47 protein-coding genes (1 of these 47 running past the window's edge) are annotated in these 57,671 nt (G+C 69.9%); 31 read left to right on the top strand and 16 right to left on the bottom strand.

Annotated elements, in window-relative coordinates:
* From SD455_RS06990 to SD455_RS06965, 6 genes are all read left to right on the top strand, one after another.
* Positions 1-634, top strand: partial view of an ABC transporter substrate-binding protein gene (locus SD455_RS06990; protein ID WP_445507636.1) — the 3' portion only. Its footprint begins 506 nt before the window's first position; the window shows 634 of its 1,140 coding nt (coding positions 507-1,140); the start codon falls outside the window, past its left edge; the stop codon is at positions 632-634.
* On the top strand, positions 631-1,554 hold the full coding sequence (locus tag SD455_RS06985) for an ABC transporter permease (protein WP_085437813.1): 924 nt from the start codon (positions 631-633) through the stop codon (positions 1,552-1,554). The genes SD455_RS06990 and SD455_RS06985 overlap by 4 nt, the downstream gene beginning before the upstream one ends.
* The gene (locus tag SD455_RS06980) at positions 1,542-2,489 is read left to right on the top strand and encodes an ABC transporter permease (protein ID WP_070161440.1); all 948 of its coding nucleotides are present in this window, start codon (positions 1,542-1,544) and stop codon (positions 2,487-2,489) included. The genes SD455_RS06985 and SD455_RS06980 overlap by 13 nt, the downstream gene beginning before the upstream one ends.
* Positions 2,490-2,587: 98 nt before the next feature.
* Positions 2,588-3,661, top strand: a complete 1,074-nt coding sequence (locus SD455_RS06975; RefSeq protein ID WP_445507635.1) for an ABC transporter ATP-binding protein — start codon at positions 2,588-2,590, stop codon at positions 3,659-3,661.
* Positions 3,658-4,386: an HAD family hydrolase gene (locus SD455_RS06970; RefSeq protein WP_445507634.1), complete on the top strand. Its 729-nt coding sequence runs from the start codon at positions 3,658-3,660 to the stop codon at positions 4,384-4,386. The genes SD455_RS06975 and SD455_RS06970 overlap by 4 nt, the downstream gene beginning before the upstream one ends.
* A 61-nt stretch (positions 4,387-4,447) precedes the next feature.
* Positions 4,448-5,365, top strand: a complete 918-nt coding sequence (locus tag SD455_RS06965) for an endonuclease/exonuclease/phosphatase family protein (protein ID WP_445507633.1) — start codon at positions 4,448-4,450, stop codon at positions 5,363-5,365.
* Positions 5,366-5,396: 31 nt separating this feature from the next.
* On the opposite strand, the gene SD455_RS06960 is transcribed toward SD455_RS06965, so the two are convergent.
* Entirely contained in the window at positions 5,397-6,146 is a 750-nt protein-coding gene (locus SD455_RS06960; protein ID WP_445507632.1) for a DUF4386 domain-containing protein, read from the bottom strand.
* 227 nt (positions 6,147-6,373) lie between these two features.
* Here SD455_RS06960 and SD455_RS06955 point away from each other — a divergent pair, with 227 nt between their 5' ends.
* Positions 6,374-7,057, top strand: a complete 684-nt coding sequence (locus SD455_RS06955) for a TetR/AcrR family transcriptional regulator (protein ID WP_445507631.1) — start codon at positions 6,374-6,376, stop codon at positions 7,055-7,057.
* Between the two features lie 118 nt (positions 7,058-7,175).
* Here the strand turns inward: SD455_RS06955 and SD455_RS06950 are convergent, their stop codons facing one another.
* The 3 genes from SD455_RS06950 to SD455_RS06940 all read right to left on the bottom strand — a co-directional run bounded on the left by SD455_RS06950 (position 7,176) and on the right by SD455_RS06940 (position 11,708).
* Positions 7,176-9,002: a calcineurin-like phosphoesterase C-terminal domain-containing protein gene (locus tag SD455_RS06950; protein WP_445507630.1), complete on the bottom strand. Its 1,827-nt coding sequence runs from the start codon at positions 9,000-9,002 to the stop codon at positions 7,176-7,178.
* Between the two features lie 183 nt (positions 9,003-9,185).
* Positions 9,186-11,096, bottom strand: a complete 1,911-nt coding sequence (locus SD455_RS06945; protein WP_445507629.1) for an ABC-F family ATP-binding cassette domain-containing protein — start codon at positions 11,094-11,096, stop codon at positions 9,186-9,188.
* A 57-nt stretch (positions 11,097-11,153) separates the two neighbouring features.
* Complete coding sequence (locus SD455_RS06940) at positions 11,154-11,708, bottom strand: CGNR zinc finger domain-containing protein (protein WP_070161444.1); 555 nt, start codon at positions 11,706-11,708, stop codon at positions 11,154-11,156.
* 70 nt (positions 11,709-11,778) lie between these two features.
* On the opposite strand from SD455_RS06940, the gene SD455_RS06935 reads away from it, so the two are divergent.
* A complete protein-coding gene (locus tag SD455_RS06935) occupies positions 11,779-12,753 on the top strand; it encodes an EamA family transporter (protein ID WP_445507628.1) in 975 nt (324 codons plus the stop codon).
* Between the two features lie 3 nt (positions 12,754-12,756).
* Here the strand turns inward: SD455_RS06935 and SD455_RS06930 are convergent, their stop codons facing one another.
* From SD455_RS06930 to SD455_RS06900, 7 genes are all read right to left on the bottom strand, one after another.
* Positions 12,757-14,319, bottom strand: a complete 1,563-nt coding sequence (locus SD455_RS06930; RefSeq protein ID WP_445507627.1) for an NCS1 family nucleobase:cation symporter-1 — start codon at positions 14,317-14,319, stop codon at positions 12,757-12,759.
* A gap of 192 nt (positions 14,320-14,511) precedes the next feature.
* Positions 14,512-15,501 (bottom strand): 4-(cytidine 5'-diphospho)-2-C-methyl-D-erythritol kinase, encoded by a 990-nt coding sequence (locus tag SD455_RS06925; protein ID WP_445507626.1) that lies wholly within the window; start codon positions 15,499-15,501, stop codon positions 14,512-14,514.
* Positions 15,502-15,628: 127 nt separating this feature from the next.
* Positions 15,629-16,516 carry a 16S rRNA (adenine(1518)-N(6)/adenine(1519)-N(6))-dimethyltransferase RsmA gene (rsmA, locus tag SD455_RS06920; RefSeq protein ID WP_344681165.1) on the bottom strand — a complete coding sequence of 296 codons (888 nt, stop codon included), beginning with the start codon at positions 16,514-16,516 and terminating at the stop codon, positions 15,629-15,631.
* The gene (locus SD455_RS06915; RefSeq protein ID WP_070161461.1) at positions 16,513-17,424 is read right to left on the bottom strand and encodes a TatD family hydrolase; all 912 of its coding nucleotides are present in this window, start codon (positions 17,422-17,424) and stop codon (positions 16,513-16,515) included. The genes rsmA and SD455_RS06915 overlap by 4 nt, the downstream gene beginning before the upstream one ends.
* 108 nt (positions 17,425-17,532) lie before the next feature.
* Positions 17,533-17,997 carry a hypothetical protein gene (locus SD455_RS06910; protein ID WP_201791141.1) on the bottom strand — a complete coding sequence of 155 codons (465 nt, stop codon included), beginning with the start codon at positions 17,995-17,997 and terminating at the stop codon, positions 17,533-17,535.
* Between the two features lie 108 nt (positions 17,998-18,105).
* Positions 18,106-19,959 (bottom strand): AMP-dependent synthetase/ligase, encoded by a 1,854-nt coding sequence (locus tag SD455_RS06905; protein WP_445507625.1) that lies wholly within the window; start codon positions 19,957-19,959, stop codon positions 18,106-18,108.
* Between the two features lie 86 nt (positions 19,960-20,045).
* Positions 20,046-21,620 (bottom strand): dolichyl-phosphate-mannose--protein mannosyltransferase, encoded by a 1,575-nt coding sequence (locus SD455_RS06900; RefSeq protein ID WP_445507624.1) that lies wholly within the window; start codon positions 21,618-21,620, stop codon positions 20,046-20,048.
* Positions 21,621-21,697: 77 nt separating this feature from the next.
* On the opposite strand from SD455_RS06900, the gene rsmI reads away from it, so the two are divergent.
* The gene (gene rsmI, locus SD455_RS06895; RefSeq protein WP_445507623.1) at positions 21,698-22,585 is read left to right on the top strand and encodes a 16S rRNA (cytidine(1402)-2'-O)-methyltransferase; all 888 of its coding nucleotides are present in this window, start codon (positions 21,698-21,700) and stop codon (positions 22,583-22,585) included.
* A gap of 11 nt (positions 22,586-22,596) precedes the next feature.
* Here rsmI and galE read toward each other — a convergent pair whose 3' ends face one another.
* Positions 22,597-23,535 (bottom strand): UDP-glucose 4-epimerase GalE, encoded by a 939-nt coding sequence (galE, locus tag SD455_RS06890; RefSeq protein WP_445507622.1) that lies wholly within the window; start codon positions 23,533-23,535, stop codon positions 22,597-22,599.
* A 261-nt stretch (positions 23,536-23,796) separates the two neighbouring features.
* Between galE and SD455_RS06885 the strand changes: the two genes are divergently transcribed.
* The 22 genes from SD455_RS06885 to SD455_RS06780 all read left to right on the top strand — a co-directional run bounded on the left by SD455_RS06885 (position 23,797) and on the right by SD455_RS06780 (position 50,563).
* A complete protein-coding gene (locus tag SD455_RS06885) occupies positions 23,797-25,020 on the top strand; it encodes a glycosyltransferase family protein (protein WP_445507621.1) in 1,224 nt (407 codons plus the stop codon).
* 148 nt (positions 25,021-25,168) lie between these two features.
* Complete coding sequence (locus SD455_RS06880) at positions 25,169-26,170, top strand: LacI family DNA-binding transcriptional regulator (RefSeq protein WP_311025972.1); 1,002 nt, start codon at positions 25,169-25,171, stop codon at positions 26,168-26,170.
* Positions 26,171-26,214: 44 nt separating this feature from the next.
* Entirely contained in the window at positions 26,215-27,873 is a 1,659-nt protein-coding gene (locus tag SD455_RS06875; RefSeq protein ID WP_445507620.1) for an ABC transporter substrate-binding protein, read from the top strand.
* A 75-nt stretch (positions 27,874-27,948) separates the two neighbouring features.
* Entirely contained in the window at positions 27,949-28,926 is a 978-nt protein-coding gene (locus SD455_RS06870) for an ABC transporter permease (protein ID WP_445507619.1), read from the top strand.
* Positions 28,927-28,937: 11 nt separating this feature from the next.
* Entirely contained in the window at positions 28,938-29,918 is a 981-nt protein-coding gene (locus SD455_RS06865) for an ABC transporter permease (RefSeq protein ID WP_311025974.1), read from the top strand.
* On the top strand, positions 29,915-30,844 hold the full coding sequence (locus SD455_RS06860) for an ABC transporter ATP-binding protein (protein ID WP_070162013.1): 930 nt from the start codon (positions 29,915-29,917) through the stop codon (positions 30,842-30,844). The genes SD455_RS06865 and SD455_RS06860 overlap by 4 nt, the downstream gene beginning before the upstream one ends.
* Positions 30,841-31,827, top strand: coding sequence for an ABC transporter ATP-binding protein (locus tag SD455_RS06855; RefSeq protein WP_070162011.1), 987 nt, complete (start codon positions 30,841-30,843; stop codon positions 31,825-31,827). The genes SD455_RS06860 and SD455_RS06855 overlap by 4 nt, the downstream gene beginning before the upstream one ends.
* A 42-nt stretch (positions 31,828-31,869) precedes the next feature.
* Positions 31,870-33,402: a glycoside hydrolase family 32 protein gene (locus SD455_RS06850; protein ID WP_085437774.1), complete on the top strand. Its 1,533-nt coding sequence runs from the start codon at positions 31,870-31,872 to the stop codon at positions 33,400-33,402.
* 297 nt (positions 33,403-33,699) lie between these two features.
* The gene (locus SD455_RS06845) at positions 33,700-35,136 is read left to right on the top strand and encodes a glycoside hydrolase family 32 protein (protein ID WP_445507618.1); all 1,437 of its coding nucleotides are present in this window, start codon (positions 33,700-33,702) and stop codon (positions 35,134-35,136) included.
* 135 nt (positions 35,137-35,271) lie between these two features.
* Entirely contained in the window at positions 35,272-36,321 is a 1,050-nt protein-coding gene (locus SD455_RS06840) for a LacI family DNA-binding transcriptional regulator (RefSeq protein WP_070162009.1), read from the top strand.
* Between the two features lie 128 nt (positions 36,322-36,449).
* Positions 36,450-37,283 (top strand): ABC transporter permease, encoded by an 834-nt coding sequence (locus SD455_RS06835; RefSeq protein ID WP_237090135.1) that lies wholly within the window; start codon positions 36,450-36,452, stop codon positions 37,281-37,283.
* Positions 37,284-37,294: 11 nt separating this feature from the next.
* Positions 37,295-38,266: a carbohydrate ABC transporter permease gene (locus SD455_RS06830; RefSeq protein ID WP_083277740.1), complete on the top strand. Its 972-nt coding sequence runs from the start codon at positions 37,295-37,297 to the stop codon at positions 38,264-38,266.
* A 51-nt stretch (positions 38,267-38,317) separates the two neighbouring features.
* Entirely contained in the window at positions 38,318-39,934 is a 1,617-nt protein-coding gene (locus SD455_RS06825; protein ID WP_445507617.1) for an ABC transporter substrate-binding protein, read from the top strand.
* A 48-nt stretch (positions 39,935-39,982) separates the two neighbouring features.
* Positions 39,983-41,425: a GH32 C-terminal domain-containing protein gene (locus SD455_RS06820; RefSeq protein ID WP_445507616.1), complete on the top strand. Its 1,443-nt coding sequence runs from the start codon at positions 39,983-39,985 to the stop codon at positions 41,423-41,425.
* Between the two features lie 15 nt (positions 41,426-41,440).
* Positions 41,441-42,361, top strand: a complete 921-nt coding sequence (locus SD455_RS06815) for a carbohydrate kinase family protein (protein WP_445507615.1) — start codon at positions 41,441-41,443, stop codon at positions 42,359-42,361.
* An 84-nt stretch (positions 42,362-42,445) separates the two neighbouring features.
* Positions 42,446-43,717 carry a glycosyltransferase family 4 protein gene (locus SD455_RS06810; protein ID WP_445507614.1) on the top strand — a complete coding sequence of 424 codons (1,272 nt, stop codon included), beginning with the start codon at positions 42,446-42,448 and terminating at the stop codon, positions 43,715-43,717.
* Positions 43,714-44,964 (top strand): glycosyltransferase family 4 protein, encoded by a 1,251-nt coding sequence (locus SD455_RS06805; RefSeq protein ID WP_445507613.1) that lies wholly within the window; start codon positions 43,714-43,716, stop codon positions 44,962-44,964. Before SD455_RS06810 ends, SD455_RS06805 begins: the two co-directional genes overlap by 4 nt.
* A complete protein-coding gene (locus SD455_RS06800) occupies positions 44,961-46,877 on the top strand; it encodes an ABC transporter ATP-binding protein (RefSeq protein WP_085437771.1) in 1,917 nt (638 codons plus the stop codon). Before SD455_RS06805 ends, SD455_RS06800 begins: the two co-directional genes overlap by 4 nt.
* The gene (locus tag SD455_RS06795; RefSeq protein WP_445507612.1) at positions 46,874-48,289 is read left to right on the top strand and encodes a phosphotransferase; all 1,416 of its coding nucleotides are present in this window, start codon (positions 46,874-46,876) and stop codon (positions 48,287-48,289) included. The genes SD455_RS06800 and SD455_RS06795 overlap by 4 nt, the downstream gene beginning before the upstream one ends.
* Positions 48,286-49,431 carry a phosphotransferase family protein gene (locus tag SD455_RS06790; protein WP_311025983.1) on the top strand — a complete coding sequence of 382 codons (1,146 nt, stop codon included), beginning with the start codon at positions 48,286-48,288 and terminating at the stop codon, positions 49,429-49,431. Before SD455_RS06795 ends, SD455_RS06790 begins: the two co-directional genes overlap by 4 nt.
* Before the next feature lie 150 nt (positions 49,432-49,581).
* Positions 49,582-50,193, top strand: a complete 612-nt coding sequence (locus SD455_RS06785) for a 5-formyltetrahydrofolate cyclo-ligase (protein WP_445507611.1) — start codon at positions 49,582-49,584, stop codon at positions 50,191-50,193.
* Between the two features lie 103 nt (positions 50,194-50,296).
* Positions 50,297-50,563: an FmdB family zinc ribbon protein gene (locus SD455_RS06780; RefSeq protein WP_070159051.1), complete on the top strand. Its 267-nt coding sequence runs from the start codon at positions 50,297-50,299 to the stop codon at positions 50,561-50,563.
* Positions 50,564-50,592: 29 nt separating this feature from the next.
* Here the strand turns inward: SD455_RS06780 and cpaB are convergent, their stop codons facing one another.
* The 4 genes from cpaB to guaA form a co-directional block, all read right to left on the bottom strand.
* On the bottom strand, positions 50,593-51,210 hold the full coding sequence (cpaB, locus tag SD455_RS06775) for a Flp pilus assembly protein CpaB (RefSeq protein WP_311025985.1): 618 nt from the start codon (positions 51,208-51,210) through the stop codon (positions 50,593-50,595).
* A 360-nt stretch (positions 51,211-51,570) separates the two neighbouring features.
* Positions 51,571-51,891, bottom strand: coding sequence for a hypothetical protein (locus tag SD455_RS06770; RefSeq protein ID WP_445507610.1), 321 nt, complete (start codon positions 51,889-51,891; stop codon positions 51,571-51,573).
* Positions 51,888-55,871 carry a DUF4011 domain-containing protein gene (locus SD455_RS06765; RefSeq protein WP_445507609.1) on the bottom strand — a complete coding sequence of 1,328 codons (3,984 nt, stop codon included), beginning with the start codon at positions 55,869-55,871 and terminating at the stop codon, positions 51,888-51,890. The genes SD455_RS06770 and SD455_RS06765 overlap by 4 nt, the downstream gene beginning before the upstream one ends.
* A 48-nt stretch (positions 55,872-55,919) precedes the next feature.
* Entirely contained in the window at positions 55,920-57,470 is a 1,551-nt protein-coding gene (gene guaA, locus SD455_RS06760) for a glutamine-hydrolyzing GMP synthase (RefSeq protein WP_085437945.1), read from the bottom strand.
* Positions 57,471-57,671 lie beyond the last annotated feature (201 nt).

Genomic DNA, 57,671 nt, shown 5'->3' with positions numbered 1-57,671 from the left:
CCGCGTGCCCGACTGCCCGGAGGACTTCTCCGACCTGCTCGACCCCAAATACGCCGGCCAGGTCGCCCTGTCCTCCGACCCCACCGCATCCGAAGGGGCGTTCATGATCGTCCATGCCGCGGCGGCAGCCAACGGCGGCTCCTTCGACGACATCGAGCCCGGGATCGAGTTCTTCGCCGAGCTCTCCGAGAAGGGCAACCTGGTGCCTGTCGAGGCCAACGCGGGCACCATCGAGACCGGCGAGACGCCGATCGTGCTCAACTGGGACTACCTGCTGCAGCCGATCGCCGACGACCTCGCCGAGGAGGCCGACATCGATCTGGAGATCCATCTCCCCTCGGACGGTCAGGTGGCCTCCTTCTACGCCGCCTCCCTCAACGACGACGCCCCGCATCCTGCCGTGGCGCGACTGTTCTTCGAGTTCCTGTTCTCCGACGACGGTCAGAACATCCTCCTGGAGGGCTATGTCACCCCGGTCCGTCTGGACGCCATGATCGAGGCCGGCACCGTGGACCAGGACGCCCTGGACGCTCTGCCCGGCGAGGGCGCCGTGGACGCCCCGCAGCCCACGCTGGAGCAGCGTGAGGCCAATCAGGCGATCGTCGACGAGCACTGGGCAGGTGCCCTCCGGTGACGGCCGGGCTCACACCACAGCGCTCCCCCGGGCCGCCGGCGTCGCCGCGGGCGGGCCGTCGGCGGGGCCGGGAGACGCTGGGGGCCCTGCGTCATCCGGCCACGCTCGCGCTCCTGCCCCTCGGCGTCCTGCTGCTGCTCTTCTTCATCCTGCCGATCGTCGGCATGGCCGTCATCGCCGTCACCGTCACCGCCGAGGACGGCAGCATCGGCGTCGGCGCAGACCACTTCCTGGCGCTGACCTCCGGGTCGCACTCCCAAGCGATCCTCAACTCGCTGCAGGTCTCCGCTGTGGGCTCACTGATCGCGGCGGTGATCGGGACTGTGACGGCCTTCTGCATCAGTCTCATCCGCTCCGCGGCACTGGACTCGATCGTGGCGGTGTTCTCCTCGGTGCTGGCCAACGACGGCGGCGCGCCCCTGGCGTTCGCATTCATCGTCACGCTGGGCAACGCCGGCCTCGTCTTCAGCGCGCTGAACCTGGACGCCACGGGCTTCTCGCTGTACTCCTGGCAGGGACTGGTGGTGATGTACCAGTACTTCCTCATCCCGACCATGGTCATGGTCACGTTGCCCACCTTCATGGGACTGCGCCGCGAGTGGCGGGAGGCCGACGCCGCCCTGGGCGGATCCTCCCGGAACTTCTGGCTCCGTGTGGGCCTACCCATCGCCGCACCGGCGCTGCTGGGCGGCTGGGTCCTGTGCTTCGGAGCGGCCTTCGCCACGCACGCGTCTGCGGCCGTGCTGATCGGTGCCGGCGGGTTCCCGCTGATCCCGTTGAACATCTCCTCCTTGCTGGGGCAGAGCCCCTCCAGCCAGCCCGTGGCCATGGCGCTGGGCATCACGATGGTGGTGATCGCCGTCGTCGTGCTGTTCCTGTTCAACCGGCTGCAGAGGAGGAGCGCACGATGGGTGCAGTGACCACCACGACCTCAGTCGCCCCAAGCGCCCCAGAGACCACAGGGACCGCTCGGACCTCAGGGCGCTCCCCTCGCGATCGGGCGCTGCGCGCCTCACGGTGGGTGCCGGTCGTCGCCGTTGCGCTCTACGTGACGGTCCCGGTGCTGTGCTCTGTGGCCTACGCGGTCCTCCCGGGCGGCAGCTTCTCCCTGGCCGCCTACTCCGTGATCGGCGATGACGCGTCCCTGGCTGCGGCGGCTGGACGCACTCTGGCGATCACTGGTGCGACCATCGTGACGTTGGTGGTCACGCTGGTGCCGGCCGTGGTGGCCGTCCACCTGTGGGCACCGCGGCTGCGCCCGCTGCTGGAGATCCTCTGCACCTTGCCGCTGGTGGTCCCCCCGATCGCCATCGCCGCCGGAGTCGTCGCGCTGCTCAGGGCCGGAGCCCAGCAGGGACGCGGCTCGCTGGGGAACCAGATCAGCCAGTTCCTGCAGAGTCCCGACCTGCCGCTGATCCTGGTGGGGACCTACGTGGTGCTGTGCCTGCCGTTCACGTTCCGCTCCATCGACGCCGGGCTGCGGACCATCCCGCTGAAGGCCATGGTGGAGGGCTCCACGATCCTGGGCTCGAGCATCTGGGGCACGATCTTCCGCGTCGTGATCCCCAACATCCGCGGGTCGATGCTCTTCTCCGTGTTCTTCGCCACCGCCCTGTGCTTCGGCGAGTTCTCCCTGGCGGCGACACTGAGCCAGCAGACCATCCCGGTGTGGCTCTACGACGTCTCCTCCCACGACTTCCGCGCGTCCATCGCCATCGCCGTACTGCTGAACCTGACCACCTGGGCGCTGCTGTTCGTCGCCACGCTCTCCGCCGACCGGTTCTCACCGGCCGCCCGGGCGGCACGGGCCGAGAAGCAGCTCCAGAAGACCACGACGAAAGCCCTCGCCTCATGAATGCCTCCGCGACATCCGCCGAGACCACCACATCGCGCGCCTCACAGGACGCCGGAGCCACCTCCGAGGTGACACCCTCCGGTACGACGACACCCGGCGTGACGACACCCGGTGGGACGGAGCCAGGCGACTCTCCGGCCTCCAACGAGGTGACCCTCACCGGAGTGTCGAAGTCCTTCGGTCCCACACCCGTGCTGCGCGAGCTGGATCTGCGCATCTCCGCCGGTGAGCTCGTGACCGTGCTGGGACCGTCCGGATGCGGCAAGACGACCGCGCTGCGCATCCTCGCCGGCTTCGAAAGGCCGACCTCCGGACGGGTCCTCGTCGGGGGGCGGGACCTGACCGGAGTTCCCCCGAACCGGCGCGGCATCGGCATGGTGTTCCAGGCGTACAGCCTGTTCCCCAACATGACCGTGCAGGACAACGTGGAGTACGGCCTGCGGGTGCGCAAGGTCCGCCGGGAGAGACGTCGGGCGACGGCGGCGGAGATGCTCGAGCTGTGCGGCCTGGGCGAGTTCGCCCTCCGGTATCCGCATCAGCTCTCCGGCGGTCAGCAGCAGCGGGTGGCACTGGCTCGCGCGCTGGCCACCCAGCCGGAGGTGCTGCTGCTCGACGAGCCGCTCTCAGCCCTGGATGCGATCGTGCGCACCCAGATCCGGGAGGAGATCCGGCGACTGCAGCAGCAGCTGGGCATCACCACCATGTTCGTCACCCACGATCAGGAGGAGGCGCTGGCCATCGCCGACCGGGTCGCAGTGCTCAACGCCGGGGTCATCGAGCAGATCGACACGCCCCAGACCGTCTATCGGCGGCCGGCCGGAGCGTTTGTGGCCCGATTCGTCGGCACTGTCTCCGAGCTCGGGGCGGAGCCGTCGTTCACCCACGGCGCCCTGCCCGCGCAGGCCCCCGGCCCCGGGCTGGACACCGTGTTCGTCCGCCCGGAGGATCTCACGCTGCTGCCGGAGGAGGAAGGGCGCTGCACCGTGGTCGCCCAGATCTACACCGGAGAGCGCACGGTCGTGCGGGCCGAGACGCCGGACGGAGTCACGGTGACCAGCTCCGTCTCAGCCGCAGAGGCCGCCGAACTTGTGCCGGGGACTCGCGTCAGTCCGCACCTGCTGTCCGCACCGGCGCTGCGGCTTCCCGCCGGCGCCGGTCAGGCGGCAGCATGACCGGGGGCCGACTGCGGCCGAGGCTGCGCCTCGGCCGCCCACCCCAGACCGAGGTCACCGCCGAGGCCGTCGTCTTCGACTGTGACGGGCTGCTGGTGGACTCTGAGTCCGTGTGGATGGATCTGATTTCCTCCTGGCTGCCTGATCGGGACGGGTCCCCTGAGTCGAAGCTGGAGAGCTTCCGTGGAGTCGGCGTGGACGACGCCGCGGCCCGGCTGGCGGACCTGCGGCACGACGGCGCACGTCCCGAGGACATCCAGGAGCAGCTGGTGGCTCGATACTCCGCCCTGCTGGCGGCCGGAGTCTCCCCCATGCCCGGTGCGCTCGACCTGGTGCGGACGCTCGCCGGGTACGTCCCGCTCGCAGTGGCCAGCAACGGGCTGCGCGCCGATGTCACCGCGATGCTCGCCGACGTCGGAATCCTCGATCAGGTCCAGGTGATCCGCACCCTGGACGACGTCACCTCCGGAAAGCCTGCCCCGGACCTGTACCTGGAGGCCGCTTCCGCGCTCGGTGTGGATCCCTCCCGGGCCATCGCCTTCGAGGACTCCCCCGCCGGTGCACGGGCAGCCCGCGCGGCCGGGATGACGGTGCTGGGCGTCAATGCCGACCCGGAGGTCACACTGGACTGCGACCTCCGCTTCACCGCGCTGACCGAGCTCACCGTGCGCGTGGAGGTCTCCGGGGAGAAGGATGGAGCCTGCGGCCCGGTGACCACCGCGTGACCACCACACGATGACGAAGCCCATCCGTGACCAGGACGATGAGACGACGAGGGAGATCCCTATGACCGAGACGACAGAGCCGGCGTCCGCCCCCGCCCCGCTGGCCGTGGAGACCGCCCGGCCCACTCTGCGGCTGATCAGCTGGAACCTGTGGTTCGGGGGCGAGAAGGTCCACGACGGCCGGCACAAGCAGGTGGACGTGCTCCGCAGCCAGGAGGTGGACCTGCTGTTCCTGCAGGAATGCTGGGGCGACGCCGGAGGACGTCTGGGCCGCACCCTCGGGATGACCGTGGCCCAGCAGTCGTGGGACAACGCGGTTTTGACCACGGGCGCCGCACAGCTGGTGGCCACCGACACCGCCCCGTACGCCACCGCTGCGATCGTGCGGACCCGGCTGGGTGAGGTGCTCGCCTGGTCGGTGCATCTGGCCCCGCGGGACTACGGCCCCTACCGGTCCGCCGAGCTGCCCGAGGGGCAGGACGCGGTCTTCGCCCAGGACGGCGAGGTGGCTCGTGACCAGCAGGCCCAGCGGATCCTCGCCGAGACCGACCGTCTCCTGGCCGAGCACGGCGAGATGCCGGTGATCATCGCGGGAGACTTCAACGTGCCGTCGCCGGTGGACTGGGACGGCGACGAGCGGCCCGACGTCGACTGGCCGGCGACCCGACGTCTCATCGAGTCCGGCTACACGGATGCCTTCCGCGCCGTCCATCCGGATCCTCGACTCGCACCGGGCCGGTCCTGGGCACAGATCCACACCTTGGCCGACGAACCCCGGGATCGGATCGACTTCATCTACGTGCGGGGCCTGTCCGTCCTCGCCGCCGACCACCTCGGAGGGGCGGCCGACGGCGAGGATGCCCCTGACGATCAGGGCTTCGTGGAGTACGGCGGGGTGTGCCGACACATCCCGGACCACGAGGACAACGAGTTCCCCTCCGACCACCTGGCGGTACGCGCCGTGGTGGCCGCGGGCTGAGTCCGCGGGGCCTACCGATCAGCCCGGGCGGTCAGGAGTGTGGTTCGGAATGTGCCCGCCGCGCCCCGCGCCACAACAGCCAGCCGAGCATCCAGAGCTCGGCAGCTGTCGCCGGCGCGGTCAGCGCGACCTCTGCCCCCTGCGGCAGCGTCGGTGCCAGTACGGCGATGAAGGCGTTGGCGGTGTAGAGGATCCCACCGAGGACCAGCAGCTGGGGCAGGACCCGCGGGGTCCAGCCCGAACGCCGCGCCACCAGCCCCATCGGGATGAGCCAGAGGCCGAAGAACACGTTGCCGGCCATCCAGAGGTTCTCGCTGATCAGATACAACGTCTGGCTGAACGCGGTGGCGGGGGCCGCCCCCGTGCCCGCAGACAGGACGAGATCCAGCGCGGTGGCCAGCATCGCAGCACTGGCCAGAATCGCCACGGCGTTGACCATGCCGAAGATGGCGATCGCCCCGGCCAGGAAGGTGTCCACCGCGCGGAAGATCCGGTAGAACCAGAGGGCGCACAGCGCCTGGGTGGTCGCCGTGGCCAACTCCAGGGCGACCCCCGCCCGGGCCAGCGGCTGCGAGTCGGCCACAGCGGCCATCGTCGCAGCCGGGTCCCCCGGGTCGAAGATCATCGGGCGGATCACCAGGAAGGACAGAACGCCAGTGACCACCAGCGCCAGATAGAACAGTCCGGTCAGGCGGGCGTCGGAGGGCCGGAGGCCGCCCGGCGGGGCCTGCCCTTCGGGGGGAGAACGGTGGGTCCTGAGGCTCTCAGTGGAACGTGCCATGACAGGTCCTCTCGGGGATGGTGAGGCGAGTCCGGTGGTCCTCCCGATCCTGCACCTTACACTGTAAGGTAGCGGTGCTGGGTGGGATCCCACAAGGGCTCAGCTCCTTGCGCGCATGGGTCCTTGCCCAAGGACCCTTCAGCTCAGCAGTTCCGTTCCCCAGCCGACGTTCGACCCAGCCCAGGAGGTGTCTCGCCATCGCTCGCCCGCCGCTGAGTCGCGACCGCGTGCTCCAGGTCGCCGTGCAGCTCGCCGATGCCGAGGGCCTCCCCTCTTTGACGATGCGGCGTCTCGCCGCGGACCTGGAGGTCGAGGCCATGTCGCTGTACCACCACGTCCGCGGCAAGGAGGCGCTGCTCGACGGGGTGGTCGAGATGGTGCTCACCGAAGTCGACGAGGAGCTGCCCTCTCGGCACGCCTCGAGCCCCCAACCCGCTCCGGAGGGCGAGCACGAGCCCCGAGGCTGGCGGTCGGCTGTCGCCTCCCGCTGCCTCACCGCCCGACAGGTGATGCTGCGCCACCCCTGGGCGCCCCAGCTCATCGGCTCACGTCCCACGACACCACCCGCCGTCTACCGGCACTTCGACGCGGTCCTGGCCGCCATGGTCTCCGACGGCGTCAGCTATCGGCTGGGGCACCAGGCCCTCCACTCGCTGGGCACGATGGTGCTCGGCTTCAGCCCGGAGCTGTTCACCCCCGGCACCCAGCAGACGCCCGACGACCCGGAGCAGGCGCAGCTGACTCAGCTGGCCACTGAGACTCCTCACCTCATGGCGATGCTGGCCTCGGAATCTCACTCCTCCCACGAGCCGTCCCTGGGCTGGTGCGACTCCCAGAGGGAGTTCGAGTTCACTCTAGGCCTGCTCCTCGACGGCCTTGAGCGCGCAGCGGCGGCAGACGACGTGCCCTGAACACGCCAGTGGCCCCGCACATCCACGATGCGCGGGGCCACGAACGACAGAGGAATGACGGGACTGTCAGCGAAGAACCTGGGACGTCCGCGTTCCCGGGACAACCGGCTCTGCAGGCTCAGTCGGTGACTTCGAACTCCACACTGTCGGTGAACTCCTCGCCGTGGACATCGGTGGCGGTCACCTCGGCAGTGTGGACGCCCGGCTCCAGATCCTCCGGCAGGTCCAGGCGCCACAGGTGCATGCTCCGGTCCGCGATGCTGCCACCGTGGACCAGCTGCTGCTGCACCGCCGTCGGGTCGGAGTGTTCGGCGCCGACCCGCTGTCCCTCGCCCCGCATCTGCTGAGTGCGCTCGGCCTCCACCGGCTCGCCTCCGTCGAGGGAGACCTCCACGGTGGATCCTGTGCCGCCCATCCAGAAGTTGGCGGTCAGCCATGCCTCTCCCAGATCCTCCTGCGGGACCTCCAGCGGCGACTCGAATTCAGGGGCCTCGCCGGCGTCGTCCTCGTGAGCGGTGAACCAGTCACGGTAGGCCGGCGTGTTCAGGCCCAGGCTCATCTGGGTGGAGCCGTCGTCTCCGCGGGCGGTGAACCGCTCGGTGATGTGCTCGCCGCGGGCCTCGAGGGTGATCACCCCGGGCACTCCGCCGTCGCGCTGAATCGCCGTCGGATAGCCTTCGTCGAGCATCTCTCCGGAGAACCAGTCTCCGGAGATGGCCCCGGCGGTCAGGTGGGTGAACGGCAGTTCCTCGACGCCGAAGGTCTCCTCCCACCCGGTGAGGCTGTCCCCGGCGCGCAGGTTCTCGATGCTGTGGGTGTGCCCACCGACGGTGATGACTTCTCGGCCCTCCAGGATCTCGTAGATCTCGGCGACCTCGTCGACCTGGTGGACGTCGCTGCCCTGGTCAGCGAAGTTCAGCAGCGGGATGTGCGTGGCGAGAACGATCGCCCGGTCCTCGGGGACCTCGGCGATGTCCCGGCGCAGCCACTCGAGCTGCCGCTCGCCGAGGGCCCCGTTGTACCCGTCGCCGACCGGGTACTCGATGGAGTTCAGCGCGACGACGTGGAGCTTGCCGACGTCGTAGGAGTAGTACTGCGGCCCCAGCTGGGCGCGGAAGGTGTCCACCGAGTGCTCGCGGGACTCGGCGTCGAAATCCAGGTCATGATTGCCCGGGAGGAACCGGGCCGGCCCGTTGAGCATTCCGGAGAGCTCCCGGATGCTGTCGTAGAGCGCCAGGTCGTCACCGACGACGTCGCCGATGAACAGGGCGCCGCATGAGCTGTAGTCCTCCCGGGCGGCGAGGTCGGAGAACGCGCCGGCGCGTGCGTACTCGACCTCGTCCTCGTCATAGGTCTGCACGTCCCCGCCGATGACGCAGCTCTGATGTGGGTGCTTGGCGTCCTTGTCCTTCTCCAGCGGGAAGTTCAGGGCCTCCGGAGCCGGGCCTGTGGGCTCGAGGCCGCCGTACTCGAGCTCGGGCGATCCCTGGGGCATGTGGGTGTAGGCGAACTGCGCGACGTTGTCCTCGTCCACCGGCACCTGATACCCGCGCGGCTGGGTGACGAAGAAGTCCATGCCGTCCTCCAGCGGCAGCTCGTAGCGCCCGTGGGAGTCCGTGGTGACGACGTCGCGCCCGTTCGAGACCTGGACGCCGGCCACGCCCTTCTCTCCGTCGTCGTGGGTGGAGCTGCGGTCGGCGTCCTCGAAGACCACGCCGGAGACCATATCCGCGGCCTCGTCATCTCCCGGAATCACCTCGACCTCACCCCGGTAGGCGTCGTCGTTCCACCCGGAACCGGCCTGTGTGGTGCCAGGCGATGTGCTGTCTGACTGCGTCGTGCTGTCACCCTGTGCGACGGCGGCCGGGCCGGCGAGCAGGGCAGCCGCAGCCAGCACCGCACCCGTCGCGGCGGGTCGTGCGACTCGGACGCGTAAGAGATCCACGATCGTCGTTCCTTTCGTCACTGCTGGTCAGAGTCGCCCCGGGATGATAGCCCCTGGGGCCTCGACAACTCTGACGTGCGCACGTGAACGACAGGCCAATCCCTGGCCAGACTGATGTGACCAGCGGTGAAGAATGCGTGACCAGGAGCTGAGCACCACCTGGACATGACACGGTGGAGGACCTCACTCCACGAGCTCGCCGGCCTCCAGCCAGGTCTCCTCCAGCTCGGCGAGCTGGGCGTCGACGTCGTCCAGCTCAGCCTGCAGGGCACGCAGCCGGTCCAGGTCCACGGCCTCGGAGGCGGCGGCCATCTCGTCATGCAGCTGCTGCTGGCGCTCCCCCAGCTTCTCCATCTGCTTCTCGATCCGCGCCATCTGCTTCTTGGCCTGCCGCTTCTGGGCCTCGGAGGCGCCCGAGCCGGACGCCTGTGCCCCCGCGGGCGCCGACGAGCTCGCCGCAGCGGCGGACACCCCAGTGCTCGATGCTGCGGTGTTCGTCGTCGCACCGGGCACCGCCGCCGCCTGGGCGGTGGACTGCCCGCGGTAGGTCCGGGTGGCCGCCCCCGGCACCGGTTCCTGTCCGGCCCGGATGCGCAGGTACTGTTCCACCCCGCCGGGCAGAGCCCGCAGGGCACCGTCGCCCAGCAGGGCGACCTGATGGTCGGTCACCCGCTCCAGCAGGTAGCGGTCGTGGCTGACCACCACCAGGGTGCCGGGCCAGCCGTCGAGCAGATCTTCCATGGCGGCGAGAGTGTCGGTGTCGAGGTCGTTGGTGGGCTCGTCGAGCATGAGCACGTTCGGTTCGCCGGTGAGCAGCTTCAGCAGCTGCAGACGCCGCCGCTCGCCGCCGGAGAGGTCCCCGACCGGGGTCCATTGGCGGCTCCGACTGAACCCGAGGGTCTCCAGCAGCTGGCCTCCGGAGAGCTCCTTGCCGCCGACCTCGAAGACCTGCTTCTCCTCGGTCATCACCTCGTGGACCCGCATGTGCGCGCGGTCGCGCAGCTCTTCGACCTCTTGGGAGAGGATTGCGGTGCGCACGGTCTTCCCGCGTTTCACGCGGCCCTCGTCCGGGCGGATCCGATCGTCCAGCAGCTTCAGCAGGGTGGACTTGCCCGCGCCGTTGACGCCGACGACGCCGACCCGCTCCCCCGGGCCCAGCCGGAAGGTGACGTCGTCGAAGAGGACCTTGCGCCCGCCCTCGGCGTCCACGGTCAGCCCCACGTGCTCGAGGTCGAGGACGTCCTTGCCCAGCCGGGCGGTGGCCATCTTCTTCAGGCTCACCGTGTCCCGCGGCTCGGGGACGTCGTTGATCAGGGCGTTGGCGGCGTCGATGCGGAACTTCGGCTTCGACGTCCGGGCCGGGGCGCCGCGGCGCAGCCAGGCCAGTTCCTTCTTCACCAGCTGCTGGCGCTTCTGCTCCTCGACGGCGGCGGCCCGGTCCCGCTCGGCGCGGGCCAGCGTATAGGCCGCATAGCCGCCGTCGAAGGACTCCACCGTGGCATCATGGACCTCCCAGGTCAGCGTGCAGACCTCGTCCAGGAACCACCGGTCGTGGGTGACCACCAGGAAGGCACCCTCGTCGGCCTTCCACCGGGTCTTCAGGTGGTGCGCCAACCAGGCGACGCCTTCGACGTCGAGATGGTTGGTGGGCTCGTCGAGCATGAGCACATCGTGGTCACTCATCAGCAGCTTCGCCAGTGCCACTCGGCGCCGCTGCCCACCGGAGAGCGCGCCGACGGGCTGCTCCCAGTCCAGCCCGCCCAGCAGCCCGGAGGCGATGTCCCGCATCTTCGGGTCGGAGGCCCACTGGTGGTCGGCCATGTCCCCGACCACCGCCTGGCGGATGCTGGCCTCCCCATCGAGGACGTCGGACTGGTCCAGGAAGCCTACGGAGACGCCGCCGCGCCAGGTGACCCGGCCGGAGTCGGCCTCAGACTGGCGGGCGAGCAGGCGCATCAGGGTGGACTTGCCGTCCCCGTTGCGGCCCACGATGCCGATCCTGTCCCCGGCATCGATGCCCAGGGTGATGTCGTCCAGGACGGTGCGAGTGCCGAATGTGATGCTGAGCCCTTCGGCTCCGAGGAGATGCGCCATGCGTTAACACTTACCCCACTGGCCCGGGCTGGGCCCAAACGGCAGGAAACGACCGCCTCACCCCCGGCGGCTGCGGTAGGCCGCCGCCGCCAGCCGGTTGCCGCAGGTCACCGAGCAGAATCGGCGGGAGCGGTTCCGCGAGAGGTCCACCAGCACCTGCGCACAGTCCTGCGCCGCGCAGACGCGCAGGCGGTCCAGCTCTTCGGCACGGATCACGTCCACTAGCGCCATGGCGGCCTCCACCGCCATGCGCCTCCACAGCGGCGCCTCGGAGGCGGTGGCGTGCAGGTGCCAACCGAAGTCGTCATGGATGACCAGCTGCGGCAGCGCCTGCGCCTCCGCCAGCCAGGTGTTCACCTGCTCCACCGCCTGCTCGGTGTCCATCGACCAGACCGCATGCAGATCCTCCCGGAACCGGCGGACGCCCTGCAGCTCGTCGGCGTCGTGAGTACGGCTGCCGGTCCACCGCCACTGCTCCACAAACTCATCAAGGGCAGCGACGTTGGGCAGGCCCTCCCGCGGGGCGGCCCCGGCGCGCACCACCTCCGGTGCGGTGTTCACCAGGGCGGCGGCGTTGGCCAGCGCGACATCTACATCATGGGTGAAAGTCATCTTTGTACGTGATCTCCGTGCGGTCTACCATCACTGACGTCCCTACTTCACACTCATGATAGGAGGATCCGTGGCCAACCAGGTCTCCTCACGCCGGCTCGCCGTCGGCCTGCTCATCGCCCTGTTCTCGGCCGTCGCCTTCGGGTCTTCCGGCGGTGTGGCCAAAGGGCTGCTGGACTCCGGCTGGTCCCCCGCCGCGGCGGTGACACTGCGGATCCTCATCGGCGCCCTGGTGCTGCTCCCGCTGGCGGCCGTGGAGATGCGCGGGCACTGGGAGCTGCTTCGCCGCCGTCGCACGTGGGTCCATGTGGCACTCTTCGGAGCCCTGGCGGTCGCCGGCTGTCAGCTGTTCTTCTTCCTGGCCGTCACCCACCTCACCGTCGGCGTCGCGCTCATGCTGGAGTACCTGGGCCCGATCCTGGTGGTGCTGTGGCTCTGGGCGGTCCGCCGCCAGACGCCACGGGCTCTGACCCTGGCCGGCATCGGCCTGGCTCTGACCGGCCTGCTGCTGGTGCTGGACGTCTTCAGCGACGCGCAGATCAGCATGATCGGGGTGCTGTGGGGGCTGCTGGCCGCTGTGGGTCTGGCGGTGTTCTTCCTGGTCGGCGCCGACGAGTCTACGGGCCTGCCGCCCCTGGCGTTCACCTCGCTGGCGATGCTGCTGGGCGCCGCCGCCCTGGCGCTGGCCGGAGCCCTGGGTGCGGTGCCCTTCGAGATGGCCGCTGACGACGTCCCGCTGGCCGGGGCCGTGGTGCCGTGGTGGGTGCCGGTGCTGTGGCTCGGCATCATCGCCGCCGGCGTCGCCTATGCGACCGGGGTCATCGCAGCCCGGCGCCTGCAGGCCAAGCTCGCCTCCTTCGTCGGACTCACGGAGGTGCTCTTCGCTGTGGCGTGGGCCTGGCTGCTGCTCGGCGAACTGCCGGCGATCATTCAGCTCCTCGGCGGGCTGCTCATCCTCGCCGGCGTGGTGTGCATCCGGCTGGACGAACCCTCCCGTCCCCGGGTCCAGCCCGACCTGACCACCCCGGCGGCGGCGCGGACCTGAGCCTTACGACGCCGAGGCCAGCCGGTTGGCTCGCATGGCCACCAGGTGAAGCAGCCCTCCGACGGCGGCACCGAGGATCCAGGCGAAGCCGCTGTAGTCGTCCAGCTGCGGCGTCCACACCAGGATGATCGAGAGCACCGAGGCCACGGAGAAGGCGAAGATGGCCCGGACGTTCCACCCCTTCTGGTACCAGTACAGCCCCTCGGGATCCGAGGAGTACAGCTGCTGGACGTCCATCCTCTGGCGCTTGACCAGGTAGTAGTCGGCCACGATGATCCCGTACAGCGGCGCCAGCAGGGCTCCGAGGGTGTCCACGAACATCGGCAGGCCGAACTCGGAGATCACCGAGACCCACAGGGCCCCGATGAGGAAGCCCGCCGCCGCCGTGATCCACCCCGCCCGGGTGAAGTTGATGTGCCGCGGCGCGAGGTTCGACAGCGAGTAGGCCGGCGGGATGAAGTTCGCCACCACATTGATACCCAGCGTGGCGACGAGGAAGGTGACCGCGGCCAGGACCGTCAGCGGGGTGTTGTCCACGGCGGCGACGATGTCGGTGGGGTTCGTCATCGGTGTCCCCTGGCCCTCCTGGTAGAGGACATACGCTCCGGCGGTGATGAACACCGACAGGAACGTGAACAGCGCCAGACTGACCGGCAGCCCGAGGAAGTTGCCCATCCGCATGGCCCGGTGGCTGCGCACGTTGCGGGCGAAGTCTCCGTAGTTGATCACCACAGCCGCGAAGTAGGCCACCATGGTTCCGGTGACGCCCACGAAGGCGCTGACCGCCGCCCATCCGGTGACCTCGTCCCGGGAGAAGACCCCGGCCACCGCGGTCGGAAGGTCCGCCCCCACCTGGATCCAGATGGCCACCAGCAGGGCGATCATCACCAGATAGACGCCCGGGCCGGCGATGTTCAGGAATCGGCCGATCCGTTCGATTCCGCCGATGAACAGCGCCACCTGCAGGGCGGAGGCCAGCACATAGGAGGCCCAGGAGACCCCGTCCATGCCCAGGAGCGTGGCACCGCCGGGCGAGCCCAGCAGGGCGTTGAGCGCCAGCGCGATCGCGGTGGAAGCGAAGTAGGTCTGCGCCCCGTACCAGAAGATGGCCACCACGGCTCGGACCAGCGCAGGGAACTGCGCACCCCGGACGCCCATCGAAGCCCGAGCCAGCACGGGGTACGGGAATCCGTACTTCACGCTCGGCTTGCCGCTGAGGTCCACCAGACCCTGGATGATGAATCCGGCCAGCAGGATCGCGGCGAAGACATACCATCCGTTGATGCCGGCGGCGATGAACAGGCTGGCAGCCAGCGTATAGCCGGCCAACGACTGGATGTCATTGGACCAGACGTTGAAGATCTCGAATGCGCCCCACCGCCGCTGCGACTGCGACAGGGGCGCCAGGCTCTCATTGCACAGGTCCGGATCCGCCGCCGCGACATCGAAGGCCTCGGCGCAGTCCACGCCGTCGCCCATGGTCGCCTCGCGCATCGGACCGGCGGTCTGATCCGCACCCCGTCCCCCGGCCGTCCCGCCTGCGCCCTCAGTTCTGCCCCTGGTCATCGCGCCTCCTCGCCGGCCTGCCTCGCTGCTCATGCCGTGTCCCGGCAGAGCCATGACGAGGCTCAGACTGTCACAGGACATGTTTCCGCAATGTGAAAACTAAGGTCCATGATGTGACGACGAGTGTAATCTGCCTCACACGGGGTGCGTCAAGAGGGCGCGCGGCGTGATCTCAGACGGGCGCCACCGGGCTCATTCACCGGCGCGGTGCGTCAGCAGATGCGCCCCAGGCGCAGGCCCGCTGACCGGGATCGCCCACACCGAGGTGCGCTCCTCCAGCCGGGTGGCCAGCTGCCCGGCGGCTTCGGCGTCGCGGGTCAGGAACAGCACCGACGGCCCGGATCCGGAGACCATCCCCTGCAGGGCCCCTTCCACCAGGCCGACGTCCATCATGTCCTCCAGAGAGCCGATCATGCTCACCGCCGGAGCCTGGAGATCATTGGCCATCAGGGCGGCGACGAGCTCCGCATCGGCGGTGCACACCGCTCGCACCAGGTCCGGATCGAGCGCCGGCTCCTCGGCCTGGACTCCGGCCTCCTCCCGCATCGCGTCCAGCCGGCGATAGACCTCCGGAGTGGACAGGCCCGTGTTGGAGGGCACGATCACCAGATGCAGATCCCCGCGGGTCAGCAGCGGCGAGAGCTCGTCCCCCACCCCCTGCCCGACGGCGGCGCCGCCGAGGATGGCGAAGGGCACGTCCGCACCCAGCGCGGAACCGATCTCCACGAGCTGCTCCTTGGACAGGCCGGCCTCCCACAGGGCGGAGCAGGCCACCAGGGCCGCCGCCGCATCCGCGGAGCCGCCCCCCATTCCGCCGGCCACCGGCACGTTCTTGGTGATGGTCAGGTCCACTCCCCGACGGTGCCCCAGCCGCTCACGCAGCAACGCCGCCGCCCGGTGCGCCAGATTGGACTCGTCGACGGGGATCGCCGCGGTGACCGTCTCCCCCGTGTCCGGGTCCTGGAGCTGCACGTCGCTGAAGGCGGAGCGCTCCGAGAGGCTGACGGTGATCGCCTCATCCTCCCGGGGGGCTGCCGTGACCTCTTCGGTCAGCCCCACCGCCAGATACAGGGTGGCCACCTCGTGGTATCCGTCGGCGCGGGGAGGGCCCACGCGCAGGCTCATGTTGACCTTACCCGGGGCCACGGCCGTGACATGCCCGAAGAATTCGCTGTCCTTCATGATGCGTGTTCCATCCTCCGCGTCTCAGCGCCCCTCAGCCCGAGGGCGACCACGTCTCTGGGTGCCTCCGCACTCTACCGTCTGGGCCTGACGCACCCGCAGATCTGCTCCGACCGCCGCCGTCCGGTCAGGCGGTGTCTTCGGGAAGCTGCCGCCGCGCCTCCGCGATGCGGGTGTAGGCACCGACGTCGAGCGTCTCACCGCGGGCCTGCGGATCCACCCCGGCGGTGCGCAGCATCTGCTCCGCCCGGGCGCCGGACCCCGCGAACACCGCCAGCGCGGCGCGCAGCGTCTTGCGCCGCTGGGCAAAGGCGGCATCGATCACGGCGAATACCTCCTGGCGGGTCACGGCCTGCGACGCCGGCTCGACCCGGTCGAAGCGCACCAGACCGGAGGAGATCCTCGGCTCGGGCCAGAAGACCTTCTTGCCGACCACCCCGGCCTTCCGCATGCGGGTGTCCCAGGCGGCCTTCACACTGGGGACTCCGTAGATCTTGGAGCCCGGGCCGGCGCACAGCCGATCGGCGACCTCTTCCTGGACCATGACCAGGCCCTTGCGCAATGAGGGCAGCACCTGCAGCAGCTGCAGCACCACCGGCACTGCCACGTTATAGGGCAGATTGGCCACCAGCACTTCGGGCCCGTCGTCCTCCCAGCGCAGCGCCTCGGGCTCCACCCGCAGAGCGTCCTCCGGCACCACGCGCAGCGCCTCGGTGCGCTGCGGCCGCATGAGCGCCACCGTCTCGGGCAGCTGCCCCGCCAGGGCGGGATCGATCTCCACGGCGGTGACCTTCGCGGCCTCGTCCAGCAGTCCCAGGGTCAGCGAGCCCAGCCCGGGCCCGACCTCCAGCACATGCTCATCACCGCGCAGCTCGGCCAGACCGACGATGCGCCGGATGGTGTTGGGGTCGATGACGAAGTTCTGCCCCCACTGTTTCGTGGGGCGGACCCCGAGCCCCTCAGCGAGGTCCCGGATGTGGGCGGCGGAGAGCAGCTCCGGGCCGCCGCCGCTCACGTCCAGCTCCCATAGGCCTGGACGGTGTTGAGCATGACCTGCTGGCACAGCGCGTCCAGCTCGGTCTGCCGCACCTCGGCCATGAGCCGCATGGTCTGCGGGATCAGGTAGGGCGCATTCGGCCGACCCCGATACGGGTGCGGGGTGAGGAAGGGGGTGTCGGTCTCCACCAGGATCAGGTGCGGGTCGGCCACGTCGAGGGCCTCCCGCAGATGACCCGCGTTCTTGAAGGTCACCGTCCCGGCGAAGGACATGTACCAGCCGTTGGCGTTGCAGATCCGGGCCAGCTCGGCGTCCCCGGAGTAGCAGTGGAACACCACCGACCGGGGCAGCGCGGGGGCATCGCGCAGCACCGCGACGACGTCCTCGTGGGCGTCCCGGTCGTGGATCTGCATCGCCAGGCCGCGCTCGACCGCGAGCTCGATGTGCCGGCGGAAGCTCTCCTGCTGGGCGGCCACGCCGTCGGGCCCGGTGCGGAAGTAGTCCAGCCCGGTCTCCCCGACGGCGACGACCTGCTCATCGGCGGCCAGCTCGGCGATGCGGACGAAGGCGTCGTCGAACTCCCCGGCGGCGGTGAGCTCGGGGGCCTCGTTGGGATGCAGCGCGACGGCGGCCTTGGCCCGCGGATCCGCCGCGGCCGCGGTCACGGAGAACTCGGAGGAGGCGAGGTCGTAGCCCACGCAGACAGCGCCGGCCACCCCGACAGCCTCGGCGGCGTCGAGGGCGGCCTCCACGGAGACGGCCACCTGGCCGTCCCGGAAGTCCAGGTGGGCGTGGTTGTCGATCACCGGCACGTCCAGCGGCTCCGGCGCGGGCGGGTACTCCAGGCGACGACGACGGCCCGAGCTCTCCTCGGCGGCGTCGCGCACCGGCCGCTCGGCCTCAGGGAGGCGGTCGGCGGCGGGGATGTAGGCCTGCGGGGTCTGCCCCGGGGTCACCGTGGTCTGCTGGCGGGTCTCACTCACAACCCACCAGCTTAGTACCCCGGGCAAGCCAGCACCGCGGGCAAGGGCGGATCAGCGGCGGCTCGGTCGCTGGTCGATCACGCGGCGGAGGCCTGCGGCCACAGCTCCGGTGATCGCGCCCCAGATCAGGTTGACGATCAGCACCGCCGGAATGGCGATCGGGTGGGCGAAGGGCCCCTGCAGCTCGCCGTCCAGCAGCGGAGACAGGACCGCGGAGAGCAGCATGCTCAGCACCGCATACGTCAGACCGGCCAGCACGAGCGTCAGCAGGGGCCGCTGCACGCGCGCCAGCACGACGACGGCGATCCAGATCACCGAGATGACGAGGGTGGCGCTCACGGCGACGGCGCCGGCGGCCACACCGGGGGCGCTGCTCAGTCCGGTGATGTGCAGCAGCGGGCGGACCAGCGCCACGGCGCCGAGTCCGAGGATGAGCAGCCAAGGCAGCGGGGGCCGGTCGGCGGCACCCGGCGTCGAGGAGGTCGAAGGGGTGGAGAAGCTGTGCGTGGTGTTCATGGACTCCACGCTACGGAGCCGGATCCCGCCGACCATCCGTCGCGCGGCGTCTCCTGGGGTCGTTCGCAGGCGACCTCGACGGTGCGCGCGAGTCGCCGTGGAGCGACCTCAGCCGGCGTAGAGCTGCTCGATCTCCTCGGAGAAGTCGGCGATCACCTTGTGCCGCTGCAGCTTCATCGACGGCGTCAGGTGCCCGGAGTCTTCGCTGAGCTCAGCGTCCAGGACGCGCACCTTCCGGATGGACTCGGCCCGGGAAACGGCGGCGTTGGCCTCGTCCACCGCGGTCTGGATCGCCGCGGCCACGCGCTGGTCCGCGGCGGCCTGGGTGAGACTGAGCGCCCCGATGCCCTGTTCCGCGCACCAGGCGGGCAGCGCCTCGGCGTCCAGGGTCACCAGGGCGGAGACGAAGGGGCGGTCATCGCCCACGACGACGGCCTGGCCCACCAGGCGGTGGGCTCGGACGGTCTCCTCCAGCGGGGCAGGGTGCACGTTCTTGCCTCCGGCGGTGACCAGCAGCTCCTTCTTCCGTCCGGTGATGGAGAGGAACCCGTCCGCGTCGAGCGCGCCCAGGTCCCCGGTGCGGAAGAGACCGTCCACGAAGGCCTCGTCGGTGGCGGCGTCGTCGTGGTGGTAGCCGTCGAAGACGACCGGTCCGGCCAGCAGGACCTCCCCGTCGTCGGCGATGCGGACGGTGCAGCCCGGCACCGGCAGGCCCACCGACCCGATCCGGGTCGCCCCAGGGATGTTGAGCGTGATGGGCGCGGTCGTCTCGGTGAGTCCGTAGCCCTCCTTGACCGGCACGCCGATGCCGGTGAAGAAGTGGGCGATCTCGGCGTTCAGCGGGGACGCCCCGGAGATCATGTACTCGGCGCTTCCGCCGAGCCGAGCATGGAGCTTGGAGTACACCAGGCGGGAGAACACCGCGCGGCGGGCCTTCAGCGCGGCTGAGGGTCCGGGTCCGCGCCCGGCGGCGGCGGCGTCGAGGGCCTGAGAGTACTCCACGGCGGTGCGGCGGGCGGCCTCGAAGACGCGGCCCTTCCCGGAGGCCTCAGCGGCGGCTGCTGCCCCGTGGTAGACCTTCTCGAACACGCGGGGCACACCGAGCAGCCATCGGGGCCGGAAGCTGGCCAGGTCCTGCTGCAGTGTGGAGGTGCTGGGGCTGTGGGCCACCTGCACGCCGTGGTGCAGGCAGATCAGCTGCACCGCGCGGGCCAGCACGTGGGCCAGCGGCAGGAAGATCAGGGTCCGGGAGGTGCCCGCTCCAAGGATCTCCCGGGCGAAGGGCACGATGTTAGCCGCTCCCTCGGCCAGGTTGCGGTGGGTGATCCGCACCCCTTTGGGGCGCCCGGTGGTGCCGGAGGTGTAGACCAGCGTGGCGACGTCGTTGAGGCGCGCCGTGGTGCGGGCCCTCTCCAGGGCGACGTCGTCGACGCCTGTGCCGTGGTCGACGATGGCCTCCAGATCCCGGGGGGTACGCATGCCGCGCACCGGAATGCGGGCCGCCGGTCCGTCCTTCTCCTGGGCCGCCAGATCGACGGCGCGGCGCACGGTGGCGGCGATGTCCTCGCTGCCGGTGAGGGCGAGCACGGCACCCGAGTCGGCGAGCACATCGGCGACCTGACGCGGGGAGCTGGTCTCATAGATCGGCACGGACACCCCTCCGGCGAACCAGATGGCCTGATCCATCACCGCCCAGGAGTAGCAGGTCGGTGACATGACGGCCACCCGCTGGCCGGGCTCCACGCCGAGGCCGATGAGCCCCTTGGCCACCGCCCGGACCTGGGCCACGAAGCTGCGGATGGTGACGTCCACCCACCCGCCGGACCCGTTGGGCACCGCGTAGACCGGGTGCGCCGGCGAGGCCTCGAACAGGGCCAGCACCCCGTGGGTGACGTTGATGCTCGGGTCCAGCTGGACGACGTGTTCAGTGGTGGCCTCGGTGAGGGGTGCGGTGGAAGTCACGGCAGACACTATAGCCCTGCGAGGGTGCCTGGATGTGAGCTGAACGACAAAAGTTACTTCTTGGTAGGACAGCGTGGTCGAGACGGTCAGACCCAGGAGGGAAGCCACATACGCAGCCGCCACTGCTCGTAGTCGATGAGCTCCCCCGTCCAGACCGGCAGGAAGAAGATCGACACCGCCGTCGCCAGCAGCAGGAAGCTCAGGATGACCACCGTGTTGCGCCGCCGGTTGGCCCGGACCTCCTCCGCTGCGAACCGCTGTGGATCGGTGCCCGCACGCAGCACGATGGCCCCGACCGCCACCAGGGAGAGGATGAGGAAAGGGTGGTAGGCGATCGTGTAGAAGAAGAACATGGTGCGGCCCGGGAACAGCAGCCAGACCGCGAAACCGGCCACATAGCCGGAGAGGATCGCCCCGAAACGCCAGTCCCGGCGCCCCAGCCAGAGGGCGATCACCAGCACCAGGGCGATCAGTCCCGCCCACCAGATGACAGGGTTCGCCAGGTCGAGGATCGCCGAGGAGCAGCGCTCCACCTGACAGCCGGCCTCGCCGGGGTCGAAGGACTCATAGTGGAAGGACACCGGCCTGCCCATGAACAGCCAGGTCCAGGGAGTGGAGGCATAGTCATGACCGGCATCCAGCCCCGTATGGAAGTCCGTGGACATCAGATGGTACTGCCACAGCGAGCGCACCGGCCCGGGCACCAGCGCGGCCAGCCCCTCGGCAGGATGGCTCTCATGCCAGAGCCTGCCCCACCCGGTGCCCGAACGGAGCCACCCGACCCAGGAGGCCAGGTAGGTCAGCGCGGCCACCGGCAGCACGGTGACCACGGCCACCCCGGCATCCCTCAGCCCGGCCAGGCCCCACCGGCGGGCCCCTCCAGCGCGTCGGGCCTGCAGATCCCACAGCACCACCACGATGCCGAACACCGCCAGGAAGGCGAGCCCGGAGAGCTTCACCGCAGCCGCCGCACCCAGCAGCACCCCGGCGAGCAGCCGCCTCGGGCGCCACAGCAGCGGGGCGTCGGGGCCGACGGCGGCGAGCCGTCGTCGGCCCCGATACCGGTCCGCCAGCAGGGCACCGAAGGCCGCCAGCACGAACAGCATGAGGAAGATGTCGAGCAGCGCCACCCGGCTCATCACCAGATGATGGCCGTCCACCGCCGTCAGGACGCCCGCCGCCCCGCCGAGCAGCACGGAGCGGAACATCCGCTGGGCGATCAGGCTGACCAGCAGCACCGACAGAGTCCCGGCCACCGCGGCGGAGATCCGCCAGCCGGCCGCAGTCTCGGCACCGAGGCCCTGCAGGCCCAGGGCGATCAGCCATTTGCCCAGCGGCGGGTGCACCACATAGGCGGCCTCCTCCGTGGGCTGCGGATCCCCGGCCAGCCAGGCGTCGTCCGCGCCCTCGGGCCAGACCAGCTCGTGGCCGGCGATCAGCAGGGCATAGGCGTCCTTGGCGTAGTAGGTCTCGTCGAAGATGAGCTGGTGAGGATGCCCCAGCCCGGGCAGCCGCAGCGCGGCGGCCAGGAGGGTGACCAGCAGCGGGACCACCCAGCCCAGCAGTCCGGGGCGGAACGGCTCGGCATCGAGACGCGCGGCCTGCGAGGCGGCGCCCGGAGGCACCGAGGAGGTGCCGCGGCTGGTCAGAGTCCCGTCCACTCTGGGTATGCTACGTGACCGGCCCCTGTGGCACGCTGGTGCCCGCCGTCCCCGTCCCCTGCAGAGAGTCGGTCACCATGACCTCCCCCTCCCCCACCCCTGCCCTGCCGGAGGGACTCTGGGACGCCCCGGTGGTGCTGGCCGCCACGCCGATCGGCAACCTCTCGGACGCCACAGACCGCCTGCGGGCGCTGCTGGCCAGCGCGGAGATCATCGCCGCCGAGGACACCCGCCGCACCCGCCACCTGTGCCAGGCCCTCGGCGTCTCCCCAGCTGGCCGGATGGTGAGCCTGCACGAGCACAACGAGGCCGCCCGGGCCGCGGAGGTGGTGGCGGCCGCGGCCGAGGGCACCCGGGTGCTGGTGGTCTCCGACGCCGGAATGCCCGGCGTCTCGGATCCCGGCTTCCGCCTGGTGACCGCCGCGATCGCCGCCGACGTGGGCGTCACGGTCGCGCCCGGGGCCTCTGCGGTCACCACGGCGCTGGCACTCTCCGGGCTGCCCACTGACCGGTTCACCTTTGCCGGGTTCCCGGCGCGCAAGGGAGCCGAGAGGCGTCGCCTGGTGCGCCGACTGGTGAATGAGGAGTGGACCACGGTGCTGTTCGAGTCGCCGCACCGCACCGCGGCCACGGTGGCCGAGCTGGCCGAGCAGCTGGGCGCCGGCCGCCGCGCCGCCGTCTGTCGCGAGCTGACCAAGAAGCATGAGGAGGTGCTGCGCGGCACCCTCGGCGAGCTGACCGAGCAGCTGGTCGAACGGGAGGTGCGCGGTGAGGTGGTGCTGGTGATCGGCGGCGCCGAGGAGCCCGAGGCGGAGGCCACCGCGGAGGAGCTCGCCGCCGAGGTGCTGCGCCGCACCGAGGCCGGAGTGAAGCTGAAGGTCGCCGCCAAAGAGGTGGCCGCCGACCACGGGTTCAGCTCACGGGAGCTCTACGACGCCGCGCTGAGCCTCCGGGGCGCATCATAGACCCCGCCCTCTCAGAGGTGCGCCCACGCGTCGCGGATGATGTCCTCCAGGCTGTGCTGCGGCGCCCAGCCGAGGACGTCCCGGGCCTTCTGGCCGGAGGCGACGAGAGTGGCCGGGTCGCCGGCGCGGCGGGGATGCTCCTCCACCGGCACGGTGCGCCCGGTCACGCGCTCGACGGCGTCGATCACCTGCCGCACCGAAGACCCCACCCCGGTGCCGAGGTTGAAGATCTCATGGGTGCCGGGCCGAACCCACTCCATGGCCTGCAGGTGGGCGGCGGCCAGATCCAGGATGTGGATGTAGTCCCGGACCGCCGTGCCGTCGGGGGTCGGATAGTCGGTGCCGAAGAGCTTGGCCGTGCCGCCCCGGCCGGCGGCGGCCTTCAGCAGGTTCGGGATGAGGTGGGTCTCCGGGTCGTGCCGTTCGCCGAGCCCGTCGCTGGCGCCGCCGACGTTGAAGTAGCGCAGGCTGACGGCCGCCAGGCCGTGGGCCTTCGCCTCGGCGGTGAGCATATGGTCGATGGCCAGCTTGGAGGCCCCGTACGGATTGATCGGGGCGGCCGGGTGGTCCTCCGCGATGGTCTCGGTGATCGGATTGCCGTAGACGGCGGCGGTGGAGGAGAACACCATGCGCTGCACTCCGGCGTCCCGCATGGCGTCGAGCAGGCCCAGGGAGGCGACGATGTTGCCGTGCCAGTAGCGCTCCGGGTGCTCCACTGACTCGCCGACCAGTGACTTCGCGGCCAGGTGGATGACGGCGTCCACGCTGGGGTCCAGCGCCTCGGCCGCCTCGGCGAGCCCGCCCTGGTGCCAGGTCGCACCGGGGAGCACCGCGTCGGCGTGCCCCTTGGAGAGGTCGTCCAGGACGATCACCTCATGATCGGCACGCAGCAGCTGCTGGGCCACCACACTGCCGATGTAGCCGGCGCCGCCGGTCACCAGTACCTTCATGCGTGCTCTCCTCCGGGTCATCGTCGCCTGCCCGTCACAGGTCCTGGAAGGACTCTACACAAGAGTCCCCGAAATCAACAGAGTCAGACATTTTCACACGTTCTTCACCATTCGGAATCAGTGACCGACACGCTCGGGCTGACCAGCCGGCCCGCACCCGTCTCATGGACTCCTCATGAGCTTCTCATCTGTCTCTCATGAACACCCCTGAGTCTGGACAGCGATGACGACACCAGCGCCGGACTTGCTGAGAGGCCACCCATGAGCATCACGATCGCCATGTACTCCCATGATTCCGTGGGTCTGGGCCATGCCCGCCGCAATCGGGCGATCGCCCACGCCCTGGCCGCCGACCTGCCACGGCTCACCGGTGAGCCCGTGGGCGGGCTGCTCATCGCCGGCCACCCCGACGCCGCCAGGGACACCCTGCCGGCCGGGTGGGACTGGCTGGTGCTCCCTGGGTTCGCCCGCACCGCCGACGGGTACGCGGCCCGCCGAATGAACCTGCCGGCCGCTCAGATGTCCGCGCTGCGCGGCTCCGCGGTGGCCGCCGCCGTCGACGCCGTCTCCCCCGATCTGTTCATCGCCGACCGCCACCCCTTCGGCGTGGGCGGCGAACTCACCGAGGCACTGGAGCTGCTGCGCGGCCGCCCGGGCTCCCGCACCGTGCTCGGCATGCGGGACGTGCTCGACACCCCGGAGGTGGCCGCTCGTGAGTGGGAGACTGTCGGCGGCGCCGAACGGGTGGCCGAGGCCTATGACCAGATGTGGATCTACGGGGACGCCGACGTCTACGACCCGCGCCGCACTGGGGAGATCCCCGCCGCCCTGGCGGCGAAGGGTCGCACCACCGGCTACCTCGCCCATGGCAGGCCCGATGACGAAGGCGCCCCGGCCGCGCGACCCTACGTGCTCACCATCGTCGGCGGCGGCTCGGACGGCGCCCACATCGCCGCCGCCGCCGCCCAGGCCCAGCCTCCCCGCGGCCACCGGCACCTGATCGTTGCGGGACCGCAGATGCCGCCCGAGGATGTGGGGCGGCTGCGCGAGCTGACCGCCGACCGACCCGAAGTGGAGCTGCTGCGCAGCGCTGCGCATGTGCCCGCACTGGTCCGGGAGGCCTCCGCCGTGGTCTCCATGGCGGGCTACAACTCAGTGGCCGAGATCATGGCCACCACCACGCCGGCCCTGCTGGTCCCCCGGCATACGCGCCGGGCCGAACAGCCCCGGCGGGCGGCGGCCCTGGCCGACGTCGCCGCCGTCGACACCCTGGACGCCGCTCAGCTGGATCCGGAGGCGCTGAGCCGCTGGTTCGCCCACGCCGCGGGCCGCCGCACCCTGCGCGACCGGATCGATCTGGACGGGCTGACGCGCGTGGGAGACCTCGCGGCCGCGCTGATCTCCGCCAGCCGGACCACCGACACTCGGACCACCCGCACGTCCGCACACCCTCCGGCGGATCTCGTCCCTCTCTCCGGATGCTGACCCCATGATCTGAGCACCGAGACTTGACGCCGAATGTGACACGAGTTACATTTCTACGTAACACGAGTTACAACGGCAATGAGAGGCAGGTGACGACGGCGAGATGGACCACCACCCCAGTGGCAGCAGACGGCCTCGCGCCGCCACCATGACCGACATCGCCGATCGTGCCGGAGTCAGCAGAACCACCGTGTCCTTCGTGCTGAACGACCGGAACCGGCACCACATCTCTGACGAGACGCGCCGCCGAGTGCTGGAGGCCGCGCAGGCGCTGGACTACCGCCCCAACGCCACCGCACGTGCCCTGGTGAGTCAGCGCAGCGGGCTCTATGGCCTCGTGACGGAGATCGTCACCGCGCCCTACGCCGTCGACGTCATCAAGGGCGCCCAGCGCACCAGCTGGGACAGCGGACGTTTCCTGCTGATCGCTCCCAGCGAGGATGATCCGGCCGAACTGGCCTTCGCCGTGGAACGACTCCTGGAGCAGCGGGTCGAGGGACTCCTCTTCGCGGCGACATGGCACCGCCCCGTCACCATCCCGGATCAGGCGCGCACGCTCCCCTGCGTCCTGGTGAACTGCTTCGACCCGGAGCACGAGGTCATCAGCATCGTCCCCGACGAAGTGGCCGGTGGCCGCAGGGCGGCCCGAGCGCTCCTCGCCCACGGGCACCGCCGGATCGGGCACATCACGCTGGAGCCGGGCATACCCGCCCAGGTGGGCCGCCTCCAGGGGTTCCGGGAGGAACTGGCCGCCGCCGGCGCCCCCTTGGACGACGCCCTCATCGCCACCGGGGATGGAACGGCCGAAGGCGGATACCGAGGAGCCCTGCAGCTCCTCACCGGCGACCGGCCCCCGACCGCCCTGTTCTGCGGCAACGACCGAACCGCCATGGGCGCCTACGACGCCCTCCGCGACCTCGGGCTGGACGTCCCGGGAGACATCTCCATCATCGGCTTCGACGACCAGGAGCTCATCTCCGCGCATCTGCGCCCGGGACTGACCACCGTGGCGCTTCCATTCACCCAGATGGGAACCGAGGGGGTGAACATCCTCTCCAAGCTCACAGCGGGCAGCCGACTCACTGACCGGCAAGTCCTGGTCGACTGCCCGCTGATCACTCGTTCGTCCGTGGGAGATGCCCCGCGCTGACGAACTGTCTCGTCCACCGTCACTACTTACGGAAGACATCACCCATGGTATACGCCCGCCTTACCTCCGCGCGCCGTCGCGTCGGCGCTGTGGTCCTGCTCGGTACGCTCGGCCTCGTCGGATGCGGCTCATCCACCGCGGACTCCGCGGCCGAAGGACCGCCCCTCACCATCCCCCGCGAAGACATGGGGAACTTCACCCGGAACTTCAACCCGTTCTCGCCGAACTCCGCGCCGATGACGCATGAGGCCATCTACGAAAGCCTGCTGATCTACAACCCGGCGGCCGGGGACACCGTTCCCTGGCTCGCCGAATCGTGGGAAGCTTCCGAGGACGGCCTCACCCTGACCTTCCACCTCCGCGAGGGGGTGACCTGGTCCGACGGCGAGCCGTTGAGCGCCGAGGACGTCGTCACCTCGGTCGAGCTGCAGAAGGAGCTCCTCGGCGGCTTCGAGTACCTGGATTCAGCGACCGCCGACGACGAGTCGACCGTGTCCTTCCACCTGGACCGGCCCTTCTCCCCCGCACTGCATCAGCTGGGCCAGATGAGCATCGTGCCCGCCCACATCTGGAGCGAGCACGATGACCCGGGCGAGGATCTCAACGAGGAGCCCGTCGGCACCGGCCCCTACACGGAGGTCGTGTCCTTCCAGTCGCAGTCCTTCGAACTGGGCCCCAACCCGGAGTATTGGCAGCCGGAGGAGCAGCGCATCCCGGGCATCCGGATGCTGGCCTTCGCCGGCAACGACGGCGCGAACCTGGCCGCCATCAGCGGTGACGTGGACTGGGCTCCCCAGTACATGCCGGACATCGAGACGACGTTCGTCGCACAGGACCCGGAGCATCGACACTACTGGTTCCCACCCACCGGCGCACAGATCAACTGGCAGCTCAACACCGCCCAGGAGCCCTTCGACGACCCCCAGGTGCGCAAGGCCCTGAGCATGGCCATCGATCGGGACCACATCGTAGAGGTCGGCATGTCCGGCTATACCATCCCTGCGGACTGCACCGGGCTCGTCGGCACCTATGAGATGTGGCAGGATCCCGCCCTGGTCGATGACTGCGAGTGGACGGACTACGATCCCGACGCCGCAGAAGACCTGCTGGACGAACTCGGCTTCACCACTGGCGAGGACGGTGCGCGCACCACTCCCGACGGTGACCCCTTCACCTTCGACATCTCGGTGGGATCGACGTCGTCGGACTGGCTGTCTGTCGCGAACATCATCTCCCAGAACCTCGCCGACATCGACATCCGCGCGTCGGTGGACTCCCCGGACTGGGCCTCGGTCGTCGCCGCCTATGAGTCCGGCGACTTCGACACCGGCATCGTCTGGAGCGCCAACGAGCCCTCTCCCTACCAGTACTTCCGCACTCTGATGTCGCCGGAGACGGTCACCGACATCGGCGACCAGACCTTTGAGAACTACCACCGCTTCGGCGACGACCGCGCAGACACGCTCCTCGACGACCTCGCGGCAGCCTCCGAGCCGGAGGAGCAGCACGAGCTCGTCGGTGAGCTGCAGGCCCTGTACGACGAGACCGCTCCGGTGATCCCGCTGTTCCCCGGCCCGGAGTGGGGCGCCTACACGACCGAGAACTTCGTCGGGTGGCCGGATGAGGACGACCCCTACGCCACCCTGAGCACCCGCTCCCCGACGACCGTGCTGGTCCTCACGTCCCTCGAACCTGTCGAGTGACCCCGACATGACCGTCACGCTCGGGCAGGGGCGTCCCCGGACGCCTCTGCCCGAGTCAGACCCGAAAGGTTCGTCATGGGATACATCCTGCGCAAACTCGGCTTCTACGCCCTCGCATTCTGGGCCTCCATCACCCTCAACTTCATGCTGCCCCGGCTGATGCCCGGAGACCCGGTCACCCGCATGCTCTCCCGGTCGCAGCAGCGTCTCGAACCGCATCAGGTGGAGTCCCTGCAGCGGCTCCTCGGCGTCGACACCGGACCGTGGTGGGAGGAGTACCCCGCCTACATCGGCCGCGTGCTCACCGGAGACTTCGGCGTTTCGATCTCCCAGTTCCCGACCCCGGTCAGCGACGTCATCGCGTCCCAGATGCCGTGGACCCTCCTGCTGGGCGGCGTGTCGCTGGTCATCGCCGTGATCCTGGGCAACCTGCTGGGCATCCTGGCCGCGTGGCGACGCGGCAGCGTCCTCGATTCGCTGCTTCCGCCGCTGATGATCTTCATCGGCTCGTTCCCCTACTTCTGGATCGCGATGGGCTCGCTGTACCTGTTCGGCATCGTCCTGGGATGGTCTCCGCTGCGCCATGCTCACTCGGTGGGTATGACGCCGACATGGAGCATCGAATTCGTCCTCGACGTCGCCGCTCACCTCATCCTCCCGGCACTGTCCATCGTGCTGGTGTCACTGGGCGGATGGATGCTGGGCATGCGCAACACGATGATCGCGACCAACGCCGAGGACTACATCCTCATGGCGCAGGCCAAGGGGCTCTCGACGCCCCGGATCATGCTCCGCTACGCGGCGCGAAACGCCCTGCTGCCCTCGGTGACCAACATCGGGCTCAGCATCGGGTTCATCGTCGGGGGCGCGCTGCTCACCGAGGTCGTCTTCGCCTATCCCGGGGTCGGCTACCAGCTGCTCGGCGCCGTCCAAGGCCTCGACTACCCGTTGATGCAGGGGATGTTCCTCACCATCACTGCCGCCGTGCTGCTGGCGAACTTCCTCATCGACATCGTCTACACGCAGCTCGACCCGCGCGTGCGCACGAGCTAAGGAGACCCACCATGACAGCTCCGACCACCTCCCAGGAGCCTGCTGCCCAGTCGGCCCCGGCTCCCACCGGCTCCGGTGCTCCCAGCGCCTCGCCCCGGGCCTCGACCCCCTGGCGTCTGTTGCGCACTCTGGGGCGGAACGGCAAGGCCGTCGTCGGCCTGAGCATCCTCCTGATCTTCCTGGTCCTGGCTCTGCTGGCCCCTGTGCTGTATCCGGACGACCCCTCCCGCATCGTGTCCGGAGGAGCTCAGTCCCCCTCAGCGGAGCACCTGCTCGGGACCACCGCCAAGGGTCAGGACGTCCTGGCGCTGACCCTCTGGGGATCCCGACCCTCCCTGCTCGTCGGGTTCATCGTCGGGACAGCCGCCACGGCGATCGGCATGGTCATCGGCCTGATCAGCGCCTACTTCGGCAGGGTCGTCGACGAGACCCTCTCACTGCTGACGAACATCTTCCTGCTCATCCCAGGACTTCCGCTGCTCGTGGTCCTGGCGGCGTTCCTGCCCCAGGGGCTGGGCACAGTGATCGTGGTGCTGATCATCACCGGCTGGGCCGGCACCGCGCGTGTCCTCCGCTCCCAGGCTCTCTCCATCCGCGGCAAGGACTACATCGACGCCGCCGTCGTCAGCGGAGAGCGGACCACACGCATCGCCGTCCGCGACATGCTGCCCAACATGGCCTCGATCGTCATGACCACGCTGCTGGGAAGCGTCATCGGCGCCATCGGTGCGCAGGCCGGCCTCGAGTTCCTCGGCCTCGGCGATGCCAACACCATCTCCTGGGGGAACAACCTGTACTGGGCGAACACCGACGGCTCGCTGATGCTCGGCCAGTGGTGGATCTTCCTCCCCTCGGGCCTGGCCATCGCGCTCGTCGCCTTCGCCCTGGCCCTGTGCAACTACGCGGTGGACGAGCTGACAAACCCCCGCCTGAGACGAACGCGGTCGGCCGCACGCCGACGGTCTGCCCCGACTGCAGGAGGTCCCCGATGAACACGATCCTGGAGATCGACCGCCTGACGATCGACTATCACGGAGAGGAACGCACCGTGCGCGCCGTGGACGCGGTCAGTCTGCAGATGCAGTCCGGTGAGATCCTCGGCCTGGCCGGCGAATCCGGCTCCGGCAAGTCCACCGTCGCACATGCCGTGATGCGGCTGCTGAGCGATTCTGCGCAGATCGTCGAGGGTTCCATCCGCTTCGCCGGGACTGACGTCGTCTCGCTGGACCGGCGCGAGCTGCGAGCCTGGCGGTGGAACGACGTCGCCATGGTCTTCCAATCGGCGATGAACTCCCTCAACCCGCTGATGCGCGTGGGAGACCAGATCGTCGACGTGCTCAGGGCACACACGGCGATGAGCCGCAGCCAGGCCAGAGCACGCACTGCGGAGCTCCTCGAGGGCGTGCGGATCCCACCGGACAGGATGCGTTCCTACCCGCACCAGCTCTCCGGGGGTCAGCGTCAACGTGTGGTGATCGCCATGGCCTGCGCGCTGGAGCCGCGGCTGCTGATCCTGGATGAGCCGACCACGGCGCTCGACGTGGTCGTCCAGCAGGAGATCCTCGCCCAGATCCGCGAGCTCCAGGAGAGCCTCGGATTCGCGGTCCTCTTCATCACCCACGACATGTCGCTGATGCTGGAACTCTCCGACCGGATCGGCGTCATGTATCGCGGCCGCCTGGTGGAGCTCGCACCGGCGACGGCGATGCGGACAGATTCGCAGCATCCCTACACCCGCGCGCTCATGAACGCGTTCCCCCCGATGACCGGTCCCCGTGTGCCGCTGACCGGGCTGGCCGAAGGGACCCGATTCGTCGACATCGGCGACCTGGAGGCCGTCGCCCCGGGGCATCTCGTGGCACCGAGCCGCACCGTCGACACCGCAGATGAACATTCCGAGAACGAGGTGCCCGCATGACCTCCCCCCAGGATCCTCACTCAGTCTCGCCCGCGCGAGGCGAAGAGTCGCCCGCCATCGAGGCCCAGAACCTGTCGAAGACCTTCACCAGCGGCAGTCTGCTGTCCCGCCGACGGGTCCATGCCCTGCGCGACGTCTCGCTGGCCGTCCGCCCCGGTGAGATCGTCTCCCTGGTCGGAGAGTCCGGCTCCGGAAAGTCCACCCTGGCCCGTTGCCTGGCGCGCCTCGAACAGCCGGACGGCGGAAGGATCCTGCTCCACGGTGAAGACGTCCTCCGGACGGAGCCGCGCCGTGCCTCCAGGAGGTACCGCAGCACCGTCCAGATGGTGTTCCAGGACCCGTTCGGCTCCTTGAACCCGACCCATCGTGTGGAGCATGTCCTGAGCAGGATGCTGCAGCTCCATCAGCCGGACGTGCCCTCACAGGGCGCCGCGCTGAGGGATCTCCTCCACTCTGTGGGGCTCGACCCCGAGGTGCTCTCGGCCTTTCCGCACGAGCTCTCAGGAGGCCAGCGCCAACGCGTCGCCATCGCTCGAGTCCTCGCCGTGGAGCCGAAGGTCATCCTCGCCGACGAGCCGACGTCGATGCTCGACGTCTCCGTCCGGATCGGGATCCTGAACCTGCTGGCCCAGCTCCGGGACGAACGCGGCATCGCCATCATCTACGTGACGCACGACCTCTCCTCCGCGCGGTACCTCTCCGACCGGACCATCGTCATGAACCAGGGTCGCATGGTCGAGGGCGGCCACACCGAGGACCTTCTGGCGCGCCCGGCCCACCCCTACACGCAGCTCCTCCTGAGCGCCGTCCCGGATCCTTCCCGCAGGACGCCGTTCGACATCGAGGAACGCCGACTCCTGCGAGAAGACGTCCGCCGATGGACCGAGGGAGAGGAGCTCACCGTCTCCTCGGTCGCCACGGACGAGCTGGAGCATTGGATCCTCCATCCCACCGATCGCGCCCTGCCCGCCCCCACGATCTGACACCGCCGCAGATCCAGCCCCGTGAACTCCGAGAGAGGATCCATGACCCAGACGACGCCTGGTTCGCCCATCGAGACCCTGCCCCAGCCCCCGGAGCTGCGGGCCCGAGCAGCCCGAGACCCCCTTCGCCCGACGTACCATTTCACCGCGCCGGCCGGCTGGCTCAACGACCCGAACGGTGTCGCCCAGCACGACGGCATCTACCATCTCTTCTACCAGCACAACCCGGAGTCCGCCGCGCATCACCGGATCCACTGGGGCCACGCCGTCTCCACCGACCTGGTCCGATGGGAGGAGCGCCCGCTGGCCCTCGTCCCCGGGGAAGGAGCTGACGAGGACGGCTGCTGGTCCGGCGTGCTGGTGCATCACGAAGGCACCCCGATGCTCGTCTACTCCGGACGGCGCGGGGAGCGGGAACTCCCCTGCCTCGCCGTCGGCTCGGCGGACATGGACCACTGGACACCGCTGCCGGATCCGGTCATCGACCACCCACCGACCGGCACCCCGCTGTCCGGCTTCCGGGACCACTGTGTGTGGCGCGAAGGCGGCCGCTGGCGGCAGCTGATCGGCAGCGGCCGCCGCGGGCTGGGAGGCTGCACGTTCCTCTATGAGTCCGAGGACCTCCGGCACTGGACGCTGCTGGGCTCCCTGGCCGAGGACACGGTCGGCGAGATCGCACTCGACGACCCGGAGTGGACCGGCACGATGTGGGAGTGCATCGACTTCTTCTCGATGGTTCCCGGCGTCGACGGCCGCACGGGTCCACCGGACGGGACCACCGGTCAGCCCCATGTGCTGATCTTCTCGGCGTGGCACGAAGGCGTCACGCTGCATCCGCTGGCCGCGGTGGGCACCTATGACGGCCGTCGCTTCCGCATCGAGCACGTCCAACGGCTTGATCTCGGCGGGCGGCACGCCTACGCCCCGCAGACGTTCGTCGACGAGTCGGGACGCCGCGTGCTGTGGGCGTGGATGCAGGAAGGGCGCAGCGAGCACGCTCAGCGGGAGGCCGGCTGGTCCGGAGCCATGGCTGCCCCTCGTCGGGTCTGGCTCGATGAGAGGCTGCATGTCTGCGTCGAGCCGGTCCAGGAGCTCACCTCCCTCCGGCAGTCTGAGACCGCCCCGCGGCAGGACGGCACGACGACCGTCCTGGCTGACTCGGTGACGGTGGACGCAGAGATCGACGTCACGATCCCGGTCGGTGAATCCGTCGAGCTCCTGCTGTTCACCACGGCAGACGGCCGAGAGCAGACCCGCGTCGTCGTGGACCGCGTCAGGCCCGGCGGGCTGCGCGTCACCATGGATCGCAGTCGCGCGAGCCTGGACCCCACCACTGACCGATCGCCGCACGCCGGCGAGGTCCTCACGGAGACCGACCGGATCCAGGTGAGGCTGCTTCTCGATGCGTCGTCGATCGAGCTGTTCGTCGAGGGGGCCTCGCTCACCAGCAGGGTCTATCCGACCCGAGCCGACGCCTCCCGGCACGAGCTGCGTCTCTCCGCCGGAGCACAGCTGCACAGTGCGCCGAGCTGGACCATGCGCGACCCCTGGACCTCGACTCACTGCCAGGACTGACGCTCTGGTCGGAAGGCCAGCCCTGCGGCACCTGACACCGCCCCACTGCATCCCAGAGGAGACATTCCCATGCGCCACACCGACCCGATGCACCGTTCCCGACGGAACGCCGAGACACGCACTCCCGACCCGACGGCGAGCCGGCCCGATCGCAGATCCGTCCTGCTGGGCGCGGGCGGAGCGCTCGGCACTGCCGCCGGGGTCGCAGGCGGTGTCCTGGGCCTGCCGAGTGCGTCCGCGAGCCCGAGGCGGCCTGACCAGGCGTCAGACCGATCCCGCCAGGCGCGGTGTTCCGACGTGCAGAGCTACCGTCCCGCGTACCACCTCAGCGTTCCTGACAACTGGAAGAACGACCCTCAGCGTCCAATCTTCCTCAACGGGGAGTACCTGTACTACTACCTGTACAACGAGGACTACCTCGAGGGAGGACACGGCACGTCCTGGCGACTGGTGACGACGACTGACCATGTCGCCTTCTCCGACCAGGGCGTCGCCATCCCGAAGTTCTCCAATGACAACGGCGACTGCTGGTCCGGCTCACTGGTCATCGACGCGGACAACACGGCCGGCTACGGCGACGGTGCGGTGATCGCACTCGTCACGCAGGCCCCGGAGGGTGTCCAGGCCCAGTTCCTCTGGTACTCCACCGACGACGGCCGGACGTTCTCCCCTGGGCCGGAGGCGCCTGTGCTGCCCAACCCAGGAGTGGAGGCCTTCCGGGATCCGAAGGTCATCTGGGACGCGGCGCGGTCGCGCTGGTTCATGGCCAACGCGGAGGGTCAGCGGCTCGGCTTCTACGCCTCGGCGGATCTGCATCGCTGGGAGGAGGTGGGTGAGTTCCGCCGTGAGGACATCGGGCTGCTGGAGTGCCCGGACATCTTCGAGATGGAGGCCTCCGACGGCAGCCGGCACTGGGTGCTCGGCACCGGCGCCAACGGAAAGTCCCGCGACCTTCCGGCCACCTACGCCTACTGGGTCGGAGAGTTCGACGGCGCCGCGTTCACCCCGGACCATGATGAGCCGCACTGGCTCGACTGGGGCTTCGACTTCTACGGTGCCGTCACCTATGCCTCCCATACGGACGACGGCGACGAGGATCCTACGCTTCGACGCGCGATCGGATGGGCGAACTTCTGGGACTATCCGCACAACACACCGAGCCTGGTGACCGACGGGTACAACGGCGACGACATGATCGTCCGCGAGATCCGGCTCGCTCCGGATGCGCACGGGGGATATCAGCTCCTCTCCACACCCGCGTCGGGCCTGGAGGACTATACGACGGCCACCCATGCGCTCGGTGATCTCACGGTCTCCGGCCATCAGGACCTCGACGTCGCCGCGCGTGCCTACGAGCTGCGGTGCACCCTGGTCTGGGACCCCGCAGATCCGCCGGCCAACATCGGCTTCGAGCTCTGCCGGGCACCGGGCGGGGGCCGCCACGTGGCCGCCGGTCTCTTCTTCGACGGCGGATTCGCCTACGTCAACCGACGGCCGACGTTCTCTCCCGGCGTCGGCGGCGAGTCACAGACTCCCATCCCCGGGAACTCCGGTGAGATGGACCTCCGGATCCTGGTGGACCACAGCAGTGTGGAGTGCTTCTTCGGTGACGGGGCCGTCGTCCATTCTCACCGGGTCTTCCCGCTCGCAGACGACGACGGGATACGGCTGTTCGTACATGGGGGTGAGGCCACAGCACGCGGGCTCACGGTGCGAGAGCTGGCAGTGCCGTGACGTGGCGGTGGCTCCGACGAGGGGTGGAACAGTTCCATCACCGCACCATCAATCGTGGATGTGACTCTTGACACTTTCCATGGGCACCTCTAGTCTGATGGAAGTTATACGAATAACTCCACCTGAGAGGACGACATGGCGACGAGACGGCAGGCGCCGACGATGTGGCAGGTCGCCGAGCGCGCAGGCGTCTCTCAGGCCACCGTGTCCCTGGTGCTCAACAAGGTCGCCGGCGGACGAGTCGCCCGGGCCACCCAGGAACGCGTCTGGGAGGCCGTCGAGGCCCTGGGCTATCGGACGAACGCCCATGCCAAGTCTCTGCGGAGCGGAGACTCCGGCATGATCGGCTTCATCTCCGATGAGGTCGCCAGCGCCCCCTTCGCCGGGCGCCTCCTGAAAGGCGCCCAGATGAAGGCCTGGGAGTCCGGGAACGTCATCCTCAGCGTGGACACCTTCGGCGAGCAGGAGCTCGAGACCGCGTCGATCGACATGATGCAGTCCTACCGCGTCCGAGGGGTCATCTACGCTGCGATGTACCACCGCCGCCTCACCGTCCCTGCAGCTCTGGCCGGACTGCCCACTGTTGTCCTCAACGCCCAGGATGAGGCCGGCGAACACAGCAGCGTCTTCCCCGACGAGCACGACGGCGGACGCCGCGCCGCCCAGCGACTCATCGATGAGGGCCACACCCGCCTGGCCATGATCAACATCCAGCCCGCGGACAGTGAGCTCCCCGCGGGCATCGGCCGCCTCACCGGATTTCGTGCCGCGCTGGAGGCCGCAGGACTCCCCTTCGACCCCGAGCTCGTCCGATACGGCACCGGAACCGTGGAGGACGGACTGCGCCACGCCGCGGACCTCGCCGCTCTGCCAGAGCCCCCCACGGGCATCTTCTGCGCCAACGACCGTACCGCCTGGGGCGCCTACCGCGCCCTGGAACAGCGCGGCCTCGGAGTGCCGGATGACTGCTCGATCGTCGGCTTCGACAACCAGGAGACGACGGCGCCGCACCTCGATCCCGGCCTGACCACGATCGAGCTACCCTTCGAAGCCATGGCCCACCGAGCCATCGACCTCCTCCTCGACTCTCCCGACACCGTCCAGCAGGCACCCACCCAGGGGCGTCTCATCGAGCGCGCCTCCGTCACCTCCCCCGCCCCTCGCACACAAGAGGTCAGTCCATGAGCACGACCCGGTCCTTCCGTCCTCCTGGCGCATCATCCACCCCACGCGCCGCTCGTCGCACGTCACGTCTGAGGCGGGCGCTGAGATCCTGGCAGTTATACGTATTACTTCTGCCGGCGATCATCCACGTGATCCTGTTCAAGTACTGGCCGATGTATGGTGCCCAGATCGCCTTCCGCAACTACAACCCCGCGGATGGCTTCGCCGGAAGCCCCTGGGCCGGCCTCGAGCACTTCGCACGATTCATCGGCTCCTTCCAGTTCGAGCGCGTGGTGATGAACACGCTGACGTTGAACTCGCTGGGACTGCTGATCGCATTCCCCGTGCCGATCATCTTGGCGCTGATCGTCAATCAGCTGCAGTCGGAGAGGTTCAAGAAGTTCACCCAGACCGTCCTCTACTCGCCGTCGTTCATCTCCGTCGTCGTGATCGTGGGCATGATCCACCTCCTGTTCTCCCCGCGCGCAGGTCTGGTCAACAACGTCATCGAACTCTTCGGCGGAGATCCGATCTTCTTCATGGGCATGCCGGAATGGTTCCGCCCCCTCTACATCGGCTCGGACATCTGGCAGAACGCCGGATTCTCCATGATCATCTACCTGGCCGCGCTGACCGCCATCAGTCCCGCTCTCCATGAGGCGGCGCGCGTCGACGGGGCCAACAAGCTGCAGCGCATCTGGCACATCGACATCCCGGGCATCATGCCCGTCGTCACGATCCTGTTCATCCTGGCCATCGGCAACCTGTTCAACCTCGGATTCGAGAAGGTCCTGCTGATGCAGACCGACCTGAACCTGCAGACCTCCGAAGTCATCCAGACCTACGTGTACTCCGTGGGGCTGCAGCAGGCCCAGTTCAGCTACTCCGCCGCCATCGGGCTGTTCAACTCACTCATCAACCTCGTCCTGCTGCTGACGTTCAACTGGATCGCCCGCAAGGCCGGCCAGTCGAGCCTCTGGTGAGGAAGGAAGCCATGACTCAGACCGTCGCACCACCCACGCTCCCACCCACCCGGAAGCTCCCCTCGTCTCCAGCCCCGCAGCCGAGGCCACGCCGATCCCTCGTCTCCCGCTACGCCGACCCGCTCTTCAACGTCATCGCCGTCGGACTGCTGCTGGTGGCCATCGTAGCCATCATCTACCCGATGTACTTCATCCTGATCGCCTCGGTCTCCGAACCCTCGGAGATCCTCAACGGCAACGTCTGGGTGGTGCCACGCGGCTTCACCCTCGAGGGGTACGTCCAGATCCTCTCGGACGCCGGCATTCTGCGCGGCTTCGCGAACTCCGTCCTGTACACCGTCGTCGGCACGGGCGTCAGCGTCGCCGTCATCCTGGCCGCCGCCTACGCCCTGTCCCGCAAGGATCTCTACGGTCGCACTCCCCTGATGCTGCTGTTCGTGATCACCATGTTCATCGACGGCGGGCTCATCGCGCGCTACCTGGTGGTCCGGGACCTCGGCATGTTGGACACCATGTGGGCTGTCGTACTGCCCGGTGCCGTCGGCGTCTGGAACCTCATCATCGCCCGCGCGTTCTTCGAGAACAACGTCCCCGGCGAGCTGCGGGACGCCGCCCAGATGGACGGCGCCAGCGACTTCCGGTTCTTCTTCAGCATCGTCCTGCCACTGTCCAAGCCCTTGATCTTCCTCATGATCATGATCCACCTGGTGGCGAACTGGAACGCTTTCTTCGACGCGCTCATCTTCCTGGACAGCGAAGACAAGTACCCGCTGCAGCTGGTGCTGCGCAACGTGCTCGTCCAGTCCGAAGTCTCCGCTGCCGGAGGGACCGGTGCCCTGGACTCGTACGCCGCGGCGCAGCGCCTGGGAGAGCTGATCAAGTACGGCATGATCGTCATCTCCACGATCCCGTTGCTCATCGTGCTGCCGTTCATGCAGAAGCACTTCACCAAGGGCGCCATGCTCGGCGCCGTCAAGAACTGAACCTGCCCCTCTTCCACCTTGTCCCCTTCTCAGAGAACTCGAGGAACAGCTATGCGCTCGCACCACTCACTGCCATCCGTCACCGCGGCACTGACCGCCATCGTCGCCCTCACGGCATGCGGCTCATCGGCAGGCACCGAACCTGTCGAGGACGCCTCTGACGAGTACGGATTCAACACCGAGGGTCTCCCGATCGTCGAAGACACGCTGACCCTGACCTTCGGCGGGACGAAGTCCGCCCTCGCCCCTGACTACGCGGAGATGGACCTGGTGCAGCAGTGGGAGGAGGACACGAACATCGCCATCACCTGGGAGAACCTCACGGGCCAGGTCTACGATGAACGCAAGAACCTGATGCTGGCCAGCGATGACCTGCCCGACGTCCTGTTCAACACCGGGCTGAGCGACGCCGAAGTCGTCACCAACGGCGCCAACGGCACCCTGCTCCCCCTGGAGGACCTGATCGAGGAGCATGCCCCGACCCTGTCCGGCATCCTGGAGGAACGACCCGACATCCGTGCGGCGATCACCGCCTCCGACGGCCACATCTATACGCTTCCCTCCGTCGAGGAGCTCGGCATCCTGCCGTACCCGAACTTCCTGTACATCAACTCCACCTGGCTGGACGAGCTGGGCCTCGACATGCCGCAGACAGTGGAGGAGTACCGTGAGGCGCTCGAGGCCTTCGCCACCGAGGATCCCAATGGCAGCGGCACCCAGGACGAGATCCCGCTGTCGTTCCGAACCGACTCTTTCGCTGCGAACCCTCACGACCTCATCGCGGCCCTGGGCGGACAGCCGACGAACAACGACCATCGCATCGTGCGCGACGACGTCGTGGAGTTCACGGCGAGCACCGAAGGATACCGGGATGGAGTCCGCGAGCTGGCCGACTGGTACGCCGACGGGCTGATCGATCCGGAGTCCTTCTCGCAGGACGACGTGGCCTATCTCGCCAAAGGCAAGTCGAACACCCCGATCCTCGGCTCCTTCATCTGGTGGGAGGCCGAAGAGATGGTGGGCGCCGACCGACTCGACGACTACGAGCTGGTCGGAGTCCTCGAGGGCCTCGACGGGCAGCAGCTGGCCAGTGTGGCCAACAATCAGGAGATCAACCGCGGGGCCATGGCCATCACCCGGGCCAACCAGTACCCGGCGGCCACGATGCGCTGGGCCGACCGGCTCTACGATCCGGTGATGTCTGCTCAGACGAACTGGGGTCCGATCGGCTCGACCCTCGAGGAGGACGAGGACGGTCTGCTGGTCCAGATCTCCCCGGAGAGCGGAGAGTCCGCCGGCGAGCGCCGTCAGCGCGTCGCCCCGGGCGGCCCCTTCATCGTCACGGCCGAGGACTTCGAGGACGTCGTCGCGCCCGAACCGCGGGCCCAGGAGCGCCAGGAGCTGGTCGCCGAACACTACGAGCCCCACCGCGCCAACGACCCCTACCCCCCGGTGATGCTCTCCAATGAGGAGTTGGACCAGGTGTCCACACGCACCGCCGACATCCACACCCTGGTGCTGGAGAAGTTCGCCACCTGGGTCACCACCGGCACCGTCGACGACGAATGGGACGGCTACCTGCAGCAGCTTGAGAGTCTGGGAGTCGATGAGGTCATCGACGCCTACCAGGGCGCCTACGACCGTTACATCGCCGACGGGGAGTCCTGAACCGGCCCCGCACCCATGACATGCCCCCCCTCCCGAGGAGAACCCCCTATGACCACGGCCGGAACCGTCCCCCTCGAAACCTCAGCCGGCACCGATGGCTGGCGCCCCGCAGCACACTTCGCCGCTCGCGACACCTGGTTGAACGACCCCAACGGGCTCCTCTTCCACGACGGCGTGTACCACCTGTACTTCCAGAACAACCCGCACGGCTCCACCTGGGGAAGCATCTCCTGGGGTCACGCGACCTCCACGGATCTGGTCACCTGGCACGAGCAGCCCGTGGCCATCGAACACACCGACGAGGAGATGGTCTTCTCCGGCAGCGCCGTGGTGGACCACCGCAACACCGCCGGGTTCGCCGGCCCCGGGGAGACCGCCCTGGTCGCGGTCTACACCTCCGCGAGCCGCACTCCCGAGGGACGGCCCCGCCAGGCGCAGTCCCTGGCCTACAGCCTCGACGGCGGATACGAGTGGACGCGGTATACGGAGAACCCGGTCCTGGACATCGGATCCGGTGAGTTCCGCGACCCCAAGGTCTTCTGGTACGGCGGTGACGACGGGCATTGGGTGATGGTCGTCGTCGAAGCGACTGACCGCCGCGTCGCCGTCTACACCTCACCGGACCTGAGGTCCTGGACCCGGACCTCGGAGTTCGGCCCGGCACACGCCACAGGAGGCGTCTGGGAGTGCCCTGACCTGTTCGAGCTGCCCGTCGAAGGAACCGCAGACTCCCGCTGGGCCATGATCGTGAGCCTCAACCCGGGAGCGATTGCCGGGGGCTCGGGGACGCAGTACTTCATCGGGGACTTCGACGGTGAACGATTCACCCCGGAGAGGCTCAGCACTTCCCAGGATCCCGCCGACTTCGACTGGTTCGACTTCGGGAGGGACTGCTACGCCGCGGTGTCGTTCTCGAACGTGCCTGATGGTCGCAGACTCATGGTCGGATGGGCCAGCAACTGGGAGTATGCGGAAGTCACCCCGACCGTCCCGTGGCGATCCGCGATGACGCTGGTGCGCGAGGTCTCCCTGGTGCGTGATCCGGATGGGCGTCATCGTCTCCGCCAGACCCCGATCGTGCCTGCCGATGCTCCGCGTCTGGTGCTCGCCGAGGAGTCTCCGGAACGGACAGCAGACGAGGCCTCGGGGTTGCTCATCTTCTCGACCACGGTCGCCGGTGACGACTCGACGACGTTTGTCCTCGACAGCGGGCCCGAATCGGCACCAGCCACGGGCCTGCGTCTCACCGTCGACGCCGCCAGCGGCCACGTCGTCTGTGACCGGACCCGCACTGGAGGGCCGGACGTGCATCCCGCCTACCCTTCTGTCGACGAGGCTCCGCTGCCCACACGCCCGAGCCACGACGACGTCGCGGTGGAGGTCCTGGTCGACGGCAGCGTGGTGGAGATCTCCGTGGACGGAGGGCTGGTGACGTTCACCGAGCTCGTCTTTCCCGAACGACCGTACCGACGCCTGACGCGCCAGAACTGACGGAGGAGGACTCCCATGCCCCAGAAGGCCACAGACTGTCATGTCCTGGTGATCGGTGAATCGTTGGTCGACATCGTCACCGACCCCACCGGCCGGCAGGAGACCCACCCGGGCGGCAGTCCCATGAACGTCGCCGTCGGCCTCGCCCGGCTGGAGGTGGACACGACACTGGCGACCCATATCGCCGACGACGGGCCCGGTGAGCTGGTCCGGGCGCATGTGGAGCGCTCCGGCGTCTCGCTGAGCCTGCTCGGTCCGGAGACCGCCAGCACCTCGACGGCCCATGCCGTGCTCGACGACGACGGCGCAGCCGAGTACTCCTTCGACGTCACCTGGGCTCCCGAGTCCTTGGACCTGGGCCGGCCCGACCTGATCCACACCGGGTCGCTCGCCACCAGCCTGGACCCAGGTGCCGACGTCGTGGAGGAGACTCTGCGCGGCACCCCGGAGGGAACGGTGGTCTCCTTCGACCCCAATGTCCGACCGTCTCTGGCACCCGCCTGGGGCGTGCTGCGCGAGCGGGTCGAACGCATCGCCTCACTCGCCCATGTGGTGAAGATGAGCGATGAGGACGCCGCCTGGCTCCACCCTGAGATGAGCGTCGAGGACCTCGTGGCCCACTACGCCGGCCTCAGCGGCGGAGTCTTCGTCCTGACCCGAGGCGCCGCAGGGTGCACCATCGGGACGCGCCGGTGGCAGGAGACCCTGCCGGCTCCGGCCGTGGACGTGGTGGACACGATCGGCGCCGGAGACGCGTTCATGTCCGGTCTGCTCTACGCCCTGCTCGAGGCTGATCTCACCGGGCCTCTGACACGGGGCGAGCCGGATCAGCAGGGTCTCCGTGCCTGTGCCCGGACTGCCCTGCGCAGCGCCGCCGTCGCGGTGTCTCGCGCGGGAGCCAACCCGCCGGGTCCGCGGGAGCTCCTCCTGACCTGAGGCCGGCCTCCGCGGCTCTCATCGTGCTCTCATGTCGCAGGACCACTCTGGAGTCACGACGTCACACCCCGGAGGTTCCCACCCATGTCCGAGTCGATTCCGTCCGCTGACTCCCCCGCCCCGGTGGTCGGCTACGTGCTGAAGATGTATCCGCGCTTCTCGGAGACGTTCGTCGTCTCGGAGATCCTGGCCCGCGAGGCCCAGGGCGAGCAGATCGTGATCTTCTCCCTGCGTCCCACCACGGACAGCCGCTTCCATCCGGAGCTCGCCCGGGTGAAGGCCCCGGTGGTGCACGTGCCGCGCCCCAGCTCGGCCACCCGCCTGTGGGACGCTCTCAGCGCCGGGCCGGCGTCGGGCGTGGCCGAGGCCTGGGAGGAGCTGCGCCGCCACAGCCATGACGACGCCGCCCAGGCCGTCGCCGTCGCACGGCTGGCCCGCGAACACGGGGTCACGCACCTCCACGCCCACTTCGCCTCGGTGGCCACCACGGTGGCGCGGCTGGCCGGGCGCATCGCCGGGCTGCCGTACTCCTTCACCGCCCACGCCAAGGACATCTTCCACCAGGATGTGGACCCGACGGACCTGAAGGCCAAGCTCGCCGACGCCCACCATGCGATCACCATCAGCGGCTACAACCTGGCCGATCTGCGCCGCCGCTTCCCCGAGGCCACCGACACTCTGCAGCTGGTGCGCAACGGCCTGGAGCTCGAGCGCTTCCCCTTCACCCCGGACCGCGCACGTGGCTCCGACCCGGCGCGGGTGCCCCGGCTGCTGGCCGTGGGCCGGCTGGTGGAGAAGAAAGGCTTCAGCCTGCTGATCGAGGCCGTGGACGTGCTGCGCTCGCGCGGGGTCGACGTCGCCGCCGACATCGCCGGGGACGGGCCGCTGGCCGCGGACCTGACCGCCCAGATCGACAGGCTCGGACTGGACGACCGCGTCCGCCTGCTGGGTCCGCTCACCCAGGCCGAGGTCTCCGCGCGACTCGGCACCGACGACGTGTTCGTCGCCCCCTTCGTGGTCGGCTCCGACGGCAACGCCGACGGACTGCCCACCGTGCTCCTGGAGGCGATGGCCCGCGGCATCCGCTGCGTGGCCGCCGACGTCACCGCCGTCGGCGAGGTGGTCGTCCCCGGCGAGACCGGGTGGCTGGTGCCCAGCGGCGACGTCGGCGCCCTGGCCGACGCCCTGGCCGACGCGGTCCAGGAGGCCGTGGCCGAGTCCTCCGTCCATGACCGGATGGTCCACCGGGCGCGCGCTCTGGTGGAGGAGCACTTCGACTCCCGCCGCCAGGCCGCCGCCCTGCGCGCCCTGGTGCCCGTGGAGCGCACCGCCGCACCAGTCGGAGGTGCCCGATGAGGATCGCCTATCTGCTCGCCGACCCGGGCATCGGTGTCTTCGGCACCAAGGGTGCCTCCGTCCACGTCCAGGAGATGGTCCGCGCCCTGCGAGCGCACGGGCACGAGGTCACCGTCTACGGCACCAAGCGCGGCGACCGCCCGGGCCGGCCGGAGACCGAATCGGTCCCTGAGGACCTGGCGGATCTGCCGGTGGTGGTCGTCCCGGTGCCCGGGGCCAAGGACGCCGCGGCGCGGGAGGCCGCCGTGGCTCAGGTGGCCGCGGAGATGGCCCAGCTGGCCGCCCTCGACGGCGCTGAGGCCGTCTACGAGCGCTACGCGCTGTTCTCCGACGCCGGCGCGCGGCTGGCCGCCCGCACCGGGATCCCCTTCGCGGTGGAGGTCAACGCCCCGCTCATCGCCGAGCAGCAGACTCACCGCAGCCTGCACGACGAGGCCTCCGCCTGGGAGGCCACGCGCCGCACCTTCGCCGCCGCCGACATCGTGGCCTGCGTCTCCGGCCCGGTGGCCGACTGGGTGCGTCAGGTGGAGGGCGACGCCGCGGTCACCGTCATCCCCAACGGGGTCAACACCGACCGCATCCGGCCTGGTCTCGGCGCCGATGCCGACACCGATGCCGAGCACCATGCTTCCCTGCGCCCCTTCACCGTGGGCTTCGTCGGCACGCTCAAACCCTGGCACGGCACCGAGATCCTGCTGCAGGCCGTGGCCGCAGCCACCGGCAATGCCGCCGACGCCGGGGGCACGCGCCCCTGGCGGCTGGAGATCTGCGGTGCCGGCCCTCAGCTGGACCCGCTGCGCGACCTGGCCCAGCGGCTGGGGCTGCAGGACTGCATCCACTTCCACGGTGCGGTGGCGCCGGCCCGTGTTCCGGAGATCCTCGGTCGCTTCGACGTCGCGGTCGCGCCCTACCCGATGCCCTCCCCTGGGGCCGAGCACTACTTCTCTCCGCTGAAGGTCTACGAGTACCTCGCCGCCGAGGTCGCCGTGGTCGCCTCCGCCGTCGGGGAGCTGCCGGAGGTCCTGGGCGACGGCGCCCACGGCCTGCTGGTCGCCCCGGGTGACGTCGACGCCCTGGCCAACGCCCTGGATCAGCTGGCCCGGCGTCCTGAACTGCGGGCCCGGCTGGCCGCCTCCGGGCGGGCCGCCGCCGTCGCTGAGCACAGCTGGCAGCACCGCTGCGCCCAGCTGCTCGCGCTGCTGCCCACTCCGGAGCACGTCGCATCCGAGCAGGTGAGCCCCCGATGAGCGCCGCCTCCGCCGCCTCCCGCCGCCAGCACCGTCAGGCCGTCTCCCGGACCCTGCGGATGCTGCTGCCGCATCTGGGCGAGCACAAGCTGCTGATCATCCTCGGGCTCATCGCCCTGGCCGGTGATGTCGCGTTCCGCATCCTGGAGCCCTGGCCGGTGAAGTTCGCCGTCGACGCCGTCACCGAGGCGCTCGGCGCCCAGCTGGCCGAGACCACCGGTCTCGCCGGGGACGTCACCACCACAGTGGTGCTGTGGGCGCTGCTGCTGGCCGGAATCGTCGGGGGGCGGGCCGTGTGCAACTACGTCTCCACCATCGCGTTCGCCAAGACCGGGGTGAAGGTGGTCACCCGGCTGCGCACCCGGGTGTTCGACCACATCCAGTCACTGTCCCTGCGCTACCACTCCACCGCCTCGGTGGGTGACACCTCTCAGCGGCTCGTGGGCGACATGGGCCGGCTGCAGGAGGTCGCGGTCACCGCAGGACTGCCGCTGGTGGGCAACGTGCTGACCCTGGTCGCCCTGTTCGTGGTGGTCATCATCATGAACCCCACGCTCTCGCTGGTGGTGCTGGTCACCGCCGGGCTGTACTTCGTGATCTCCCGGTTCTCCTCCCCGAAGATCTCCTCGGCCTCCCGAGCCACCCGCAAGGGCGAGGGCCAGCTGGTGGGGGACGCCGCCGAGGCGCTGGCCGCCATCCGCGTGGTGCAGGCCTACGGCCTCGAGTCTGTGGTGGCCTCCAGCTTCGCCGCAGGCAACGCCACCGCGTTGAAGGCCGGCATCCGAGCCCGTAAGCTCGCCGCCCGTCTGGAGCGCTCCACTGACGTGCTGGTGGGGATCTCCACCGCCGTCGTGCTCGGCTTCGGCGGCTGGCAGGTGCTGCGCGGGGTGATGACCCCCGGGGACATGGTGCTGTTCCTGATGTACCTGAAGATCGCGATGAAGCCGCTGCGGGACATGGCCAAGTACACCGGCCGCATCGCCCGAGCGGCGGCCTCCGGCGAGCGCATCGCCGACCTGCTGGACGAGCCGGTGGAGATCACCGACCCGGACCCCGCCCTGCCGATGGGGCGGGTCTCCGGCGACGTCGCGTTCTACCGCGTCACTGCCCGCGACGGCCACGGCCGGGAGCTCTTCGAGGACCTGAGCCTGCACATCCCGGCCGGTCAGCGTGTCGGCCTGCTGGGACCCTCCGGGTCCGGGAAGTCCACGCTGGCGGGCTACCTCCTGCGGCTGGCCGACCCCGACGACGGCGCAGTGCTGGTGGACGGCTGCGACACCCGGCGGGTGCGGCGGGCAGACCTGCGACGCAACATCTCCATCCTGCTGCAGGAGTCGGTGCTGTTCGCCTCCTCGGTGCGGGAGAACATCCGCTACGGACGGCTCGACGCCACCGACGACCAGGTCGAGGAGGCGGCCCGCCGGGCGGGGGCCCATGAGTTCATCCGCGCCCTGCCGCAGGGCTACGACACCGTGCTCGGCGCCCGCGGGGACACGCTCTCCGGGGGGCAGCGTCAGCGCATCGCCATCGCGCGGGCCCTGGTCCGCGACGCCCCCATCGTGGTGCTCGACGAGGCCACCACGGGCTTGGATCCGGCGTCCCGCGCCCTGGTGGAAGCCTCGCTGCGCGAGCTCACCCGAGGGCGGACCACAGTCGCCATCACGCATGATCTCAGCACCCTCCAAGGTCTGGACCGCATACTCTGGCTTCAGGACGGTCGCATCGTCGAGGACGGCTCACCGGACGAGCTGCTCGCCGACGAGTCCAGCCGGGTCGCTCGCTGGGCGTCGACCCAGCAGGAGACCTCGCCCCGGGAGAGCCCCGAGGCGGCGGCCGTCGACGGGACGGCGGGTGTGCCCGCCGCGCGGCAGCGCGCGGAGGACCCCGCCCTGGACGAGAGGGCGAATGCGTGAGCGCAGCACGAACCACAGCGGAGCCGGCACCCGAGGACGCCGCCCGGCCGCTTCAGGCGGCGCGCGGAGCGGTCTCCCCGGAGGAGCTGGAGACACCCATGGAGTCCCCGGAGATCCCCGCGGGCGCCGCCGATCCGGATGAGCAGCTCGCCCAGGCCACCTACCGCACGATGCCGGTGCCTCCGGTGAAGATCCGCGCTCCGCAGGCGCATGAGGCCGATGTCGCCGTGGCCGAGATCGCCCAGCTGGACCAGGTGGCCCAGCTGCTCGACGACGCCGCCCTGTCCAGCTGGCTGGGCATGCCGGTGCGCGGCCGGCACCTGCGGGTGAAGCCGGAGCGCAGCGTGGTGCTGGCCTGGGAGCGCACCGATGTGGACCTCACCGGCGGGGAGCCGGTGGACGTCGACGCCGAAGGTCCGGCGCACCACGGCTGGACCGTCATCTCCCGCGACCAGGACAAGTACGCCAAGTCTCTGGCCCGCGCCGAGCGAGTGGACCAGCGCCTCACCGTCCACCAGGACGAGCCCGTCTATCGGGTCTCGGGCTCCCTGTGGTCGGACCCGGCCCTGGCCCGGGAGCTGCTGGAGGCCCGTCAGGCTCTGGCCGAGACGGCCGGCGCTGAGGTGCCATGGCGGGTCCTGCGCTACAACCCCCGACGTCGGGTGGTCGCCGTCGTGGAGCTCGACGGCGGCCCCCATGTGGTGCGGGTGACCGCTGAGCCCGCCGCCGCGCAGCTGGAGACCGCCGACCGGTGGCGTCGGCTCGGAGTGCCGTTGGAGCCGGTGCGCCCGCTGGGTGACCGCGGCACCGCCCTGCTGACCCCCTGGTGGGGTCAGGGCGACCTGCTGGAGCACCCCGTGGAGTCCGCGGCGGAGACCGCCGGGACCATCGTGGCGGAGCTCCACGTCCGTTCCGGCGAGCTGGGCGAGGCTCCTGACCGGGTGCTCGACCCGGATGTGGCCGAGGCAGTCCACGCCATCGGACTCATCGCACCCTGGCTGGGCCAGCGGGCCGACATGCTCGCCGAGATGATCTCCCCGCTGGTGGAGGAGGCGGAGTCGGCCGAGCTGGTGGAGCTGCACGGCGACCTCTCCCCCGACCAGGTGCTGGTCTCCGGCGAGGACGGCTCCCGGGTGCGGATCATCGATCTGGACCGCGCCGGGCAGGGCCCCGCGATGCGCGACGTCGGCTCCTGGGTGGCGTCCTGCCGCGCGGCCGACCACGTGGAGCTGGCGGAGGCGTTCCTCCGGGGCTACCGGGAGATCACCCCCATAGATGAGGAGTCCCTGGCCGCGTGGGAGGCCTACGCCCATCTTCGCGCCGCCCTGGACCCCTTCCGCCGACGGGAGGAGAACTGGCCGCAGAAGGCCTCGCGGCGCATCTCCATGGCCGAGCGGTCGATCCACGGATGAGCGCACCCCGCACCGGGTCGGCGCTGTCGCCGCTGCCCCCGGAGCATCTGGACACCGAGGCCGGGCCGGTGACCGTGACGCGCGTGTGGCCGGAGAAGCGGTCGCCGGCCGCATCGAGTCGAACACGACTTGCGGTGGAGGCCCTTGACACCTCCGGAGCGCTGCGCGCCGGGTGGTATCACAGCGGGACCGGAGTTCTGGAGCTCTTCGAAGCGTGGAGCGACCCGCGACTGCCGCAGCTGACGGAGCTGCGTGGCCCCGGCGCCGTCGTCGTCTCTCATCGGCCGGGTCGACGGGCCGTGGTGCGTCGAAGCCCGGACGGCACCACGTCGGGTCACCAGGACGGCTCGGCCGTGGAGTTCCGCAAACTGGTGCGGCCCGGTCGTGCCCAGAGCATCCTCGACGGCGTGGCGCGCGCGGCGACCTTCGACGGCCCCTTCCGCACCCCGCGGGTGCTCGCTCATGACGAGTCCTCGGTGGCCTTCGCCGCCTTGGCCGGCGCAGGACTGCATGAGGTCAGTGAGGACGACGCCGCCGCAGGACCCGGTTGGGCCCGGGCCTGGGGCGAGGTCCTGGAGGCGTGGCGCGAGGCGGTGCTCCGCCCGGCTCCGGCATCCGGGCTGCCGGTGCATGCCCCGGGAGACGAGATCGCTGTGCTGCGCCGCTGGACGGAGCAGGCCATGCCGGTGCTGCGGACGGGCCAGGCGGAGGCGGAGCTGTTCATCGAAGCCGTGGAGTCGACCGCCGTCGCACTGCAAAGGCTGCCGCAGATGACCCCGCGGCCCGCCCACCGGGACCTGCACGACAAGCAGGTGCTCTGGTCCGCCGACCAGGGGCCAGGGCTGCTGGACGTGGACACCGCCTGTCTCGCCGACCCGGCGCTCGACCTGGGGAACCTGCGGGCGCATGCGACCTGGCGGCACCGCCAGCGCGTCTGGAGCGCGGGCCAAGCAGAGGAGGTCCTCCTGGCGGTGGACGGCACGGCCGCGGAGCTGTCCCGGGTGCTGGACTCTCCCGTGGAGGACGCCGTGGCCGTCTATGAGCAGGCCAGCCTGCTGCGTCTGCTGTGCGTCTACGCCTTCCGTCCGCGGTATGCCGCTCTGGCCGACCAGATGCGTGGCGAGCTCCACCCGGCGACCTGAACCTGGGCCGCTGGACCTGTGTCCCTCGTGTCGGGATGCGTCTCCCTGATGAATCGCGACGGCGGTTTCTATCGGTGGTCGTCCCCGCACCGGGGACAGCGCTCGGCCCGCCGCCGTCTTGTGGTCTGGACCAGGACGTAGGGTGGGCCCATGAGTGAGATCACCGAGGCCAAGAAGGCGGCCCGGGCGCGGATCCGATCAGCCCGCAGCACCCTCGACGTCACCGAGAGTGCTCGCCGCGCGGAGGCTCTGGGACGGGTGCTCGAGGAGCATGTGCCGGCCCGGGCACGCGTGGCCGCGTATCTTCCGATGGCCCACGAACCCGATGTCCGGCCGTTCCTGACCCGGCATCTGCGCCGCGGAGGCCAGGTGCTGCTCCCCCGCGTCGCGGACGATCCGGTGCCCCGCTTGGAATGGGTCAGCTGGGCCGCGCAGTCCGAGACACGACGCCACCCTGTGCTGCCTCTGGACGAACCGGTCGGCCACGCTCGGACGCTGAGTGACGTCCTGGCCGAGGGCCCGCTGCAGATGCTGCTGCCCGCCCTGGCCGTGGACACCTCCGGGCATCGCCTGGGCCAGGGCGGCGGCTACTACGACCGCATGTTCGCCGAGGTGGAGGCCGCTGACCTGCGTGAGCAGGTGTCCGCCTGGGCGGTGGTGGGACCGGAAGAGGTCCTGCCAGCCGGGTCCTTCCCCGTGGAGCCCCATGACCTCGCGGTCGACGCGGTGGTGACGCCCGAGGGGCTCCGCAGACTCCGCTGACCCGCCGGCGCCTCGCGGCGGTATAGAATCAGTGGTCGGCAGATGTCCATGCGGCGGCACCCGACCGGTGAGCCTGCCGACTGTCCCCTGACTGAGGAATCCGATGCCCACGTACTCCTACGCCTGCAAGGCCTGCGGCCACGCCTTCGACATCGTCCAGTCGTTCAGCGACGACTCGCTGACCGTGTGCCCGGAGTGCTCGGGCACACTGCGCAAGAAGTTCGGCAGCGTGGGGGTGACCTTCAAGGGATCGGGCTTCTACCGCACCGACTCGCGCGGCTCCTCCTCCAGCTCCGAGTCGTCCTCCAGCCCCTCCTCCAGCTCCTCCTCGGCGCCCAAGCCCGCTGCGGCCTCCGCCACGGCCGACTGAGGCACCGGCCCTCGACGTCGGGCCTGCCCTCACCCCACCAGGCTCAGATGCAGACGCCCCTCGTGGGCTGCCTGCGCGATGTCCTGGGCCGTGGACGGATCCACCCCGACGACCAGCACCTGACCGGCGTCGCCGGCCTGCGGAAACCAGTCGTCGCTCTCGCCTGAGGGGACCCACAGCACCAGCGCGGCACGGGCCACAGTCCGCGAGGAGGTGCCGTCCTCCAGCGACTCGGAGGAGAGGATCACGTCCACCCGCTGGCCCGGGCTGAGCATCCCCACCAGCGCCGTGTCCGCCGGGCGCACCGGCACCGCCACATGGTCCTCGGGCTGGCCCGCCAGCAGCCCCGGGCCGACCAGCTGCGACGGCAGGACCATCGCCCCGCGAGGCAGCGGGACGGCTGCCTGGCGGCCCAGCAGATCCTCCACGCGGACCGGCTCCTCGCCCGGTACGGCCTCGGCGTCCACCGAGACCTCCTCCAGCACGGCGGCCGTCAACTCATCCCCGGCCGAGACATCCTGGGTCACCCGCACCGCCGTCGCCGTCTCCCCACGGGACTCCACACCCGAGGCGAGCCCGGCCAGCACCGCACCCAGCGCGCAGAGCAGCGCCAGGGGAACCCGCAGACGCCGCAGCCTGAGGCCCAAGCCTCCTCCGCGCAGCCTGCGCGCCACCCGTGGAGGGCGACGTCGGACGCCTGAACGGGGCGGCGTCGGGAATCCCGGTCTCTGGGCCTGTGCACGACGGCTCCGCCGCGTGATCGCGCCGGCAGCGGTCCCCGCGGATCGTCGGGCAGCGACCGCGCTGCGGGAGTCGGCGGGTCCGGCGGATCCGCTGGGGCGCGGCGGCGGTGGGAGGCGAGCAGGTCCTGCGGTGAGCGTCATGCCCTCCACCCTGTCGCTCACAGACCCACACGACGAGAACGTCGGGCGAGGCTGTGGATCGTCGCGCGTGTCAGCGCCGCACGCGACGGACCTGTGGAGGAACACCCCACCAGCGTCGAGGACTCAGTCCCAGTGGGGTGGGCGCTGCTCCAGGATCCATCGATCCCGCGCGCTCAGGGGCGACTTCCGGTCAGGGTCAGTCCCTCCGGAGCCTGACGCCCCCTTCGAGGCCGGGGCCGCATCGTCCTGCGCAGAGTCTTCCAGCGAGGCGGGGATGAACGCCTGCGACTCGGTCTCCTCCGGCTGCCCGGAGGTGGCGGGCGCGATCACGCGACGCCGTCCCCGGCGTCCCGAGCGCTGCGCCCCCGCCCCGTCCGGATCCGTGCCGTCGGGAGCCGGGCCGTCCAGATCCGTGCCGTCGGGCGCGTCGGCCGCAGGCGTCATCGCACCCACTTGCCGCGCTCCCGCGGCGGGGCCCAGGTGGTGGCACGCCGATGCGAATCTTCGTCCTCCGCGTCGGCGGCTCCGCCGAAGCGAACCCGCGCCCCGGCACCGTCGCGCGGCAGCCGCTCCGCCAGCGCTCCGGTGGTGTTCAGCGCGATCCGTCCATGCTCGGCGAACTCGGGACCGGCGGCCAGGCCCACCTTCTCCGCGACCACCTCGGTGCAGCGGATCGGATCGGAGAACACCTCGATGGTCCACAGCACCAGATAGTGCCAGCCCAGCGCCTCGAAGGCAGCAGGCCGCTGCCGGGAACGTTCACGCACACTCATCGCCGCGTAGGTGTCCGTGCCGTCGGAGACCATCGCCAGCGGCACCACCGGTGACTGCGGGCTGATCTTCCGCGGGCAGGCCGCCAGATCCAGCGTGCCGCGGAATCCGTCCTCCACACGACCCCCGCGAGCACGGATCCGGTCCACCAGGTCCAGCACCAGCGGGTCCTTCAGGGAACCAGAGCCGGAGGGGTTGTCCTCTGCACGCAGACCCAGCTCGATCAGGCGCCGCATCAGAGCGGCTCCCGACTCCAGCCGGGCAGGATCCAGGTCCTCGGGCGCCAGAGACGTCACCACGGTCAGCTCGCCGCGCGCCCGCGTCGTCGCCACGGCGAACAGCTCTTCGCCGCGCGGCTCGGAGAGCTCTCCGAAGTGATGCACCGGTTCACCCTTGATGCTGCGCCCATAGCCGAGCGAGAAGATCACTCGGTCCCGCACCAGATGGTGAGCACGTTCCACCGGGGCGACGACGAAGCTCTCCCCCTCGTCAGAGTCGAAGAAGGGCCGCGCCCAGCTGTGATTGGCCAGGTTCACCCGGATCGCATCCGCCACGCGCCGAGCATGCCACTCGGAGCCGGTGACCACCGCCAGCGACCGGTCCTTGCTGGTGCGCACGTGGTCGAAGACCATGTCCACCACCCGGTTGACCTCCACGGTCGGAGACTCCACCGAGTCGCGTGCCCCCGGTCGGCCCAGGGCGTCACCGAGGTGCTCCACCACCAGACGGCGGCCCTGCCCGGTCAGCTGGGCGGCATCGGGCAGACGCTCCAGATCCCCCTCGTAGAGCGCTTCGGAGAGCAGCTCGGTCAGCTCCTGGTCCACACCCCTGTGCACCCGGCGCAGCCGGTGCTGCGGGAGCACCTCGGCCAGCTCCGCGAAGATCGACGTCGGCACCTGCTGCCCCGCCTCGCGGGCCGCGGGATCCGCCGACACGTGGAAGGGCTTCGGGGTGCCGGAGACGGGGTCGCCGAAGGCGATGACCTGCTCGGCCCGGGAGATCGGGCCCAGCGCGGCCGGCACCGACAGCGTCTCCGCGTCCAGCAGGATGACCGTGTCGAAGCGGGCCTGGGCCGGGAACTGCTCGGCCACACCCAACGGAGAGCTGGTCCATACCGGCACCAGCGGCTGGGTGAGCGCGCTGTCGACGGCGTCCAGCCCGGTCACGGTGGGCTCACCGTCGCGCAGCAGCTCCTTGAGCCGGGCCGCAGCCTCCGGGTGGGACTCGACGGCGGACTTCCAGCGCACCGCCAGCGCGTGGGTCAGCCGCTGCGCGCCGGTCTCCACATGGGCGGCGTCGGCGGCCCGGAACTCGGCCTCGATGCTGCGGAGATTCTCCCCGGTGGTCATGGCCAGGTAGTCGTCGCCCGAGATCATCGCCTCCAGCGCGGACTGCCACCAGGCCAGCTCCAGCTCGTCGGCGACACGCTCGGCGGGGACCTCGCGGGCGGAGAAGTCGTCCATCAGCTCACGGAAGCCCTGCTCACGCAGCTGCTCCGTGACCAGGGTGCGCTCCGGCAGCGTCTCCAAGGGCTTCTCATCCTCGGCGAGAGTCTCCACCGTGGAGATCATCTCCTCGGCCGGCATGTCCAGCAGATCCCGGTCGGCGTCGTCCTCAGGATCCACCGGCCGCAGCACGCCCACCAGCTTCTCCAGCCGAGTCTGCACATGCCCGATCATGTCGGCCAGCCGGTCCAGGCTCTTGGGCACCTTCGGCTGGGAGTCCTCCACGGCGTGCCGGGACCACTCCTCCCGCTCGGTCTGCACCTCGATCAGCGAGGAGTGCAGATCGTTGATCGACACCCCGGGGCGGACATACTCCTTGGCGACCCGACGCAGCCGGGAGCGTGCCATGGAGCTCATCTCGATCTCGTGCTGGCGGCGCCACCAGCCGGGTGCGGTGGCGGCGATCAGGTCGTCGACCGGCTTGGCATAGACGTCATGGCTGAACCGGCCCAGCGACTCCTGGACCCGCTGGAACAGCAGCACCTGGGCGTGCCAGTCGGTGAAGCTCTCCCCCATCCTCAGGCCGGTCACCGCGGTGGCGACCTCCATCTGCGCCTTCAGCTTGGGGAGCTCCTCGCGGAGATCCTTCACCAGGGCCATCGCGTCCTCGGTCTCCTGGCGATTCCGCAGCCGGGCGTTGTACCAAGGGCTGTTCCGGGTCTCCGAATCGAAGGCGCCCAGCTCCGCGGCGCGACGCAGCTTCACCGTCACCTGGCTGCGGTCCACCGTGTTGTCCAGCACCGAGCGCTTCAGCCGCACGGCGGTCGACGGCGCCGGGTTCAGCGAGGTCAGTGCGGCCAGGGCCTGCATGGCCTGGTAGGGCGAGCAGTTCCAGCGGGAGCGCACATTGTGCAGGGACTTCACGTGGTCCAGCAGCTGATGCCGCCGGTCCACGAGACGCTGATGCAGGGCGGCCAGGCGCGGGGGCTCCGCCCGTTCGGCACGTTTGATGGCCCGCACCATCTGCTCCCGCAGGTCCTCGCCCGTGGTGGAGGCCGGCACGTGCAGCGCCAGCGTCCCCAGCCGGGCGTCCTTCAGACGACGGCGGAGCTCCTCCAGAGTGGAGGTGCGCTCAGCGACCACCAGCGTGCGGCGGCCGGTCCAGGCCAGAGCCGCCACCGTGTTGATCGCCGTCTGGGTCTGGCCGCTCCCTGGAGGGGCCGAGACCACTATCGAGGCTCCGGCCTCGACGGCGTCCAGCACGGCCTGCTGATCCGGGTCGGCGTCGAGGACGAGCTTCTCCTCCCGGGGGTCCCGCTCGTCCACCGGAGGGGCCTGAACCTCGGGTCCGGCCAGGCGGTCGGAGGTCGCCAGCACACGCAGCACCGGGTGCTCGCGGTCGAGGGCCTCCGGGTTTCCCAGGTCGGCGAGGTCCGCGAAGGTGGAGATGTAGGTCTGTCGCCACACCTGCAGGGCATCCACGGAGTCGGCCACCAGGCGGCTGAGCAGCTCAGCGGTCCGGACAGGGTCGAAGCGGGCTGTGGCGTAGCCTGCGGCGTGGAACTCCTCCGCGTCCAGCGTGATGCCGTGCCGGCGGTCCATGTGGCGAGCCAGGGCGGGATTCAGCCGGGCGGGCGCGGAGAACTGGATCTCGTAGTCGTCGTTGTCCGGGCGGGGCCTCAGCGTGATCGGCACCAGCATCACCGGAGCGGTGAACTGCTCGGCGCCGGCGTCGGTGGTCTCGGTCCAGGAGGCGATGCCCGCAGCGAGGAAGCCGACGTCGATGCCACGCTCCTCGGCCATCTCCCGCACCTTGGCGCGGATGCCTCGAGCGGCCTCGCGTCCGGCGGCGAACGCGCCGGATTCGTTGAGCAGAGTGGACAGCCGCGTCCGTCGGCCGGCCAGCAGCTGCATGAGCCCGGAGGAGTTCGACTCGGTGAGGTCGACGGCATTGTGCTGGGAGGGGGTGAACCGCAGCATCGTGTCGTTCTCCGTGCCGGAGTGCAGCGCCTCCACCCAGGCCGTCACCGGGTCGTCGGCCTGCGAGGTGCGGATCTCCGCGAGCTCGCTCTGCGTGAACTCGGAGGTGTCAGCCGGCTGGAAGTCATCGGATGACGCCTCGGCCGACTCCTCGGCCTCGGCCGCGGCTTCGATCTCCTCCGCGGACAGCTGGGTCCTCTCCTCAGACGTGGACTCGTCTCTGCTCACTTCTGACCTTCCGGCAGGATCACCTTCACATGGACGTGTGATGCTAGATCATTCCCATTCGATAGTCCCCGGGGGCTTCGAGGTCACATCGAGAGTTACCCGGTTGATCTCCTGGACCTCATTGGTGATGCGGTTGGAGATGCGGGCCAGCAGGTCGAAGGGCAGGCGCGACCAGTCAGCGGTCATCGCATCCTCGGAGCTGACCGGTCGCAGCACGACCGGGTGCCCATAGGTGCGACCGTCACCCTGGACGCCCACTGAGCGAACATCGGCGAGAAGCACCACGGGCATCTGCCAGACCTCGCCGTCCAGGCCCGCGGCGGTGAGCTCCTCACGGGCGATGGCGTCGGCGCGGCGCAGGATGTCCAGACGCTCGGCGGTGACCTCTCCGATGATACGGATGCCCAGCCCCGGCCCCGGGAACGGCTGGCGCTGGACGATCTCCGCGGGCAGCCCCAGCTCGGCGCCCACGGCACGCACCTCGTCCTTGAAGAGGCTGCGCAGCGGCTCGACGAGCTTGAACTGCATGTCCTCGGGCAGCCCGCCCACATTGTGGTGAGACTTGATGTTGGCCGCACCCTCGCCGCCGCCGGACTCGACGACGTCGGGGTAGAGGGTGCCCTGGACGAGGAACTCCACGCGAGCACCCTCGGCGGCGGCCTCCTGCAGCACGGCGGCCTCCGCGGCCTCGAAGGCGCGGATGAACTCGCGGCCGATGATCTTGCGCTTCTGCTCCGGATCCGTCACCCCGGCCAGAGCGCCGAGGAAGCGGTCACGCTCGTCGGCCACATGCAGCTTCGCCCCGGTGGCGGCGACGAAGTCCCGCTCCACCTGATCGGCCTCGCCCTCACGCAGCAGTCCGTGATCGATGAACACACAGGTCAGCTGCTCGCCGACGGCCTTCTGGACCAGGGCGGCGGCGACGGCGGAGTCGACGCCGCCGGAGAGCCCACAGATGACCCGGGCGTCGCCGACCTGCTCGCGGATCGCCGCGACCTGCTCCTCGACGATGTTGCCGGTGGTCCACTCCGGGGTCAGGCCGGCGCCGTCGTAGAGGAAGTTCTCCAGCACCCGCTGGCCCTGCGGGGAGTGCTTGACCTCCGGGTGCCACTGGACGCCGTAGAGCCGACGCGCCTCGTCGGCGAAGGCCGCCACAGGGGCGCCGTCGGAGCAGGCCAGGACCTCGAAGCCCTCCGGTGCACGCTGCACCGAGTCCGAATGGGACATCCAGGTGGTCTGCACCGTGTCGGTGCCGTCCAGCAGCGAGTGCGGCGCCGTGGTGGAGCGCACCTCCGTCTTGCCGTACTCACGATCGCCGGTGCGGGCGACCTCCCCGCCCAGGGCGTGGGCCATGGCCTGGAATCCGTAGCAGATCCCGAGCACGGGGATGCCGGCCTCGAAGAGCGCGGACTCCACCGCCGGGGCGCCCTCGGCGTACACGCTGGAGGGGCCGCCGGAGAGGATGACCGCCGAGGGGCGACGATCGATGATCTCCTGGGCCGAGAGCGTGTGCGGGACGACCTCGGAGTAGACGCGCGCCTCACGGACGCGGCGGGCGATCAGCTGGGCGTACTGGGCGCCGTAGTCGACCACCAGCACGGTCTGCGCGCTGTGGGCCGGGCGTTCGGCGGCGGGGGCGGGGCTCTCAGATGTCACCCGACCATCCTACCGGTGACTCCCCACCCCTGCTGGGCACTCCCTGCTGGGCACTGACCGCGGGGCACCGTCGGGCGTCCTCACTGTTTGACGGAGCCCAGCATGATCCCCCGCACGAAGTACTTCTGCAGGAACGGATACAGA

The sequence above is a fragment of the Nesterenkonia sp. K-15-9-6 genome (genome assembly GCF_052656005.1).
This window is presented reverse-complemented; position numbering and strand designations above follow the sequence as displayed.

What these genes read in the sequence shown, in the direction of transcription:
- SD455_RS06960 (WP_445507632.1), bottom strand. Translation starts at nt 6,146, where the DNA reads ATGGCACGTTCCACTGAGAGCCTCAGGACCCACCGTTCTCCCCCCGAA.
- SD455_RS06825 (WP_445507617.1), top strand. Translation starts at nt 38,318, where the DNA reads ATGCGCTCGCACCACTCACTGCCATCCGTCACCGCGGCACTGACCGCC.
- SD455_RS06780 (WP_070159051.1), top strand. Translation starts at nt 50,297, where the DNA reads ATGCCCACGTACTCCTACGCCTGCAAGGCCTGCGGCCACGCCTTCGAC.
- SD455_RS06790 (WP_311025983.1), top strand. Translation starts at nt 48,286, where the DNA reads ATGAGCGCACCCCGCACCGGGTCGGCGCTGTCGCCGCTGCCCCCGGAG.
- SD455_RS06785 (WP_445507611.1), top strand. Translation starts at nt 49,582, where the DNA reads ATGAGTGAGATCACCGAGGCCAAGAAGGCGGCCCGGGCGCGGATCCGA.
- SD455_RS06980 (WP_070161440.1), top strand. Translation starts at nt 1,542, where the DNA reads ATGGGTGCAGTGACCACCACGACCTCAGTCGCCCCAAGCGCCCCAGAG.
- SD455_RS06770 (WP_445507610.1), bottom strand. Translation starts at nt 51,891, where the DNA reads ATGACGCCTGCGGCCGACGCGCCCGACGGCACGGATCTGGACGGCCCG.
- rsmI (WP_445507623.1), top strand. Translation starts at nt 21,698, where the DNA reads ATGACCTCCCCCTCCCCCACCCCTGCCCTGCCGGAGGGACTCTGGGAC.
- SD455_RS06820 (WP_445507616.1), top strand. Translation starts at nt 39,983, where the DNA reads ATGACCACGGCCGGAACCGTCCCCCTCGAAACCTCAGCCGGCACCGAT.
- SD455_RS06945 (WP_445507629.1), bottom strand. Translation starts at nt 11,096, where the DNA reads ATGGCGCATCTCCTCGGAGCCGAAGGGCTCAGCATCACATTCGGCACT.
- SD455_RS06800 (WP_085437771.1), top strand. Translation starts at nt 44,961, where the DNA reads ATGAGCGCCGCCTCCGCCGCCTCCCGCCGCCAGCACCGTCAGGCCGTC.
- SD455_RS06910 (WP_201791141.1), bottom strand. Translation starts at nt 17,997, where the DNA reads ATGAACACCACGCACAGCTTCTCCACCCCTTCGACCTCCTCGACGCCG.
- galE (WP_445507622.1), bottom strand. Translation starts at nt 23,535, where the DNA reads ATGAAGGTACTGGTGACCGGCGGCGCCGGCTACATCGGCAGTGTGGTG.
- SD455_RS06855 (WP_070162011.1), top strand. Translation starts at nt 30,841, where the DNA reads ATGACCTCCCCCCAGGATCCTCACTCAGTCTCGCCCGCGCGAGGCGAA.
- SD455_RS06880 (WP_311025972.1), top strand. Translation starts at nt 25,169, where the DNA reads ATGACCGACATCGCCGATCGTGCCGGAGTCAGCAGAACCACCGTGTCC.
- SD455_RS06970 (WP_445507634.1), top strand. Translation starts at nt 3,658, where the DNA reads ATGACCGGGGGCCGACTGCGGCCGAGGCTGCGCCTCGGCCGCCCACCC.
- SD455_RS06925 (WP_445507626.1), bottom strand. Translation starts at nt 15,501, where the DNA reads ATGAAGGACAGCGAATTCTTCGGGCATGTCACGGCCGTGGCCCCGGGT.
- SD455_RS06885 (WP_445507621.1), top strand. Translation starts at nt 23,797, where the DNA reads ATGAGCATCACGATCGCCATGTACTCCCATGATTCCGTGGGTCTGGGC.
- SD455_RS06850 (WP_085437774.1), top strand. Translation starts at nt 31,870, where the DNA reads ATGACCCAGACGACGCCTGGTTCGCCCATCGAGACCCTGCCCCAGCCC.
- SD455_RS06810 (WP_445507614.1), top strand. Translation starts at nt 42,446, where the DNA reads ATGTCCGAGTCGATTCCGTCCGCTGACTCCCCCGCCCCGGTGGTCGGC.
- SD455_RS06865 (WP_311025974.1), top strand. Translation starts at nt 28,938, where the DNA reads ATGACAGCTCCGACCACCTCCCAGGAGCCTGCTGCCCAGTCGGCCCCG.
- SD455_RS06870 (WP_445507619.1), top strand. Translation starts at nt 27,949, where the DNA reads ATGGGATACATCCTGCGCAAACTCGGCTTCTACGCCCTCGCATTCTGG.
- SD455_RS06815 (WP_445507615.1), top strand. Translation starts at nt 41,441, where the DNA reads ATGCCCCAGAAGGCCACAGACTGTCATGTCCTGGTGATCGGTGAATCG.
- SD455_RS06830 (WP_083277740.1), top strand. Translation starts at nt 37,295, where the DNA reads ATGACTCAGACCGTCGCACCACCCACGCTCCCACCCACCCGGAAGCTC.
- SD455_RS06940 (WP_070161444.1), bottom strand. Translation starts at nt 11,708, where the DNA reads ATGACTTTCACCCATGATGTAGATGTCGCGCTGGCCAACGCCGCCGCC.
- SD455_RS06840 (WP_070162009.1), top strand. Translation starts at nt 35,272, where the DNA reads ATGGCGACGAGACGGCAGGCGCCGACGATGTGGCAGGTCGCCGAGCGC.
- SD455_RS06805 (WP_445507613.1), top strand. Translation starts at nt 43,714, where the DNA reads ATGAGGATCGCCTATCTGCTCGCCGACCCGGGCATCGGTGTCTTCGGC.
- SD455_RS06965 (WP_445507633.1), top strand. Translation starts at nt 4,448, where the DNA reads ATGACCGAGACGACAGAGCCGGCGTCCGCCCCCGCCCCGCTGGCCGTG.
- SD455_RS06875 (WP_445507620.1), top strand. Translation starts at nt 26,215, where the DNA reads ATGGTATACGCCCGCCTTACCTCCGCGCGCCGTCGCGTCGGCGCTGTG.
- SD455_RS06930 (WP_445507627.1), bottom strand. Translation starts at nt 14,319, where the DNA reads ATGACCAGGGGCAGAACTGAGGGCGCAGGCGGGACGGCCGGGGGACGG.
- SD455_RS06860 (WP_070162013.1), top strand. Translation starts at nt 29,915, where the DNA reads ATGAACACGATCCTGGAGATCGACCGCCTGACGATCGACTATCACGGA.